Below are 41,820 nucleotides of genomic sequence, written 5' to 3' on the forward strand. Positions count from 1 at the left end.
AGAAGGACCGGCCGCCGCTGTAGCTCTTGCACCAGCTCAGCGGGTGGTCGGCACCCATGCCGCCGCCGGAGTACGACGACTCGTCAAGGGTGGCCAGCACGTGCGCGGTCGACCGGGCGTTGGTGCGGTAGTTGTACCACTCGTCGGTGCGGGTCCAGGTCTGCGGCAGGTGAGCGGTGGCCGCGTGGCCCCGGTCCTCCACCTTCATGTTGGCCTGCTGGATCGCCGGGTGCGAGGCGAACCACGCGCCCACCAGGTTGCCGTAGAACGGCCAGTCGTACTCGGTGTCGGCGGCGGCGTGCACACCCACGTACCCACGGCCGGAGCCGATGTACGACTCGAAGGCGGTCTGCTGGCTGGCGTTGAGCACGTCGCCGGTGGTGTTGAGGAAGACGACCGCCTCGTACTGGTTCAGGTTGCTGGTGGTGAACGCGGCGGCGTCCTCGGTCGCGGTGACGGTGAAGTTGTTCGCCGCGCCCAGGTCGCGGATGGTCTGGATGCCGACCGGGATCGCGTCGTGCCGGAAACCGGCGGTCTTGGAGAACACCAGCACGTCGTACGGGGCGTCGGCGGCGCTGGCCGGGGTGGCCGGGGTGGTACAGGCGATGACGGCGAGTGCGGCCATTGCCGCACCGAGGACGGGTCGCAGGCGTCTGCGCATATCGCTCTCCTAATTGCGGTTAGGAGGGGCCCCTCGCACCACACTAGGCGTTGTCGAAGGGCTCCTCCCGCCAGCTCAGGGCAGGGTCCACTTTTGGTTGGCGGCACCGCTGACACAGGTCCACAGGTGGACCACGGTGCTGTCGGCGGAGCTGTTACCGGAGACATCGAGGCACTTGCCGGACGACGGGTTGCGGAGCGTGCCGTCGGCCTGGGCGGCCCAGTTCTGCGCGGCCGTGCCGTTGCAGGTCCAGAGCTGGATCTTGGTGCCGTCCGCGGTGCCGGCACCCGAGACGTCCAGGCACTTGCCCAACGACTTGATCGTCGAGTTCGCGGTGACCGCCCAGGTCTGCGCCGCGCTGCCGTTGCAGGTGTAGATCTGGATCTGCGTGCCGTCGGCGGTGGCGGCGCCCCGCACGTCCAGGCACTTGCCGCCCAGGCCCTTGATCGGCCCGGTCCCGCTGGCCGGCGGCGTGCCGGTGACGAAGGTGAACGCGTCCAGGTCGTAGAGCGCCCCGGTGCCCGACCCGGCGAAGGTCAGGTAGAGGGTGGTCGTGCCGGTCGGCGGATTGCTGATCGTCCCGGTGACGGTGGTGAAGGTTTCCCAGCCGCCGGTGACCGGGACCGTGGCCGAGCCGAGCACCGTGCCGGTGGCCGAGCCGGCCCGGACCTGGAGGGTGCCACCGGCACCCGCCGAGGAGACCCGGGCGTTGAACGAGGTCACGTTGCCCAGTCGGTACGGCTGGAAGGCGATCCAGTCGCCGTTGTTGATGTCACCGACGGTCTTGCCACCCTCGGCCGGGGTCTTGCTGAACACGTTGATCCCCGACGAGGTGGCGTAGAACTCGGCCTGACGGTGCCGCGGCGGCAGCGTGTGCTGGGTGTGCGTGGTCAGCCCACCGGCGTCGGTGTACTCGGCGTCGAAGATCGCGAAGATGTTCGCCGCGTCGTCGTGCTCGCCGTCGACCGGGATGGTGATCGATCCCGAGCAACCGGTCTTCGAGGTGATCTGGTGCCCGTGCTGGTCGTGCCCGAGCACGTAGGTCATCTTGACCTTGGTGCAGTCGATGGTGCCGTCCTCCGGGTCGGTCACCGTGATGCTGTACGGCACGGTGTCCCCGAAGCTGAACAGCTGACCGTTACCCGGGTTGTTGATCGTGACCGTGGGCGCGGTGTTGCCGACGCTGATCTGCACGCTGCTGCTGCCGGTGGCGCCCTGCGGGTCCCGCACCGTCAACGTGGCGGTGTAGGTGCCGTTGGCGTTGTACGTCTTCGACGGATTCGCCGAGGTGGAGGTGGTTCCGTCACCGAACGCCCACGAGTAGGTGAGCGCGCCGCCCTCGGGGTCGGACGAGCCGGCCGAGGAGAACGCCACGGTGAGCGGGGCCGCCCCGGACGTGCGGTTGGCGCTGGCCTTCGCGGTGGGCGCCCGGTTGCCGCCGCCGACGTAGTCGAAGCGGTAGAGCGCCGAGTTGGCGTCACCGTTGAAGTAGCCGGTGCCGTAGTCGAGCACGTAGTACGCGCCGTCCGGGCCGAACGCGGAGTCCATCACCTGCTTGCCGACCCAGGGGAAGGTGTCGATGGCGCCCCGGGAGCCGTCGGCGTTGACGTGGATCGGCTTGATCCAGCCGCGGCCGAACTCGGTGGCGAAGAACTGCCCGTCGAACGACTGCGGGAACTTGGTGGTGGAGGTCGACGAGGCGTTGTACCGGTAGACCGGACCGCCCATCGGCGACTCGGAGCCACCGCCGAACTCGGTCGGGGTGCCGGCGTCGCCGGCGTACCGGATCCAGGCCGGCTGGGCCGGCGGCAGGGTGGTCAGGCCGGTGTTGCGGAACGAGTTGTTCGTCGGCCCGCCGGTGCAGTTGTACTTCGCGCCGCTGGTGTTCGTCGCGAAGTCCCACTCGTTGTACGTCTCGGTGCTGGTGTTGGTGCCGGTGCAGTACGGCCAGCCGTAGTTGCCCGGTGCGGCGACCCGGTTGAACTCGACCTGGCCGGACGGCCCTCGGGTGGAGCTGGTGGAGCCGGCGTCCGGCCCGTAGTCACCGACGTAGACCACCCCGGTGGCCTTGTCCACGCTGATCCGGAACGGGTTGCGGAACCCCATCGCGTAGATCTCCGGCCGGGTCTTGGCCGTGCCGGGGGCGAACAGGTTGCCCGACGGGATGGAGTACGTGCCGTTGGCGTTCACCTTGATCCGCAGGATCTTGCCGCGCAGGTCGTTGGTGTTGCCGGCGCTGCGCTGCGCGTCGTACGCGGGGTTGCGGTTGGTCCGCTCGTCCAGCGGCGAGTAGCCGGCGGACTCGAACGGGTTGGTGTCGTCGCCGGTGGACAGGTAGAGGTTGCCGGCGGCGTCGAAGTCGATGTCCCCACCGACGTGGCAGCACAGGCCCCGGTTGGCCGGCACGTCGAGCACGTCGACCTTGCTGGACTGGTTGAGCGTGAAGTCCGCGTTGAGGGTGAACCGGGAGAGCCGGTTGACGCCGTTCCAGGCCGAGAAGTCGGTGCCGGTGGCCGGCGCGTCACCGCCGGGGGTGGAGAGCGGCGGGGCGTAGTAGAGGTAGATGTACCGGTTGCTGGCGAAGCCCGGGTCGACCCCGACGCCCTGCAACCCCTCCTCGTCGTGGGTGTAGACCGACAGGGTGCCGATCACACTGGTGGTGCCGCCCGCGTCGGTGCGGCGCAGGGTGCCGTTGCGGGCGGTGTGCAGGACCGAGCGGTCCGGCAGCACCGCCAGGGACATCGGCTCACCCATGTCGGTCACGCCGCGGGCCAACTCGACCTGCTGGAAGTCGCTGGCGACGATGGTGTGCGCCTGCGCGGGGGCCGAGCTGGCGGCGAGTGTGACAGTGCCGGCGGCGACCGCGAGCAGCAGTGCCGATCCGGCGGAGAACCATCGTCGGGACCGTTGTCTGGGAACATCCTTCTTGGACATCTGTGCTGCCCCTTCCTGACGAGTGACTGCCAGGCCGGGCGCGCGCCGTCGCGCCGGATGCCGTAGCGGTGGTGGGGGTCGATGGGTTACCGCGCCGCCGGTTCACCTCGACGAAACATTGTCGTGTTGGTCACGACACTAAGTCCCATGTGTCGATGTGTCTATATCTTCCGGCGGTTCAGCATCAACTTTCGTCGATTTGATCGAAAGTCGCCGGTCAGGCGCGTCGGTCGATCGCCTGCCCGGCCAGCTCGACCAGGGCCACGCGGGCATCGTCGGCCACCGCCGCGCTCTGTAGGGCGGACAGCGCGGCCGCCGTCCGGACCCGGATCATCTGCTCGATCCGCTCCCGCGCGCCGGTCGCCTCGATGATCTCGCGCAACTCCGCCGCGCCCTCGGCGTCCAACGCCGGGTTGCCGAACAGCTCCCGCAGCCGGACGGTCTGCGACCGGTCGGCGGCGCTGCGGGCCAGCGCCATCATGACCGTCGGCTTGCCCTCACGCAGGTCGTCCAGGACCGACTTCCCGGTGACCGCCGGATCACCGAAGACGCCCAGCACGTCGTCACGGAGCTGGAAAGCGTCACCCAGCGGGTCACCGAACTCGCCCAGCGCGGCGATCAGCTCCGGTCCCGCGCCGGCCAGGGCCGCGCCGATCTGCAAGGGTCGGGTGACCGTGTACCGGGCGGCCTTCATCCGGATCACGGTGAGCGCGCTGGCCACCGAGCCGTCCCCGACGCCCGAGACCAGGTCCAGGTACTCCCCCGCGATCACCTCGGTACGCATCAGCGCGAACACGCCGTAACCCCGGTGCACCTGCTCGGTGCTCAGCCCGCACTCGTGGAACATCTGATCCGACCACGCGGCGCAGAGGTCCCCGCAGAGCAGCGCGGTGTTGCGGCCGTACGCCTCGGGGTCACCCCGCCACGACGAGCGGGCGTGCAGGTCGGCGAAGAGCCGGTGCACCGACGGCTCACCGCGGCGGCGGTCGCTGCCGTCCAGGATGTCGTCGTGGATCAGCGCGAACGCGTGGAACAGCTCCAGGGCGGCGGCCGCCACCACGATCGGGGTGCCGTCGGCCGCGCCCGCCCCGCGCCAGCCCCAGTAGCAGAAGAGCGGTCGTATCCGTTTGCCACCGGCCAGCACGAACCGTTGCAGGGCGGTGAACACGCCACGCGGTGCGCCGTCGGGCCAGTCCGGGCCCTGCCGCTCCAGGAACCCGGCCAGTTCCGCGTCGAAGCGGGCCCGCAGCCCGCTGGTGTCGGTGGGCGCGACGGTCACCGTCATGTCCGCTCCCCTGAACCGCTCGCGCCGTCGACGCCTAATCCGGCCAGCTCCAACAGCAGCGCCTTGACCTCGGTGGCCGCGATCTTGTCGCGGGCCGCCGTCGGGTCGGAGCAGAGCAGCACCGGGGCGTCGGCCGGGTCGTCCGGCAGCCGCCCGTGCGAACCGCGCACCGCCCGCGCGCCGGCGTCCAGGCCGACAGCACTCATCAGGTAGCGCATGCCGAGCTTCTTGCGAGCCAGCGCGACCCCGGCCCGGGCCTTCGCGGCACCGGGGTTGGCCGGGTCGAAGAACAACTCCGCCGGGTCGTAACCCGGCTTGCGGTGAATCTCCACCAGCCGGGCGAAGTCCGGCGCCCGGGCGTCGTCCAACCAGTAGTAGTACGTGAACCAGGCGTCCGGCTCGGCCACCAGCACCAGCTCACCGGCGCGCGGGTGGTCCAGCCCGTGTGCGGCCTTGCCGTCGGCGTCGAGCACCTCGGCCACCCCGGGCAGGTTGGCGCAGAGCTTCGCCACCGCCGCGACGTCGGCCGGGTCCTTGACGTAGACGTGCGCCACCTGGTGGTCGGCGACAGCGAACGCCTTCGACGTCCACGGATCGAGGTACTCCATGCCGGCCTGGGTGTGCACCCGTAACAGCCCTTCGGCGCGCAGCAACCGGTTGACGTCCACCGGCCGGGACACGTCGGTGATGCCGTACTCCGACAGCACCACCACCGTGGCGTCCCGGGCCCGGGCGGCGTCCAGCAGCGGGCCGAGGACCGCGTCCAGCTCGGCCGCCGCCGCGGCGGCCTCGGCCGACGAGGGGCCGAAACGTTGCAGGTCGTAGTCCAGGTGCGGCACGTAGACCAGCGTCAGGTCGGGTGACACGTCGGCGAGGATCTGCTCGGCGGCCTGGCAGATCCACCGTGACGACGGCAATCCGGCCGTCGGCCCCCAGTAGGTGAACAGCGGGAACGTGCCCAACCGCCCGGTGAGCGCGTCGTGCAGCTCCGGCGGGTCGGTGTAGCAGTCCGGCTCCTTGCGCCCGTCGGCGTAGTAGACCGGCCGGGGCGTGACGGTCCAGTTCACGTCGGCGCCCATGGCGTACCACCAGCAGACGTTGGCCACCGTGTAGCCGGGTTCGGCCCGCCGGGCGGCCTGCCAGAGCTTGTCCCCGCCGACCAGCGCGTTGTGCTGCCGCCACAGCAACACCTCGCCCAGTTCCCGGAAGTACCACCCGTTGCCGACGATCCCGTGCCCGCTGGGCGGCTCGCCGGTGAGGAAGGTGGACTGCACCGAGCAGGTCACGGCGGGCAGGACGGTGCCCAGCTCGGCCCGGAAGCCGCCGTCGGCGACTCCCCGCAGTCGCGGCATGTGCGCCAGTAGTCGGGGCGTCAACCCCACCACGTCGAGGACCACCAGTCGCCGGCTCATCGCGTCACTCCCATACTCACGGATCGCTGCGCGGTCAGGCCGAGGCCGACCAGTTCGTCGCGGGCGAAGGCCAGTTCCGCGGCGATGCCGGCGGCCAGCTCCGCATCGGTGCCGGGCCGTCGGGCGGCCGGCAGCACCCCCCAGGTGTACGTCTCGACGTCGAGGTGGTCGCAGCCGGCGGTCGGACCCTCGAAGAGCGCTCTCAGGGCCGCGCGGAGCACCGGCAGGGTCGAGCCGAGCGGTTCCTCGGGCGGGGCGTGCAGGGGCACGTGGTAGTGCACCCGCCACGGGCCGGGGAGCGCCCGGTCCAGCGCCTCGTCCAGGTCGTCGGCCGCGTACGCCGGGTCGGCCGGGTCGGCCAGACCGGCACAACCGGCGCCCCGGGTCTGGTGCAGGAAGCGGGGCTCCACCCAGCGGCGCAGCGCCTCGGCCCCACCCTCCGGGTCGGCGGCCTCGACGGCGGCCGACACCTGCACCTTCACCACCGGAAGGCCGGCGGCCCGCAGCCGGTCCAGCGCCTCGGCGGGCTCCTCCCAGGCGCAGGCCAGATGGGCCAGGTCGACACAGACACCCAACCGGTCGGTGTCCATTCCGGACAGCAACGCGGCGGCCTGAGCGGTGCTCTCCACGACACAACCGGGCTCCGGCTCGAAGGCGATGCGCACCTCACGGTCGGTGTCCCGCTGCACCGTGGCCAGGCCGGCGGCCAACTGGTCCAGTCGCTGTCGCGCCGCGTCCGCGCGGGCGATGTCCCACGGTTGCCGCCAGGCCAGCGGCAGGGTGGAGATCGAACCCCGGGCCGCGTCGTCGGGCAGCAGGTCGGCGAGCACCCGGGCCAGGTCCAGTGTGTACGTCAGACGTTGCTCGGTGGTCCAGTCCGGGTGGTACACGCCCTGCTTCACCACCGGCGCCTGGAAGGCCGCGTACGGGAAGCCATTGAGGGTGACCACCTCCAGACCGCGCGCGTCCAGTTCGACGCGGAGCCGGCGGCGCAGCGTCGGGTCGGCGGCCAGCTCGGCGGCGACCGGGGCGGCCAGCCACAGGCCGAGCCCGAGCAGGTCACTGCCGAGCGCCTGACGCACCGGCAGGGCGTAGGTGTCCAGTTGGCCGAGGATGCCGGCGAGGTCCTCGGCGGGGTGCACGTTGGTGCAGTAGCCGAGGTGGACGGTCTCGCCGCCGGCGTGTCGCAGCCGCATCAGCTACCGCCGCGCAGGATCGAGTTGCCGGTCTGCGGGTCCACGGCGGCGCTGACGTCCAGGTCGCTGAGGTCGAGCCGCCCCGACTGCCCGTAGAACTCCACCGGGTTGCGCCACAACACCGTGTCGACGTCGTCGTCGCTGAAGCCGGCCGCCAGCATCGCCTCGCCGGTGGCCCGGGTCAGCAGCGGGTCGGAGCGCCCCCAGTCGGCCGCCGAGTTGACGAGCATCCGGTCCGTGCCGTACTCGCGCAGCAGCTCCACCATCCGCTGCGGGGTCATCTTGGTGTCCGGGTAGATCGAGAAGCCCAACCAGCAGCCGCTGTCCCTGACGAGCTTGACGGTCACCTCGTTGAGGTGGTCGACCACCACGCGACCCGCGTCGATGCCGGACTCGGCGACCACGGCGAGGGTCCGCTCGCAGCCGCGCGCCTTGTCCCGGTGCGGGGTGTGCACCAGCGCCGGCAGGTCGTACGCCACAGCGAGGGCGAGCTGCGCGGCGAACGCCTCGTCCTCCTCGGGCGTCATCGAGTCGTACCCGATCTCGCCGACCGCGACCACCGCGTCCTTGTCCAGGTAGCGGGGCAGCAGGTCGAGGACCGGACGGCAGCGCGGGTCGTTGGCCTCCTTGGGGTTGAGCGCGATGGTGGCGAAGTGGCGCACCCCGAACTGCCCGGCCCGGAACGGCTCCCAACCGATCAGCGAGTCGAAGTAGTCGGTGAACGAGGCCGCGCTGGTGCGCGGTTGCCCCAGCCAGAACGCCGGTTCCACCACCGCGCGCACGCCGGCGGCGGCCATCCGTTCGTAGTCGTCGGTGGTGCGTGAGGTCATGTGGATGTGGGGGTCGAAGATGCGCATGTCACGCCTCCCGGGGCAGTGCGGCGGTGAGCCGGTGGAGCAGGTCGGTGGCGTCGGCGGGCAGGTCCCGGCCGGCGGCGTGCCGTTCGGCGGCGAGCGCGGCCAGCATCGCGGCCAGTTCGCCGTCGGCCCGGGTGTCCAGGTCGGCCACCGCGGCCAGGGGGACGCCGCTGAACACGCACTTGAGCACCGCCTGTCGCCAGGCGGCCGGGTCGAGGTGCCGGGCGTACGGGCCGAGCGCGGCGGCGACCAGCCGGGTGTCGTTGGTCCGGATCGCGTCGTGCAGCAACGGCACGCCGGCGGCGCCGATCGGCAGCAGCGACAGGGCCCGCAGCACGGCTCGCCGCTCGGCCGCGTCACCGTGCTGGTAGAGGCGCTCGGCGTACTCCGCGTGCTCGCCGGGCAGGCTGATCAGCAGCAGCACCCGGGCCGCGTCGTCGGCGGTCCAGCCGGGGGCGTCGGGCAGCGCGGCCCGGCCGCAGCGGCGGCCGACGGCGGGGAAGAGCCGGGTGATCGCGGTGGGCTCGGTGGTGACCCGGCGCAACGCCGTGTCCAGCCAGTCGGGATCGGGTACGCCTCCCAGCGCGGCCCGTAGTGAATCCGGTGTCATCCCGTCTCCTCCCTCTTGCTGCTCCAGGCGCCCCACCACCCTTTGCTCTGCACCTACATATGCGCCGGGGCCTCTTCAGTGGGTGTCGCCTCGGCGGGTGCAGAGCAAAGGGAGCTGGCAGAGTGGTCATCGGCGGCTGTCGCGGCGGCGGCGCGCAGGAACTCGATCGACCGGGCGGCCACGGCGGGTGCGGCGTGCGAGTCGCGGGGCAGCTCGACGGCGACCAGGCCGCGGTAACCGGCGTCGCGCAGCGCGGCCAGCACCGGCGGGAAGTCGATCTCGCCGACCCCGAACTCCAGGTGCTCGTGCACGCCCCGGCGCATGTCGTCGATCTGCACGTTGACCAGGTGATCGGCCACCTCGGCGACGCACTGCGGCACCGGCCACGGCTCCAGGCACCGGCAGTGGCCGATGTCGAGGGTGATGCCGAAGCGGGCCGGGCTGCCGAGGGCGGCGTACAGCCGACGCCAGTCGGCGATGTCCTGCACCAGCATGCCCGGCTCCGGTTCGAACCCGACTGTGACGCCGGCGGCGTCGGCCGCGTCGACCACCGTGGCGCACCCGGCCACCAGCCGGTCCCAGGCGCACTGCTGCGGCACCGCCTCGGGTCGGACGCCGGCCCAGAACGAGACCGCCTCCGCGCCCAGGTCGGCACCGATCCGCACGGCCCGCCGCAGGAACTCGATGCGCCGGGTCGGGTCGTCGTGCAGCAACGTGGGGGCGTGCTTCTGCCACGGGTCGAGCAGGTAGCGGGCCCCGGTCTCGATGACCACGGCCAGGCCCAACGATTCCAGCCGGCGACCGACGGCGGCGACCCGGCGGGTGAGCCCGGGCGCGAACGGGTCCAGGTGGTCGTGGTCCAGGGTGAGCGCCACCCCGTCGTAGCCGAGTTCGGCGATGACGGCGAGCGCGTCGTCGAGCCGGTGGTTGGCGAAACCGTTCGTGCCGTACCCGAGGCGCAGCGTGGTGGCGTCGGCGGCCGGCGCGCCCGGTCGAGGCTCGGGGACGCTCATGTCGGGGAGACCTTCCGGGCCAGCCGTCGACCCAGCGGCGCGGCCGCCGCGACGGCCACCCCGAGCAGACCCGCTCCACCCCGCGCGGTGAGGGCACCCTGGAGGGCCGGCAGCCCGGTGATCCCGGCGCCGACGGCGGCGCGGACCCGTCCGGCCGACGGGTCCCGGACAACCTGGGCCTGGGCCGCGCCGTACCGGGCGGCGTACCAGCCGGCCAGCACCGCGGGCAGCACCGCGGCGATCCCGGCCGCGCGGCTGCGGCCCGCGCTCACCCCGATCTCGCCGACGGCCTCGGCCCGGTCGGTGGCTCCGGCTCGGTCGGTGACTCCGGCCTGTTCAGCGCTACGAGCGGCGGCGCGTCGGGCCCCCGGCGCGGCGACGGCGGCGCTGGCGGCGACCAGCGCGGTGCCGGCCAGGGTGCGCATCGGCAGGGTGGCGTCGGCGCCGGTGACCTCCCGGCGGGACAGCGCGGTGACCGTCCAGGTGTGCGCGGCGACTGTCGCCGCCGCCGGCAACGCCCGGGTCAGCCGGCCGCCGGACGCGCCGAGCAACACGTCCAGGCCCCGGCAGGCGGCCATCACCGCCGGGCCGGCGGCGGTGTTCTTGGCCAGCAGGTCGTACCCCCAGATGGTGGCGGCCAGCGGCACGGCGAGCGCGGCGGCGCGGCGACCGCCCACGGCGGCGGCCAGGCCCACGCCGGCGGCGGTGAGGCCCGCCGCGAGACCGACCGCGGCGGCCGGGGTGACCCGCCCGCTCGGGATCGGTCGTTCGGGCCGCTCCTCGGCGTCCAGGCGTCGGTCGGCCCAGTCGTTGGCGGCCATCCCGGCCCAGTAGAGCAACACCGAGGCGCCGGCCAGAGCCGGGGTACGCGGGCTCAACGCGCCGGCCGCCGCGGCCCCGGCGATCACGTCACCGGGCACCGAGAGCGCCGCCGGAGCGCGGACCAGCTCGGCAAGATCAGCCAACGTTGTCATGGGCACCGTCCTCGCCGTGCAGTTGCCGGGTGAAGGCGGTCAGCCGGGCCCACTGTTCGCCGAGCGAGTGGGTGGGCGCGCCCAGCGGGTCCTTGAAGAAGAAGCCCAGGTCGACGAGCGGTCCCACCTGCCCGGCGGCGTGCGCGGCGGCGGTGAGTCGGGCCAGGTCGAGCACCAGCGGCGCGGCCAGCGCCGAGTCGCAGCCGTGCCAGGTGAACTCCATCCGCATGCCGGTGCCGAGGAAACCGGTGAAGGTGATCAGATCCCAGGCGGTCTTGAAGTCGCCCAGCTCCTCGACGAACTCGATGCGGGTGCCGCCCTGCGGGACGTAGCCCAACGTCTCACCGAGCACCCGCTGCTTGCTCTGCACCTTCGCCGCGTTCGCGGCCGGGTCGGCGAGGGTCGCGCCGTCGCCGCCGCCGAGCAGGTTGACCCCGGACCAGGAGCCCACGGCCAGGTTGCGCATCGCGAACATCGGCGCGAGCACCGACTTGACCAGGGTTTCCCCGGTCTTGCCGTCGTGCCCGGCGTACGGCAGGCGGGCCTCCTCGGCCAGCGCGGCGAGCGCCGGCAGCCGCAGCCCGGTGGACGGGGTGAAGTCGACGTACGGGCAGCCGGCGAGCAGCGCCGCGTAGCCGTAGAGGGAGCTGACCGGCAGCACCTCGTCCGGGCCGTCGAGGGCGGCGCGCAGCGCGGCCGGGTCGGCGTGCCCGGGGTGCGGTCGAGGGGCCGGCTCGGTGGCGGAGACGTTGACCACCACCACCCGGTCCAGCTCGTGCCGCTCCCGGAAGGTGGTGAGATCACGGACCACGGCGGCGGCCCGGTCGGCCTGGGTGTCGCCCACCGGTGCGGGGCGCAGCTCCTGCTCGACCACGCCCAGCTCGTCGCGGAGCGCCGCGACCAGCCGCCAGGGGATGACACCGGCGTCAGCGAGGGCCTCGGCCCGTTTGCACAGCGGAGTGGTGGCCAGGTCGTGCCCGCCGAAGACGAGGTCAGCGAAGGCCGGCAGGGCGGGGCCGCGCAGCTCGGGCAGCTCGGTGACGCAGCCGGTCGGCCCGGCCAGACCGGCCCGCAGCGCGAGCCCTCCGACGATGCTGGTGGTCGCAACGGACCCGCGCGCTCCTACCAGCCAGACACCTGTTCGCATGGTGCTCCTTCCCCGTTCACGAGGAACCGTCGGTACCGCTAAATATAGGAATATCAGAATATGTTTCGGAAAGATACGCCCCGGTTTTCCGAACAGCCGGGGTGGATGGGCCCCGTCCGCCCGTCCCGCACCGGAACAACACCGGCTTCCGACGTCGGCGTCGGCGGCGACGACGCCGGACCGGTCCCGGCAGGTGCGAGCAGACGGGGCTGGTAGGCAGGGTCGGGTCGGCGTCTCGACCCTGCCTCCCCCGCATCCGGCCGGTCGGGGCGTTGGCATGCCCCGGCCGGGCGCCTCAGGCCGCCGCGCCCACCGGAACACCGACCGGACCACGACCCGTTGGAAAGCGGCGGGCGGGTACGGCAGGGCTCGGGGTAGCGGCGGACGGTCTCATCAGGTCCTGTGGATCCTCACCGGTGGTGGCGGTCCTCCGGTGCGACCGGGGAATCCCGGTCCGGTCACACCGGACGACCGTCCTGCTCGTGCGCCACCGGGCCGTACGGCCCGGCTGCACGCTCCCCGATGCCGACCTCTGTCCCGGCCACGGGGCGCAATCCGTGGCTGGTCCCTCGCCGGTCGGCGTCGGAAAGCCCGTCGGGCGACGGCGGCGCGTTCACCGCCGTCGCGGATGGTCAAAGGTCAGACGGCCGCCGCGGTCAGCGTCGGCGCCACCTCGGCCCAGGAGGAGCCGAGCTCCGCCGAGCGCGTCACCGCGTCCAGCACCAGCTGGACCTGCAACGCGTCGGCGAAGGAGGGAGTCGGGTCGACACCGGTGGCGACCGCCTCGATGAAGTCGCGCATCTCGTGCGTGAACGAGTGCTCGTAGCCGATGATGTGGCCCGGGGGCCACCACGCCGACATGTACGGGTGCTCGCCCTCGGTCACCAGGATGCGGCTGAAGCCCTGCTCCGCGGCCGGTCGGGTGGCGTCGTAGAACTCCAGCTCGTTGAGGCGCTCCAGGTCGAAGACCACGCTCCCCAGCGATCCGTTGATCTCGACGCGCAGGCCGTTCTTGCGGCCGGTCGCGAAGCGGCTGGCCTCGTACGTGGCCAACGCGCCACCGTCGAGCCGGGCCACGAAGACCGCGGCGTCGTCGACGGTTACCGGCCCGGTGGGCGCACTACCGCCGTCCACGGTGGCCGCCAGACCGCTCGACTCGGCCGGCAACGGCCGCTCCTTGACGAACGTCTCGGTGACCGCGCTGACGCCACTGATCCGCTGACCCGTCACGTACTGGGTCAGGTCGATGATGTGCGCCCCGATGTCACCGAGCGCGCCGGAGCCCGCCCTGTCCTTCTGCAACCGCCAGACCAGCGGGAACTGCGGGTCCACGATCCAGTCCTGCAGGTACGTCGCACGGACGTGTCGAATCACCCCGAGCCGTCCGTCGGCGACCAACTGGCGCATCATCGTGACCGCGGGGACCCGGCGGTAGTTGAACCCGCACATCGACCGCACTCCGGCGGCCCGGGCGGTGTCCGCCGCGGCGGTCATCGCCCGTGCCTCCTCCACCGTGTTGGCCAACGGCTTCTCGCACAGCACGTGCTTGCCGGCGGCCAACGCGGCGAGAGCGATCTCGGCGTGACTGTCGCCCGGGGTGCAGATGTCGACGACGTCGATGTCGTCCCGATTGATCAGGTCACGCCAGTCGGTGGTGTACGCGTCCCAGCCGAGCCGGTCGGCGGCGTCGGCCACCTTCGCTGTGTCTCGGCCGCAGATCAACGCCATCCGGGCCCGTGCCGGCAGGTCGAACACGCGGTTCACGGTGCGCCACGCCTGCGAGTGCGCGGCGCCCATGAACGCGTAGCCGACCATGCCGACCCGCAGTTCTTTGTCGTTCGTGGACAAGGTGGGTCTCCCCCCGGTATGTCAGAACCCGAGCTTGTCGTAGCTGCTCGCGTTCTCCTTGGTGATCGTCTCCGAGGCCAGGGTCACTTCCTTGGGCACCTGCAGCTCCGTCAGGTCGCCCAGGCCCCGACCCTGCGCGATGAGCCGCGCGAGGGAGACCGCCGAGGAGGCCATCGACGGGTTGTAGGTGACAGTGGCCTTCAGCACGGTGTTATCGGCCTTGATCGCGTCGATCGCGAGCTTGGAGCCCGCGCCGCCGACCATGAAGAACTCCGACCGGTTGGCCTGCTTGATGGCCGCGAGCACACCGATGCCCTGGTCGTCGTCGTGGTTCCAGACAGCGTCGATCTTCGGCAGCGCCTGGAGCAGCTGGGCCGCCTCGCGCTGGCCGCTGTCCGAGGTGAACTCGGCCGAGCGCCGGTTGCTCACCGTGAACCCGTAGGTGGCCAGGGCTGCCTTGAAGCCGTTGCTGCGCTCGACGGTCAGCGGGATCTCCAGACCGGCGATCTCACCGATGACCGGGTTGGCGACACCCTTGTCCTTGAGCATCTTGCCGATGAAGTGCCCGGCCGAGACGCCCATGCCGTAGTTGTCGCCCTTGATGACCAGCCGCGAGGCCAGCGCGTCGGGGAACGCCCGGTCCAGGTTCACGATCGGGATGCCCGCCTGCATCGCCTGGAGGGCAACGGCGTTGACCTCCTTGCCGTCGTGCGGCAGCACGACGATGATGTCCGGCTTCTGGGCGATCAGCGTGCCGAGCGTGGAGCGCTGGGCCTCGGAGTTCGACCCGCCGTCGACCTCCTTGAACTCCACGTCCGAGTAGGCCGCGGCCTGCGCCTTGGCGTTGGCGTGGATCGCGCCCATCCAGCCGTGGTCGGCGGCCGGCGCGGAGAAGCCGATGACGACCTTCTTGCCCGGGGCGTTGTTGCCTTCGGCGTTTCCGGCGGCCTTGGTCTGGGTGCTGGCGGCCGGAGTCTCGTTGCTGGTGCACGCGGTGAGAAGGGTGGCAGCGCCCACTGCGGCTCCACCGAAGAGCAACCGGCGGCGCGACAGGTCGCGACTGTGCTGGGTCATGAATGACCTCCTGGGAGCGGGATGTGACTTTGTGAGGGTGTGCGGGCCCCGGCCACCGTCGAAGATCTCGACGTCGCCAGGACAACGGTGCGGTGCGTCAGGTTGCGGTGGTGACCCTGTTCCGCGCGAGGAGCCGAGTGACGGACTTGAACTGGAACTGCTGGACCAGGACGGCGGCGACGATGATGCCGCCCTTGACCATGTTCTGGGCCTCGATGGAGAGGCCGTTGATGGCGAAGAGGTTCGTGATCGTGGCGAAGATGATGACGCCGAGCAGCGAGCCGACGATCGTGCCCCGGCCGCCGCTGAGCAACGTCCCGCCGATGATCGCCGCGGCGATCGCGTCCAACTCGTACAGGTTGGCCATCGCCGCCTGCGCCGAGGTGGCCTGCGAGGTGAGCATGATGGCGGCGATGCCGCAGCAGAGACCGGAGAGCGCGTAGAGCAGCATGGTGTGCCGCCGGACGTTGATGCCGGCCAACCGCGCCGCCTCCGGGTTGCCGCCGACGGCGATGGTCCGCCGGCCGAAGGTCGTCCGGTTGAGCACCACCCACCCGGCCAGCACCACCGCGCCGAGGATGTAGACGAGGATCGGGATGCCGATCACCTTGCGCGCCGCGATGTCGTTGATGAAGGTGCTGCTCGACACCTGGGTCTGCTTGTTGGAGATCGACGCGGCGAGGCCGCGCGCGGCCACCAGCATCGCCAGCGTCGCGATGAAGGGCACCAGCCGCCCGTACGAGATGAGCACACCGTTGACCAGGCCGACGCAGATGCCGACCACCAGGGCGGTGAAGATCATGCCGCCGGCGCCGTAGCTCTGGGTGGCCACAGTGGTGCACCAGACCCCGGCCAGCGCGACGATCGCACCGACCGACAGGTCGATACCACCACCGATGATCACGAAGGTCATCCCGACCGTGACCACGCCGACGACGGAGGCCAACTGGAGGATGGCCAGCACGTTGTTCCAGACCCAGTTCGGGTCGCCGTACAGGTCGGGCTTGGTGACCGCGCCGACCACGATGAGCGCGGCCAGCACCCCGATCAGACCGAGGTTGCGCTTCGCGCCGTCGCCGCCGTCACCCCGCCACCAGGAGAGCTTCCCCCCGGAGGATGCTTTGTCGCTGGCCACCGCAGTCTCCGCCGGGTCCACCGGCGGCGACTGTGCCGGAAGCTGCGGGCGCTCCGGTGTCGCGGTGGGAGTGGGAGTCGCGTCGCTCATGCCGGTGCGCCTTCCATCAAGGACCCCGCCATCACGAGGTCAAGCACAGTGTTCTCGTCGAGTTCGCCGGCCGCGGCTTCGCGGACGACCCGCCCTTCCCGCATCACCAGCACCCGGTCGGCCAGACCCAGCACCTCGGGCACCTCGCTGGAGACCAGCAGCACCCCGACGCCCTGCGCGGCCAGTGCCCGGATGACCTGGTAGAGCTCAGCCCGGGCGCCCACGTCCACACCCCGGGTCGGCTCGTCGAGAAGCAGCAGTTTGGTGCCGCCGAGCAGCCACCGCCCCACCACCACCTTCTGCTGGTTGCCGCCGGACAGGGTGCGGACCGGCCGGTCGACGTCGCGGGGCCGCAGCTCCAGGGTCTCGGCGATCCGGTCCGCCTCGGCGCGTTCCTTGGCCGCGTTGGTGAAGCCGAGCCGCGCGTACCGGCCGAAGGTGGCCAGCGTGACGTTGCGGTAGATCGGCTCGCCGAGCAGCAACGCCTGGCTCTTACGTTCCTCCGGGGCCATCCCCATGCCGGCGCGAACCGCCGCGCCGACGCCGGGCCGCAGGACCTTGCCGTCCATCCGCACCGTGCCGGCCTCCGGCAGGCGGGCACCGTAGATCGTCTCCAGCAGCTCGGAACGACCGGAGCCGACCAGCCCCGCGATGCCCACGATCTCCCCGGCGCGCACGTTCAGCGAGACGTCGGCGAACTCGCCCTCGCGGGTCAACCCCTCCACCTGGAGCAGGTCGGCACCCGCCGGGTCGTCGGCCGGCCGGTCCGGGAAGACGTACTCGATGGTGCGGCCGGTCATCCGGCTCACCAGGTCGCGGGTCGGGGTGTCGCGCGCCGGCAGGTTCGCCGCCGTGGTCCGGCCGTCCTTGAGTACGGTGACCCGGTCGCCGATCTCGCGGATCTCCTCCAACCGGTGGGAGATGTAGATGACGGCGATGCCCTGCGCGGTCAGCTCGCGGATGATCCGGAACAGGTTGCCGACCTCGTCGTGGGCCAGCACCGCGCTCGGCTCGTCCATGATGATCAGTCGGGCCTCGTGCGACAGCGCCCGGGCCATGCTGACGATCTGCTTGCCCGCCGCCGGCAGGGACCTGACCATGCGCCCCGGCGGAATCTCACCGTGGCCGAGCCGGCTGAGGATCTGCCGGGTGTGCCGGGCCATCCGGCCGCGCCGGACGAACCCGAAGCGGCGGTACTCGTGCCCGAGGAAGGCGTTCTCCGCCACCGACAGGTCCTCGACCAGGTCAAGCTCCTGGTAGATTGTGGCGATGCCGGCCTTCATGGCCGCCTGCGGGTTGGCGAACGTGGTCGGCTCACCGCGCCACTCCACCAGCCCGGAATCCGGTTGGTGCACCCCGGCGAGCACCTTGATGAGGGTGGACTTGCCGGCGCCGTTCTGCCCGAGCAGGCAGTGCACCTCGCCGGCACGCACCTCCAGCTGCACGCCGTCGAGCGCGCGTACGCCAGGGAAGGTCTTGACCAGATCGGTGAGGCGCAGGACCACCTCGCCCGCGACGGTGTCGGCGGGAGCCTCGACCAGCGGCGCCTCGGCGACGGCCTCGGCCGACGCGGTGGCGGGGTCATCCTCGGGCAGGGCCACAGTCTCCTCCTCGCTCACGACGGAATCTCGAACAGCTCACTGTGCCGGCCTCTGTTCGCGACTGCGGGGCTCGCAAACCCGGCTCACTCCTCGCGCTCACTGTGCCGGCCTCTGTTCGCGACTGCGGGGCTCGCAAACCCGGCTCACTCCTCGCGCTCACGAGGCTTCCCCGAAGGCGACGTCGCTCGCGAGCACCGCCGCGCCGGTGACACCGGCCCGGCCGCCCAGCTCGGACAGGACGACGGGAAGGTTGCCGGTGGCCAGCGGCAGTGACCGGCGGTAGACCACGCTGCGGATCTCGGCGAGCAGGATGTGACCCAGCTGGGCCAGCCCGCCGCCGATCACGATCATCGACGGGTTGGTGAAGCTGACCAGGCCGGCGAGCACGCCGCCGACCCGCCGTCCGCCGTCGCGGATCAACTGGATGCAGGTCAGGTCGCCCTCGACGGCGCCCTCGGCGACGTCCAGGGCGGTCACCACACCACGCAGGGCCAATCGCTCGGCGAGCGCCGGCGACGTGCCACTGCGGGCGGCGGCCGCCGCGTCCTTGGCCAGCGCGGCGCCGCTGAACAGCGCCTCCAGGCAGCCGACGTTGCCGCACGAGCACATCGGACCGTGTGAGTCGACCTGGATGTGGCCGATGTCGCCGGCACAGCCGTCGGTGCCCCGGTAGACCTCGCCGGTGAGGTAGATGCCGCACCCGACGCCGGTGCCGATCTTCACGAAGAGGAAGTCGTCCACCGAGTGGGCGACACCGCCGTGCCGCTCGCCGATCGCCATGATGTTGACGTCGTTGTCGACGACCGCCGGGCAACCGTGCTCCCGGCTGAGCAGTTCACGCACCGGGAACCGGTCCCAGCCCGGCATGATCGGCGGTGAGACCGGCACGCCGTCACGGAAGCTGACCGGGCCGGGTACGCCGATGCCCACCGCGTCCAGTCGCTCGTACGCGCCGTCGACCCGGGCCTTGTGCAGCAGCTCGTTGACCCGTTGCAGGGTCACCTTCGGGCCGTTGCGGATGTCCGCCGCCTCGGCGTAGTGGGCCACCGGTTCGAGGCGACCGTTGACCACCTCGACGTCCATCGAACTGGCGCCGAGGTCGACCGCGGCGAAGCGCAGCTTCGGGTTCAACTCGACGAGCGTCGAGCGACGCCCACCTCGGGACGCGGCGAGCCCCGCCTCGGCGACGTAACCCAACGCCACCAGGCGGTCCAGCTCGGCCAGCATGCGTGGACGCGGCATCTGGAGGCGGTCGCCCAGCTCGGCGCGGGACACGGCCCCCTCGTCGCGGAGCAACCGCAACAGTCGCACGTGCAGGGGGTCGACGGTACGCACCGGGGAGGCCCCCTCTTCATTGGCAGCGTTCACATCGACGCAATGCCGATGTGTTGTGTCCGACACAGTAAGAGCGTTCAGCGCCGCCTGTCCAGAGCTTCAACCGTTCCGAGACCAACTTTTGTCCGAAAGAACAAAAGCTACTAGTCGATCAAGGAAAGGATCACGGACGGCCTGCGACCCCTCGCCGCCAGTTTCATCGACAGACATGCAATCGCCCCGCCAGCCGATCCTCGGGTGGCGGGCGATTGGCGCTCTGCTGGCCTGTGCTGGCCCGGCTCCTGGCGCTGGGCCGTCAGCGGCGGCCGGCGGAGTTGCGCTTCTTGCGGAGCTTGCGATCGTCGCGCAGCTCGACGTACGGCTCGTCGTCCACCGGGTGGCCGGCGGAGATCGCGCGACCGCGTTCCAACTCCGCGTCGAACTCCGCCCCCAGCAGGATCGCGATGTTGCTCAGCCACAACCAGACCAGGAAGATGATCACGCCGGCCAGCGTCCCGTACGTCTTGTCGTACGAACCGAAGTTGCTCACGTAGAAGGCGAACAGGCCGGAGATCACCAACCAGATCACCACGGCCAGCACCCCGCCCGGGCTGACCCAGCGGAAGCCGCCGTGCCGCGCGTTGGGCGAGGCCCAGTAGAGGATCGCGAACATCAGGCTGACCAGGACCAGCAGCACCGGCCACTTGGCGACGTCCCACACCGCCACCGCCGTCGAGCCGACCCCGATCACGTCACCGACCGATTCGGCCAGGCGGCCGGTGAAGACCACGATCACCGCGCTGGCCAGCAGCAGCACCCCGATCACCGCTGTCACGCCGAGCCGGATCGGCAGCGTCTTCCAGATCGGTCGCCCCTCCGGCACGTCGTAGATGGTGTTGGAGGCACGCATGAACGCGCCGATGTAACCGGAGGCCGACCAGAACGCGGCCACCAGACCGACGATCGCGGCGATGCTGGCCAGGCCACCGTTGCGGCCCGCGGTGTCGATCGCGCCCTCGATGATCTTCTGGATGCTGTCGTTCGGCACCGCCTGGTTGACGGTGTCCTTGACGCCCTCGGTGGCGCTCTCGCCGAGCAGGCCGAGCAGGGATATCAGCACCAGCACGCCGGGGAAGATGGACAGCACCCCGTAGTACGTCAGTGCCGCCGCCCAGTCGGTCAGGCTGTCGTCCTGGAACTCGGTGATCGTCCGGCGGAAGGCCGCCTTCCAGCCACTGCCGGGCAGGTCGGTGGGGCTGTCCGGGCCCGCGTCGGGGCCAACGGGCGTGGTGGCCCGATCGCGATCACGCTCGCGCTGGGCGGAAGACTCGTCCGAGGCCATCGCCCCTCCTCCTGGTCGGTGGTGTCACCTCCGGTCATGCCCCGTCGACGGGCGCGGATAACCCCTAGGTGTAGAGCAACCTGGCCATTCGCCGGGAAGCCACCAGCAGGCCGAGCACCACCATCGCCAGCAGGTAGAGCACGTCGAGCAGCCAGAGCCAGCCGCCGCTGCCCAGCGTGACCCCGCGGATCAGGTGCACCGAGCGGTACAGCGGGGTGATCTCGACGAGCCAGTGCAGCACCGTCGGATAGGCCTGCGCCGGCACGAAGGTGCCGGAGAAGAGGAAGAGGGTGAACTGCGCGGAGCCCATCAGGTCGAAATCCTGCCAGCTGCGCATCAGGGTGGCGATCGTCATGCCGAGCGCCCCGAACGCGAACCCGACCAGCACCGCGGCCGGGAGGGCGGTCAGCGCGCGGGCGACGCTGGTCAGATCCAGGGCGACCATCACCCCGAGGAACGCCGCCGAGTAGGCGCCGCCCCGCAGCATCGCCCAACCCAACTCGCCCACGGCGATCTCGAACGGCCGTACCGGGGTGGCGATCATCCCGTCGTACAGCTTCATGTACTTCATCTTGCCGAAGAAGTTGAAGGTGGTCTCCGCGAGCGCCCCGGTCATCGCCGAGGCGGCGAGCATCGCCGGGGCCACGAACTCGGCGTACGAGACCAGCCGCCCGTCGGGCAGCGGCAGGTCGCCGACGAGCGCTCCGACGCCCACCCCGATGGAGAGCAGGTAGAGCAGCGGCTCCACGAAGCCGGAGAGCAGCAGCAGCCAGTAGACCGACTTCAGCGCCGCGACGTTGCGCCCGAGCACCGACGCCGACCGCCGGGACGCGGCGGAGACGTCGACCAGCCGGGGCAGGATCAGCGTGACCACGACACCCTCTCTGCTCGCTCTTCGGGTTGCTGTTCAGACGACGAGCTTGCGGCGGAACGCGCGCACCGCCAGCAACCAGCCGGCGATCGCCCAAGCGGCCAGGTAGAGCAGGTGCCCGACGATCGACCACTGCGGGGCGACACCGAGCGTGGCCGCCCGGCACAGGTCCACGGCGTGCCACAACGGCGTCACGTACGCCAGCCAGCGCAGCGCGTCGGGCAACGACTCGACCGGGAAGAACACCCCGGCGAAGAGCGTCATCGGAATGACCGCGAACCGGAACAGCATCGCCAGCCAGTTGTCGCTCGACACCGACGCGGCGTACGCGAAGGTCGGCGCGGCGACGGCCAGCCCGAGCAACGCCACCACCGGCAGGGTGGCCACCGCCCACGGCGAGCGCAACGCCCCGAACACCCCGGTGACCAGCAGGAACGCCGCGATGGTGGTGAGCACCCGGAACAGCACGAAAGCCAGGTGCCCGGCCACGATGTCACCCACCCGCAGCGGCGAAGCGCCCTGCGCGAAGTAGGTCTTGACCCACTGGAAGTTGCTGAACACCGGCCAGGTGGAGTCGCCGACGGTCACCTGGAGCGCGGTCGAGGCGATCAGCCCGGGGACCAGCCAGTCGAGGTAACGCACCCCGCCGACGCCCTGGTCGATGTAGGCGCCGACGCCCAGCCCGAAGCCGAGCACGGTCAGCACCGGCAGCAGGAACGAGGAGAACACCCCGGCCCGCCAGGTGCGTCGCAGACCCACCAGGTAGTGCTCGAACACCGCGTACGCCGGCACCCAGGGGAACCGCGCCGATCCCGCCACACTCACCCGATCACCCCGCCCACCGCGTCGTCCACCACGACCTGTCTACCCCTGGGGTACGACAGACCGCCGGTCACCCTACGACGGGCCCGCCGACGTGTCGCCCGGGTTTCGCCGCGCGCCACTCGAGGCCCGCTCGTTGATCAACTCGGGTTTCAAGAAGTCGGGGTGTCAACGGCCGCGGGTCGGCCCGACTTCCTGAAAGTCGAGTCGATCAGCGGGGCGACCCGCACCCGAGACGGGTCGGTGCCGACGGCGTCGACCGGTATCGGGAACTCCCTCCGGCCAGCGTCCACCCGAGTTCGGCCGCGGAACCGATCGGAGCGACGACCGCCACCTACCGGCCGACGGGGTCGGACCCGACGAACGCCCGCCACGCGCCAGGCGTGAAGACGAGCACCGGGCCGCCCGGGTCCTTGGAGTCGCGAACGGCGACCACACCAGGAATGTTGTCGGCAACCTCCACACAGTTGCCGCCATCCGGGCCGCTACGGACGGTCTTGCGCCACCGGGCGCCGGTCAAATCCATGTCTCCGCTACTTCCGCCATCAGATCGAGGGACTGCCTGTGCGATAGTGCCTCACCGCGGATCGACTCCCACACCTCGACCATCTGCCGGATGTACTCGACTCGGTCGATCACCTGCCCATGGCGCTGTCCGGCGAGGTAAACGAGGTCCTCCCCCTGCGTCGAGGTAGCGATCACAAAGGGGCCCCCGAGCCCAACGTAAGCACCGGCAGCGGTTGGCACCACCTGAATTCGGACCCTGGGAAACGCCGAACCAAGCTTCACGAGGTGCTGAATTTGCTCGACCATCACTGCCGGCCCACCAACCGAGCGGCGCAGCACGTGCTCATCGATCACGGCTGTGAGCAGTGGGGGCCGGTCGCGGGTGAGCAGTCCCTGACGGTCCAGCCGGGTCGCCACCTGCTGCTCGACCTCGTCCGGCGCGAACAACCCGCCGCCGGTCAGTAGGGCGCGGGCGTACCCCTGGGTCTGCAACAGACCTGGCACACACAGCGGCTCGAACGAGCGCAGTGCGGTTGTCTCCTGCTCGATGGCGGCCCAGTCGCGGAACCACGGCACCACGGCCTCGCGGCTGATCCGCCGCTGGATGCGTTCGAACCGACCGTCAGCTGAGAACACGGCGTCACACCGGCGGGCGAAGTCGAGACTCGGCCGCCGCTCGGACGTCTCCACCTTGGCGACCAGCGCCCCGGAGTAGCTCAGCGCCTCGGCCAGCGCCGTCTGCGACATGCCACTGGCGGCCCGGGCCAGCCGCAGCTCCTCGGCGAAGTGCTCCAGCATGGACGAACTCTCCACGGACAACCCCCGTACATCCTCGTACCGTGCCGGGCCGGCCGCCGTACGCGCTGGTCGTCGGCGTGCGGAACCTCCCACCGTAGTCGGATCCTCAGCAGACTGTCACGCAGCGGAACCGCTCACGGGATCGGACGGCGGGCGGAACCAGGCCGGGAGCGCCCTGTGACCCCCCGATCCGGGGCGCTCCCACCCACCCGACGGAGGTTCCCTCGTGCCACTGACCCGGTCGACTCATGACGGTGGCGGGCACTGATGCCCCGGTACCGCCCGCACGTGGCGGCCCGGCCGTCCTGGCGCTGCCGGGTCTGCGGTGCGGCGTGGCCCTGCTCGCCGGCCCGTCTGGCGCTGCTCGGCGAGTACCGCGAGGACCGGATCAGCCTGCTCATCTACCTCGCCACTGTGCACCACGAGGCGGCCGGGGACCTCGCCGGCCAGGTCGACAACGACCGGCTGTGCGACCGGTTCCTCACCTGGGCCAGAGCCCGCTGAGCGGTGATCGTTGGCAGCTCAGCAGCGCGACACGCGGCAACGATTGCTGCTGAGCTGCCAACGATCCGAACGGGTCGACCTCGACGGCCGCCACCGGTCAGGCCGGTCGGTACGCGCGGACCAGCGCCTGCACGGCGTAACCGAGCAGCAGCACTCCCGCGCCGACGCCGACCACCAGACCGGCGGAGACCGCCGAGGCGAGGGCGATGCCGAGCCCGGCCGCCGCCACCAGGCACAGCGCCCCACCGAGCGGGCGAAGCAGCGGGTCGCGCAGCAGCGGCGCGAGTGGGAAGAAGTGCAGACCGACCACCAGGCAGACCAGCACCGGAACGTACTCGGACCAGTCGGCGGCGACCAGCACGGCGGCACCCAGCCCGGCGGCGGCGAACTCGGCGACGACGATGAGCAGGTACGGGCGGTCGGCTGCCCGGTCCCGGGGGCTGCCGGCCCCCCGGAGTCGGGCGGACAACACGCCGCCCAGCACGGCGGTGAGCAACGCGGCGATGCTTCCCACCACGAGCAGGGCGCGCAGCGGTTGCTCCGCCGCCGGCACACTGAACCAGACCATCGCGAAGAAGCCGAGGTAGAGGGCGGTGAGCCCGGCCTGACGTCGGTTGGCGGTCACCAGATCGGACATGAAGCTCCTTCGGGATACGGCATACCGCCGGTCACCTTACGGCGGCCCACTCCCCGCCCGTTCCTTGATCGACTCGGGTTTCCGGAAATCGGGCTGTCGGGCCCGCCGCGTCACCCCGACTTTCAGAAAGCCGAGTGGATCTTGGCGAGTCCGCGTCGGTACGCCGGAGATGTCGCGGCCGAGCTGGCAGCGATCAGGGGTGGGCGGTCAGTCGACCAGGGTGCGGCCGATCAGCCGTGGGTGCTCAGTCGACCAGGGTGCGGCCGGTCAGATGCAGGAAGACATCCTCCAGGCCGCTGCGCCGGACCAGCACGTTCGCCGGCTGGAGCCCCAACGCGGCGACCTCGGCGACCGCCGCGTCACCGTCGGGCACGTAGAGCAGGACCCGGTCGGGCAACACCTCGACCCGCTCCCCCAGCCCGTCGAGCTTGCCGGCGAAGGGCTCCTGCGACTCGGCGGCGAAGCGCAGCTCGACCACCTCGCGGGTCGAGTGCTGCTCGATCAACGCCCGGGGCGAGCCCTCCGCGACGATCCGCCCGCCGTCCATCACCACCAACCGGTCACAGAGCTGCTCGGCCTCGTCCATGTAGTGCGTGGTGAGCACCAGCGTGACGCCCTGCTGCTTGAGCCGGAACAGCCGCTCCCACACCAGGTGCCGGGCCTGCGGGTCGAGCCCGGTCGTCGGCTCGTCGAGCAGCACGATCTCCGGGTCGTTGACCAGCGCGCGGGCGATTGTCAGTCGACGTTTCATGCCACCGGACAGCGGCTCGACCTTGCTGTCGGCCCGCTCGGTGAGCTGGACGAAGTCGAGCAGCTCGGCGGCCCGCTCCCGAGCCGTCCGGCGGGAGATGCCGAAGTAGCGGGCGTAGACGGTCAGGTTTTCCCGGACGGTCAGCTCCGGGTCGAGATTGTCCAGTTGCGGGCACACCCCGAGGCGCGCGCGGATCGCCGGCCCGTCAGCCACCGGATCCATGTCGAGGATGCGCAGCTCGCCACCGCTGGGCGGGGAGATGCAGCCGACCATCCGCATGGTGGACGACTTGCCCGCGCCGTTGGGCCCGAGGAAGCCGAACGCCTCACCCGAGCGGACCTCGACATCGATGCCGGCCACGGCGGTGAAATCGCCGAACCGCTTCACCAGCCCACGAGCCTGAATCAGTGGTCGCCCCGAAGTCACCGCCCGACACTAACCGCCGGGTCCGACAGACCTCCACGCACATACGTCCGCATTGGCCGGTAGCGCCGGTGCCGGTGCCGGCGGTGGGGAAACGCCGATCGATGCCCCACCCGTCAGCTGATCGACGTGTATCGTCCCCCTGTGTCGCCCATCAGCTCGCCCGATGGTTCGTCGTCACCTACCCGACCAGCCAACTTGCCCGCCGACAAGAGCGCGGCGCGCCCCGGCGGCAGGCCACCCCGACCACGACCGGGAGCCGGGCCGGCGGAACCCGCCGAATCCGACGGCACCAGCTCGCTCACCAGCCCGGCGACCAGGCCCGACCAGGCCGAGCCCGACGCAGGCAAGCCCGACCAGGCCAGGCCCGACCAGACCGAGCCCGACGCAGGCAAGCCAGGCCAGGCCAGGCCCGACCCGAGCAAACCGGACCAGGCCAGGCCCGACCAGGCCGACCCTGATCCGGGCAAGCCCGACCAGGCCGGGCCGGACGTCGCCGAGCAGGCGACTCGGGACCTGGCCGCCCAGTTCGAGGACGAGAAGCCGGGCCGGGTGCTCTCCGGGCCGACCGGGCTGCTTCTCACCATCGCGGCGCTGGCGGTCGGCGCGCTCGCCCTGTGGCAGGTGTTCCAGCCCCTGTCGCAGGGCAGCAAGTATTACCTGATCATCTTCCTGGCCGGCGTCCTTCCGCTGGTCTTCCTCGCCTACCCGGCCGACCTGCGATTGCCGGCCCGCCTCCGCATCCGGCGGCGACCCGCGTCGACGCGGCCCACAGTGACCGACTGGGTGCTCGTCGCCCTGGCCGTCGCGGCCTGCCTCTACCCCATCGTGCCGATCCGGATCGGCGACGGTGGCGGCGGCTACAACGCGTTCCTCGACCGGCAGGGTCTGCTGTCGCCGACGGATCTGGTGCTGGGCACCGTCCTGCTGCTCCTGCTGCTCGAAGCCTGTCGACGGACCACCGGTTGGATCCTGCCCGCCATCTGCCTGGTGTTCCTCGGTTACGGCTACTACGGCGGGTTGCTGCCGCAGTCCTGGCCGGTCGCGCACGCCGGGCTGGACTTCAGTCAACTGGTCGACGCGTTCTACAACTCCGACAGCGGCTTCTACGGCACACCACTCGACGTGGCCGCCTCGTACATCGTGCTGTTCACCATCTACGGCGCGGTGCTGGACCTGTCCGGGGCCGGGCGGTTCTTCGTCGACCTGTCCGCCGCGGCGTTCCGGCGCTCGCGTACCGCCGCCGGCCGGACCGCTGTGGCCTCCGGCTTCCTGCTCGGCACCGTCTCCGGCTCCGGGGCGGCGACGACGGTAAGCATCGGCGCGGTCACCTGGCCGCTGCTGCGCCGCGCCGGCTACCCACCGGAGCGGGCCGGCGGCATGCTGGCCGCGGCCGGTGTGGGCGCCATCCTCTCCCCGCCGACCCTGGGCGCGGCGGCGTTCATCATCGCCGAGTACCTGGGCGTCTCGTACCTTCAGGTGCTGGGCTGGGCAACAGTGCCGACGGTGCTCTACTACCTCGGCATCCTGCTCGCCGTGGAGATCGACGCCCGCCGCTCCGGCGTACGCCCGGTGGTGGTCGACGTCGGCTCGCCCTGGCGTCTGCTGGGCCGGTTCGGCTACCACTTCGCCTCGCTGATCGCCATCATCGTGTTCCTCGCGATGGGAATGTCCGCGACGAGGGCGGTCGTGTTCGCCACCGTTCTGGCCGTCGCGCTCTCCTTCCTGGACCGCACGCACCGGCTCACCCCGGGCAGGCTGGTGACAGCGCTCGTCACCGGCGTACGCGGCGTCCTCGCCGTCACCGCCGTCTGCGCCGCCGCCGGCATCATCACGGCGACCACCACGAAGACCGGCCTGGGGCCGCAGGCGGCAGCGCTGCTGATCGGCGGGGCGAAGGCGGCCACGTCGGATCCGACGCTGGTGCTGGTGCTCACCGCGCTGCTCGCCGCCCTCGCGCTCAGCCTGCTGGGCCTGGCCGTGCCGGTCACCGCGTCGTTCGTGATCGGTTGGGTGATCGTCGGCCCGGCGCTGCTCGACCTGGGCGTCACCGCGCCGGCTGCGGCGATGTTCGTCTTCTACTTCGCGGTGCTGTCCGAGGTGTCCCCACCGACCGCGCTCGCCGCGGTGGCCGCCGCCGCGGTCACCGGCGGCCGGCTGGTGCCCACCATGTGGCAGACCCTGCGGTACGCGTTGCCGGCGTACCTGACCCCGATCGCCTTCGTCATCACGCCGGCCGGGCTCGGTCTGCTCGGCATCGGTGGCGTCGGGCGCATCGCCTTCGCCGCCGTGGTCACCGCGCTCAGCGTGGCCGTGCTCGCCGTCGCCGCCGGTGGTTGGCTGCCCGGCGTGGGGCCGGTCGGCGCCCCGGAACGGCTGCTGGGCGTCCTCGCCGGCGTCACACTGCTCTGGCTCGAACCCGTGCCGGTCACCGTCGGCGCGACGCTGGCCGCCGTCGCGGCAGCGGGTGTGTTCCTGCGACACCGGTCCGCCGACCGACAACCGTCCGATCCTGTGGAGGAACAACTGTGAGACGAATCGACGTACGGCTCGCCGCGAGCCTGAGCGTGTTCGCCCTCGTCGCGGTCGGCGCCGCGGGGTGCGGAGGTCAGCAGGGCGGTGCGGCCACTGACGACGCGGCCAGTGAGGTCACCTGCGAGGTGACCAAGGAGACCCGCGTCGGCATCGCCACCGGCAACGCGACAGGCGTCTACTACGTGGTCGGCAACGCCCTGGCCGGGCAGTTGTCCGGGGCGACCGGTGGCAAGCTCACCGGCACCGCCGCCGAGACCGGCGCGTCGGTGCAGAACGTCGAGCAGCTCGTCGGCGGCCAGTACGACGTGGCGTTCTCGCTGTTCGACACGGCGGTCAACGCGGTCGAGGGCAAGGGCAGCTTCTCCGCGCCGCAGCCGGTGCAGGCGCTGGCCCGCATCTACGACAACTACACGCAGGTGGTGGTCCGCAACGACTCCGGGATCACCTCGGTGGCCGACATGCGGGGCAAGCGGATCTCCACCGGCTCGCCGAAGTCCGGCACCGAGGTGATCGCCAACCGGCTGTTGGAGGCCGCCGGCCTCGACCCGGCGAAGGACGTCCGAGCGCAGCGACTGGACCTGACCAAGACTGTCGAGGGAATCAAGGACGGCAGCGTCGACGGCTTCTTCTGGTCCGGCGGTCTGCCCACCGGAGGGCTCACCGACCTGTTCACCACGGCCGGCGACTCGGTGAAGTTCGTCGACCTCTCGCCGTTGCTGCCGAAGATGGCCGCGCTGAGCCCCGGCTACCAGGAAGGCACGATCGGGCGGGACGCGTACGGCACGGCCACCGACACCCCGACCATCGTCGTACCCAACGTGCTGTTGGTCCGCAAGGACCTGGACGCCAACGTCGCCTGCGCGATCACCCGGACGGTGTTCGACAAGCGCGACGCGCTGGCCCAGGCCAACCCGGCGGCCAAGGGGATCTCGCTGGAGAGGGCCCGCAGGACCCTGCCGGTGCCGCTGCACCGCGGCGCGGAGAAGGCGCTGAAGGACCTCGGCGCGAGCTGACCCGGCCGCTCAGACGTCGGCCGGCGCGGTGGCGGCGCGGGCCACGGCGACCAGCCGGTCGGTCTCGGCGAAAAGGGCCTCGTCGTCCGCCGCAGTGCCGGGGTCGAGTCGGACCGTCCAGGTCAGACCGTCGACCCCGGCCACGCGCCGGGCCGCGACCCGCGCCGCGCCGCCGGGCACCGGCTGGTGCTCGGTGTACGCGACCGAGCGGGTCACCCGGGCCCGCACCTGGTGCGGCAGCTCTCCCGGGTCGAGCAGCAGGTACGTCTCCGCCGGACCGTCGACGACCACCGTGTAGCCGTCCCGCTCGGCGACGGGCTCGGCGGGTGTGACGGTCAGCTCCCGGCCGGACCAGACCGCCTTGAGGATGGTGTGCCAGCCGAGCCGCTGCCCCCGACCGGGCAGCCACAACCCGAGGTTGGTGGCGACCACCACCCCGTCGCCCTCGCCGTTGCCGGCGGCCGCCCAGGCCAGCACCCGCTCGTCGGAGGTCAGCGGCGGCCGGTCGGCCGGCGGCAGCTTCGGCTTACGGCTGAACAGTCCCATCTAGAGGCCTCCCGCAGCCTGCTCGCGCAGCGCCCGGGCGTGCTGCTCCAGGGACAGCAGCTCACCGAAGGCGGCGAAGTACTCGTCCTTGTTGTTGACCGGGTTGATCCGTTGGATGCGTGACTTGAGGTCCCGGATCCGGCCGGTCACCGACCCGAACTGCACCCGGGCCATGGTGATCGACACGTAGCGCGGGTCCGGTTCGCCGTCGATCCGCAGCGGTTCGACGGCCAACTCACCGACCAGCGCCGCTGCCGCCAGGTCGTCGCAGGCGTCGCGGACCGACTCGATCCAGACCGCGCCGCCGGTCGCCGACGCGGCACCACCGGCCGCGGCGATGGCCGTACGCACCGCGACGTGCACCGGGTGGCGGTATTCGGTGGCCTCCACCGCGTCGAACATCGGCCCGGCCAGGACCGGCTGCTGGAGGGCGAGTTTGAGCGACTCCCGCTCGACCATCGACTGTGGGCTGTCCACTGCCGGCTCGGGGCGGGCCGAGGTGGGCCGGCCGGCGGGGGCGGCGTCGCGGGTGCCGGGCGACGCGGTGTTGCCGGCGGCGAGCACCGCCCGCTGCACCGGCTCGATCTCCATGCCGAGGTCCATGGCGAGCTTGCGCACGTACTCCGGGCGCTTCTCCCGGTCCTTGAGGCGGGCCACCAGCGGCGCGGCGTGCCGCATCGCCTCGACCCGGCCGTCCACGGTGTCCAGGTCGAAGCGACCGATCACGTGGCGCAGCGCGAAGTCGACGAGCGGTTCGCGGCGGGCGACCAGGTCCCGCACCGCCAGGTCGCCCTTGGCCAGCCGCAGATCGCACGGGTCCATGTTGTCCGGGCTGACCGCGATGAAGGTGCGCCCGACGAAACGCTGATCGTCCTCGAAGGCGCGCAGCGCGGCCTTCTGCCCGGCGGCGTCGCCGTCGAAGGTGAAGATGATCTCGCCGGCCACCTCGTCGCTGTCGAACAGGAGCCGCCGCAGCACCGAGATGTGGTCCGCGGCGAACGCGGTGCCGCAGGTCGCCACCGCCGTGGTCACCCCGGCCAGGTGACAGGCCATCACGTCGGTGTAACCCTCGACGATCACCGCCCGCCCCTGCTTGGCGATCTCCCGTTTGGCCTGGTCGATGCCGTAGAGCACGTGCGACTTCTTGTAGATCGGCGTCTCGGGGGTGTTCAGGTACTTCGGGCCGTCGTCGTCGTCGAAGAGCTTGCGCGCCCCGAAGCCGATCACGTCACCGGCGAGGTCGCGGATCGGCCAGAGCAGCCGGCGGCGGAACCGGTCGATCAGGGTGCCGGAGCGGGCCTCCCGGGACAACCCGGCGGTGACCAGCTCCTGGTGGGTGAAGCCCTGCTGGCGCAGGTGCTTGGTGAGCAGGTCCCACCCGTCCGGCGCGAACCCACAGCCGTAGCGCTCGGCGGCGGCCCGGTCGAAGCCCCGTCGGGCCAGGAACTCCCGGGCCGGCCGGGCCCCGGCGGTGCCGAGCTGCGCCCGGTAGAACTCGACGGCGGCGGCGTGCGCGGCGACCAGACGCTGCCGCTGACCCTGCTGCGGGCGGGGCCGCGGGGTGCCCTTGTCGTCCTCGACGTAGCGCAGTTGGATGCCGGCGCGGCCGGCCAGCCGCTCGACGGACTCCACGAAGCTGAGGTGGTCCGCGTCCATCAGGAACTTGATCGCGTCCCCGCCGGCCCCGCAGCCGAAGCAGTACCAGACGTTGCGGGCCGGAGACACGTTGAACGACGGACTCTTCTCGTCGTGGAACGGGCACAGGCCCTTGAGGTTGCCGCCGCCGGCGGACTTCAGGGTGACCGTCTCGGAGATCACATCCCCGATCGAGGTGCGTTCCCGGACCAGTGCGATGTCCTCGTCCCGGATCCGCCCAGCCATTCGCCACCCCCTCCCCGTACATCCTGCCCTGCCGGACCGACGACACGCCGGCCGGGGGACGCCGGTGTGGCGGCGGCCGCTGCCGGCTGGGCGGTTCCGACCCGCGAGCCGGGTCCGCGCGGGGACCATGACCAGATGCGCCGGGTACGGACCCAAGCCCTCCGCCTGCCGAGATGGCTGGCCGGTCTGGTCGGGCTACCCGACCAGACCCCGGGTGCGGACGAGGCCGGGCATCGGCACGCCACCTGGTTGGAACTCTTCCTCGACCTCATCTTCGTGTACGCGCTGGCGGCGGTGGTGGCCCGGCTGGGCGACGAACCGAGCCCGTCGCCGAGGGCGGTGCTGGCCGTGATCGGGCTCTTCGTGGTGGTCCAGTGGGCCTGGATGGGGCAGGTCTACTACGACACCCGCTTCGACCCGGACGACGCGCTGCACCGGGTGCTGGTGCTCGTCGCGTTGGTCGGCGCGGGCGCGATGACCCTCGGCGTCGACGAGGTGCCGGAGAGCGTGCTCCTGCCGGTCGGGTACCTGATCGTGCGGGGCGTGCTGCTCCTGCTGTACCTGCGCGCCCGTCCCACCAGCCCGATGGCCCGGATGGTCACGACGGTCTATCTGATCGGTTTCGGGTCGGGCTGGACGCTCTGGCTGGTGTCGCTGGCCGCGCCCATCGAGCTGCGCCCGGTGCTGTGGATCGTCGCGATGGTGATCGAGCTGGCCACCCCCTGGGTCGGGGTGCGCTGGCTCAACCGCTGGCCGGTGGACAACCGGCACCTGCCGGAACGGATCGGCCAGTTCACCATCATCGTGCTGGGTAGCGCGCTGGCCAGCCTGCTCTTCGCCGTGCCGGACCACCCCCCGCCACACATGATCCTCACCGCCGCGTTGGCCTTCCTGATCCCGGCGGCGGTCTGGTGGGTCTACACCACCTTCGTCACCACCCGCCTGACCCAGCGCCGACTGCGCGGCGGGCAGGCGTACAGCTACCTGCACATTCCGCTCGGCGGTGCGCTGCTGCTGCTCGGCTGGGCGCTCGGGCAGGTCGTCCGGCTGGTCGACGACAACGCCAACCGACTGCCGCTGGAGCTGCGGCTGCTGCTGGGTGCCGCGATGGTGATCTGGACGGTCTGCGGGCTCGCCCTGTACTGGCTGTGGACCCGACCGAGCGCCGCCCGGTTGGCGATCGCCGCCTACGGGGTGGTCTCGGTCGGCGTGATCACCACGACGGTGCACCAGCCGAGGCTGATGCTGTCGCTGCTCTCCCTGGCGGTCGTCGGGTACGCCGTACTGCTCAGCCGGCGCCTCGCCCGCGCCGGTCAGGAGCTGAACACGCCCGAGGGATGACCGGCGCGTCAGGCCGCCGCGGCCGGCGCCGGGACCGCTGCCTCCTCGGCCGCCACCTGCTGGTTCCAGGCGGCCTTGGTGGAGCGCCAGCCCTCGTCGTCCATACCGCGCCGCCAGTAGCCGGAAATGGAGAGCCGGTCCAGGGGTACGCCCCGCTCGCCGCGCAGCAGCCGGCGCAGCTCCCGGACGAAGGCCGCCTCGCCGTGCACGAACGCGTGCACCTGGCCGGCCGGGAACTCCAACGCCCGCACCGCCGCGACCAGCGCCTCGCCCACCGGGCGTGCGCCGCGATGCAGCCAGGTCAGCTCGACCGCCCCCGGGCTGAGCAGCTTCTGCTCCTCCGCCGGGTCGGAGATCTCCACGAAGACATGGGCCCGCGCGCCCAGCGGCAGGCGCTCGCACGCGGCGGCGATCGCCGGCAGGGCGCTCTCGTCACCGACCAGCAGATGCCAGTCCGCGTCCGGGTCCGGGGCGTACGCGCCGCCCGGCCCGAGGAAGTGCACCGGGTCGCCGGGGCGCAGCGCGGCGGCCCACGGGCCGGCCAACCCCTCGTCGCCGTGGTAGACCACGTCCACGGTCAGCTCCCCGGCCAGCGGATCCCAGCGCCGCACCGTGTACGCGCGCAGCCGGGGCCACTGCTCCCGGGGCATGTCCCGGCGGATCGCGGCGAGGTCGAACGGCTGCGGGTACGCCACCCCCGGCTGCGGGAACACCACCTTGATGTAGTGGTCGGTGAACTCGCCCACCGGCAGGCCGACCAGTTCGTCCCCACCGAGGACGAGCCGGATCAGGTGCGGGGTGGGCCGCTCGGTGCGCAGCACCCGGGCCGAGGTGACGTTCCTGGGGCGTTCCGTCATGTCAGTTAGGTTAGCCTAAGTTCGCTGGTGGCCGGTCGGGGGTGCACCAGTACCGACCAGGCGGGTGTGCCAGGTCACCGCCGCCGGGTCGGTGAGCGACGCCACCTGGTCGATCACCACCCGCAGTCGGGCCGCGTCGTCCGGGGCGGCCCGCCACAGCGGGGCGAAGATCGGGTCGAGCCCTTCCGGGGCGTGCCGGACCAGCGCGGCGACCAGTTCGGCCAGCATCGTCCGCTGCCGCTCATAGCGGCCCCGGAAGCCACGGCGACGCATCACGTACCGCAGCGCGATGCCCTTGAGCAGCGCGCACTGCGCCCGGACCAGTCGGGGCACCACCAGGTCGGCACCGTAACGGCGGTGCGGGCCCGGACCGAAGCGCTCCTCGGTGGCAGCCACCGCCGCGGACACGAACAGCCCGGTCACCCCGCTGGTGGTCGCCTTCAACGCCACCTGCGCCCGGTGGCTGCCGTCGTACCCGGCGAGCGGGGCGAGCAACGGGCCAGCCAGCAGATCGACAAGGACCTCGGCCAGGTCCGACGCGGACTCCCCGGAATAGGCGGCGGCCACGTCCGCGCAGAGCGCCGCCCGCTCGTCGGCGTCGGTCAACAGCGGACGCAACGTGACGTATCCACCGTGGATGCCGTCCTCCACGTCGTGCACCGAGTACGCCACATCGTCGGCCCAGTCCATCACCTGGGCCTCCAGGCAGCGCCGCTCACCCGGCGCACCGGCCCGGATCCAGTCGAAGACGGCGGCGTCGTCCGCGTACACCCCGAACTTGCGCTCGCCCGGCCGGCGCGGCCAGGGGTACTTGCCGATCGCGTCGAGCGACGCCCGGGTCAGGTTCAGCCCCGCGGACGAGCCGTCCGGGACGAGCACCTTCGCCTCCAGGCGGGTCAACACCCGCAGGGTCTGCGCGTTGCCCTCGAACCCGCCGCACGGCGTGGCGAGCAGGTCCAACGCCGCCTCGCCGTTGTGCCCGAACGGCGGGTGCCCGAGATCGTGCGCCACCCCCGCCACGTCCACCACATCCGGGTCGCAGCCCAACCGGGCACCCATCTCCCGCGCGATCTGGGCCACCTCCAGCGAGTGCGTCAGCCGCGTACGCAGGAAGTCGTCAGTGCCGGCGGTGTGCACCTGGGTTTTGGTGGCCAGCCGGCGAAACGCCGCCGAGTGCAGCACCCGGGCCCGGTCGCGCTCGTACGGCGACCGGCGGTGCCCAGTGTCCTTGGGCGGCTCCTCGACCAACCGCGCGTCCGCCGCGTCACCCCTTCCGCGCATCAATTCGCTGCAGTTCGCGACTGCGGGGCTCGCAAGACCGGCTCACTCCTCGCGCTCACGGGGTTTCCGCAACTCGCGACTGCGGGGCTCGCAAGACCGGCTCACTCCTCGCGCTCACGGAGCACGCAGAACTCGTTGCCCTCCGGGTCGGCCAGCACCGTCCACTCGACGTCGCCCTGACCGATGTCGACGTGCCGGGCGCCCATGTCGACCAGCCGCTCGACCTCGGCTTCCTGGTCGGCGGGGCGCAGGTCGAGGTGCAGGCGGTTCTTGCGCTCCTTGCCCTCGGCGACCGGCACGAAGACCAGGCCGGGCAGGCGGTCGGCGGACTGGCGGATCTCCACCTCGTCGGGCTTCTCGGTGACCACCTGATAGCCGAGCGCCTCGGCCCACCAGCGGGCCAGCCGGGCGGGATCGCGGGCGTCGACAGTCAGGCTCTCCCAGACACTGGTCATGCAGTCACCTCTTCCCGTTCGACGCGGCGCCCAATCGGCCGTGTGCGAGGGAGCCAAGATTACGCCCGCCACCACCGCGCGAAGCACCCGCGACGCATCGACGGAAGGCACACAACCACCGATTGGCCCCCAGTTGCCAACCGATCGCCGAGGGTTACGGGCTCGCGGTCGGAAGTGGCTGCCGGTAGCGTTCCCAGCGCGGAACGTGACCAGGCGACTGACACGCAGAGCCAACCGATGAGGGGTGACGCTCGTGGACGCAGACACGGTGATGGGATCGGAGCTACGCGGGCTACGCCACCGCCGCCCCGACATCGCCGGGGCGGTGCTCGCCGGCACCGACGGGCTGCTCATCTCCAGCGACCTGCCCCGCACCGACGCCACCCATCTGGCCGCGCTCGCCGCCGCGAGTTTCGGGCTCGGTCACCGGGTGGCCGACACCGTCGGGCACTGTGAGTTCCGGGAGTCGGTGGTCTGCACCACCACCGGTTGCGTGGTGACCTACCCGGCCGGGCGCAGCGCCCTGCTGACAGTCGTCACCGGGTCGGCGGTCGGGGACCTGGAGGCGTTGCACGAGGAGGCGCGGGCGGTGGCCCGTCGGGCGGGATCGTTCCTGGACGTCCGCGGCACGGGCATCGGCGCCACCTCCGTGCCGGACGCGCACGCCCCGCTGGCCACGCGTACCCCGATGGCGACCCTGCCGGCGCAGTTGCGCCGCTCGTCCCGACCCACCTGGCGTCGCCCGCCGATCTGAGCGTCGACGGCGGCCCGGGCGTCCGGGCCGCCGTCGACGTGCGTCAGCGGCTGTCCGACCCGCCGCTCTCCACGACCGCCCGACCGGCCTCCAGCCGCGCCACCGGCACCCGGAACGGTGAGCAGGACACGTAGTCCAGGCCGACCTCGTGGAAGAAGTGCACCGAGTCGGGGTCACCGCCGTGCTCACCGCAGATGCCGAGCTTCAGGCCGGGCCGGGCGGCGCGCCCCTCCTCGGCGGCGATCCGCACCAGCCGGCCGACGCCGTCGCGGTCGATCGACTCGAACGGCGAGATGCCGAAGATGCCCAGCTCCAGGTACCGCCAGAAGAACGCGCCCTCGACGTCGTCGCGGGAGAAACCCCAGCCCATCTGGGTCAGGTCGTTGGTGCCGAAGGAGAAGAACTCGGCGGCCTCGGCGATCTGTCCGGCGGTCAGCGCCGCCCGGGGCACCTCGATCATGGTGCCGATCAGCACCTCGACCCCGCTGTCCCCGACCACCTCCGCGATGATCTTCTCGGCCTCGGCGCGGACCGTCTCCAGCTCCTGCACGGCCCCGACCAGCGGCACCATGATCTCCGGCTTGGCGACCCGACCCTGGCGGGCGCAGGTGACGGCCGCCTCGGCGATGGCCCGCACCTGCATCGCGAACAGGCCGGGGATGACCAGGCCGAGGCGGACGCCGCGCAGCCCGAGCATCGGGTTCTCCTCGTGCATCCGCCGGACGGCGGCGAGCAGCGCCTCCTCCTTGGCGACGTCCTCGCCGCGCTCCTGGGCGACCGCCACGTTGACCGCGAGCTGCTCCAACGGCGGCAGGAACTCGTGCAGCGGCGGGTCGATGAGCCGGACGGTGACCGGCAGACCGTCCATCTCGCGGAAGATCTCCTCGAAGTCGGCCCGCTGCAACGGCAGCAACGCGGCCAGGGCCGCCTCCCGCTCATCTGCGCCGCGCGCCAGGATCAGCCGCTCGACCAGCTCCCGCCGGTCACCGAGGAACATGTGCTCGGTGCGGCACAACCCGATGCCCTCCGCACCGAAGCGCCGGGCCCGGGCCGCGTCCGCGCCGGTGTCGGCGTTCGTGCGGACCGCGAGCCGCCGCTTGCCGTCGGCGTGCGTCATGATCCGGTGTACGGCCCGGACAAGCGCGTTGTCGATGTGCTCGGGGTCGAGGCTGCCCTCGAAGTACTGCACCACCTCGGAGGGCATGACCGGCACCTCACCGAGGTAGACCTTGCCGGTGGTGCCGTCGATGGACACCACGTCGCCCTCGTTGACGGTCTGCCCGGCCACCGTGAACCGCTTCGCCGGGACGTTCACGTCGATCTCGTCGGCACCGGAGACGCAGGTCTTGCCCATCCCCCGGGCCACCACCGCGGCGTGGCTGGTCTTGCCGCCGCGCGAGGTGAGGATTCCCTTGGCGGCGATCATGCCGTTCAGGTCGTCCGGGTTGGTCTCCCGGCGGACCAGGATCACCGACTTGCCCTCGGCGGCCAGCTCGACAGCCCGCGCGGAGGTGAAGACCACGGTGCCGGACGCCGCGCCGGGCGAGGCGCCGATGCCCTTGGCGACCGGCTGGAAGTCGTGGTCGAGCTGGAAACGGGGGAACATCAGCTGGGCCAGCTGCGCGCCGTTGACCCGGTGCAACGCCTCGTCCAGGTCGATCAGGCCCTCGTCGACGAGCTGCCCGGCGATGACGAACGCGGCGGCGGCGGTGCGCTTGCCGACCCGGGTCTGCAACATCCACAGCTTGCCGCGCTCGATGGTGAACTCGATGTCGCAGAGGTCCTTGTAGTGCTCCTCCAGCCGGGCCATGATGCCGAGCAGCTCGTCGTAGGAGGACTTGTCGAGCTGCTCCAACTCCTGCAACGGCACGGTGTTGCGGATGCCGGCGACCACGTCCTCACCCTGGGCGTTGGCCAGGTAGTCGCCGTAGATGCCCTGCGCGCCGCTGGCCGGGTCACGGGTGAACGCGACGCCGGTGCCGGAGTCCGGCCCGAGGTTGCCGAAGACCATGCTGACCACGTTGACAGCGGTGCCGAGGTCGGCCGGGATCCGCTCCTGGCGGCGGTAGAGCACCGCGCGCTCGGCGTTCCACGACTCGAAGACCGCCCGGATGGCCAGGTCGAGCTGCTCGCGTGGCTGCTGCGGGAACTCCCGCCCGGTGTGCTTCACAAAGATCTTCTTGTACGCGTCGACCAGCCCGCGCAGGTCGTCGGCGTCCAGATCCAGGTCGTTGTGGGTGCCCTTGGCGTGTTTGACGTCGTCGAGCGCGTGCTCGAACTCCTCGCCCGGCACCTCGCACACGGTCTTGCCGAACATCTGGATGAGACGGCGGTAGGAGTCCCAGGCGAACCTGTCGTTCTGTCCGGCCTGGGCGGAGAGTCCCACCACGCTCTGGTCGTTGAGGCCGACGTTGAGGACGGTCTCCATCATGCCGGGCATGGAGAACTTGGCACCGGAGCGGACGGACACCAGCAGAGGGTCCTGCGGGTCGCCGAGGCGCTTGCCCATCGCGCGCTCCAGCGCTTCCAGGTGCGCCTCGATCTGACCGGCGAGCCCGTCCGGCTCCCGGCCCGTCGCCAGGTACGCCTGGCACGCCTCGGTGGTGATGGTGAATCCGGGCGGGACGGGCAGACCCAGGTTGGTCATCTCGGCGAGGTTCGCCCCCTTGCCGCCGAGCAGGTCCTTGAGGTCCTTGTTGCCTTCGGAGAAGTCGTAGACGTACTTGTGATCGACGGTCTCTTGCGCTGCCACCAGAGCCTCCACAACACACGCGCCGGGATTGACACTTAACGAAGGTTCAGTTTCTTCTTCCCCGGGACGGACCGCCGGTAATCCCGGGGTCAACGTCGGTCGGTGGGCGAAGGTTAAGCGACCATCGAGTGACCTGGGACCGTTCGGTGACAATTGGCACAGCCATCACGACTATCCGTGTTCGTACCGGTTTTTGGGAACGCTTCCATGCGCACCATCACGCATCCCGGCCGAGCGTCGTACGCTTGACGCCACGCCAGCCGGTGAACCTCACTTTTGCCATAACGGACGCGAATACACCCCCCGGAGTCGCCGCCGTGTCGACCATCCCCTCCTCCGCCCCCAGCGCCGTCCCCGCCACCGACGCGGTGCCGCTGCCGACGCGGGAACCTGACGCGGCCACGCTGGCCCAGGCCGACGCGGCCACACTGGCCCAGGCCGACGCGGCCACACTGGCCCAGGCCGACGCGGCCACACTGGCCCAAGCCGCCGAGCGGGCGGCGGGCGACCTGCTCGCCCCGCCGGCCCGACACCGGCTGGCCGACGTCGTCCCCGCCCCGCAGCAGGTCCAGCCGGACCCGACCGGGGACTGGGTGCTGCCGGCCGAAGCGGTCATCGTGGCCACCGCCGACCCCGCCGCGCTGGCGGTCGCCGAGCAACTCGCCCACCTCCTGCGTCCGGCCACCGGCTACCCGCTGCCGGTCACCGACGCCACCACGCCGGAGCCCGCGGGTGGCATCGCGCTGGTGCTGGACGACACCGTCGACCTCGGCGCGGAGGGTTACCGGCTCGACATCACCACCGACGGGGTACGCGTCACCGCCAGCACCGCCGCCGGCCTCTTCTACGGCGTACAGACGCTGCGCCAACTGCTACCGGCGGCGATCGAGAGCCGCGACCCGGTCACCGAACGGTGGGCGCTGCCCGGCGGGACGATCACCGACGCACCCCGGTTCCCCTACCGGGGCGCGATGCTCGACGTCGCACGACACTTCTTCGCCGTCGAGGACGTGCTGCGGGTGGTCGACCACCTGGCCCGCTACAAGCTCAACCATCTCCACCTGCACCTCACCGACGACCAGGGGTGGCGCATCGCCGTCGACTCCTGGCCGAAGCTGACCACCCTCGGCGGGACCACCGAGGTCGGCGGCGGCCCCGGCGGGCACTACACGAAGGCCGACTACACGCGGATCGTCACCTACGCGGCCGACCGCCACATCACCGTCGTCCCGGAGATCGACCTGCCGGGGCACACCAACGCGGCGCTGGTCGCGTACCCCGAGCTGGCACCCGACAAGATCGCGCCGCCGCCGTACACCGGCACCGAGGTCGGTTTCAGCTACGTCGACCCTGCCGACGAGCGGACGTACGACTTCGTCGCCGACGTCCTGGGCGAGCTGGCCGCGCTCACCCCCGGCCCCTGGTTGCACGTCGGCGGCGACGAGGCGTTCAAGGTCAAGGGCGAGGTCTACACCGGTTTCGTCGAGCGGGTCCAGCGCATCGTGGCCGGCCTCGGCAAGACCGTCGTCGGCTGGCACCAGCTCGCACCGGCCGCCCACCTCGACGGGCGGGTCCTGCAGTGGTGGGGCACGAACGGCGAAGACCCCACCACCGCCGAGGCCGTACGTCGTGGCGCTCAGCTGATCATCTCCCCCGGCAACCACGCTTACCTGGACATGAAGTACGCCCCGGACACCCCGATCGGGCACGACTGGGCCGGACTCATCGACGTGCGAAAGGCGTACGACTGGGATCCCGGCACGCACGTTGCCGACGTACCCACCGAGGCGGTACTCGGGGTGGAGGCACCGCTCTGGACCGAATCGGTCACCTCGCTGGCCGACATCGAACTCCTGCTGCTGCCCCGGCTCCCCGCCATCGCCGAGCTGGGCTGGTCGCCCCGGGCGACCCACGACTGGAACGGCTTCCGCGACCGCCTGGCGGGCCACGGCCCACGCTGGGAGACCGCCGGCATCACCTTCCACCGCGCGCCCGAAATCCCCTGGTCCACCACACCGGCCATCCCGACACAGCGCAACGTCCCCCAAACGGACACCACCAAGCCCTGACCTCCGCCCCGACCCGGTCCGCCCCGGCGCGGCCCGCCCCGGCACGGCCCGCCCGGCGCGCCCCGGTGCGTCCGCCCAGCTGCGCCCCGGCACGTCCGCCCTAGCGCGTTCCGCCCAGGCGCCGTCCGCCCCGCCGGTTCGCTGAGGCGCGGCCCCGCCCCAACCCGCCCCGCCCAGGCGCGGTCCGCCCCACCCGGTCTGCCCGGCGCGGTCCGCCCAGGCGGCGTGAACGGCGCAGAACGGGCGTGATCCACTCGGGTTTCATGAAGTCGGGGCGTCCCGGGCCCCGGGACAGCGCGGTATTCAGGAACCCGAGTCGATCATCCCGTTCGTCCGTCATGTCGGGGCATCCCGGCGAGCACCGATGTCCGGTTTGGGTGGGGATATCGGGTGGTCGGGGCCACCCCGACGGCGGAATCGGGGGCCGGGCCGGGTCGTTATACCTGGCAGACCACCGCACCCCCCCGGACCGGTGGAGGGCAGCCGCCGGGAACACCCGCCCGGCCGCCCCGGTTACACCCCCCGCACGG

The 41,820-nt window shown here is 71.6% G+C and carries 33 protein-coding genes and 1 pseudogene (1 of these 34 running past the window's edge); 6 read left to right on the plus strand and 28 right to left on the minus strand.

Going from position 1 to position 41,820, the window contains the following annotated elements; genetic code table 11:
- From IF22_RS0109385 to IF22_RS0109480, 20 genes are all read right to left on the minus strand, one after another.
- Positions 1 to 661, minus strand: partial view of a ThuA domain-containing protein gene (locus tag IF22_RS0109385; protein ID WP_030330397.1) — the 5' portion only. Its footprint begins 1,454 nt before the window's first position; 661 of the gene's 2,115 nt are visible here — the first part of the coding sequence; the start codon lies at positions 659 to 661; its stop codon lies beyond the left edge, outside the window.
- Between the two features lie 75 nt (positions 662 to 736).
- Entirely contained in the window at positions 737 to 3,595 is a 2,859-nt protein-coding gene (locus tag IF22_RS0109390) for a PQQ-dependent sugar dehydrogenase (RefSeq protein WP_030330398.1), read from the minus strand.
- A 217-nt stretch (positions 3,596 to 3,812) separates the two neighbouring features.
- Positions 3,813 to 4,880: a polyprenyl synthetase family protein gene (locus IF22_RS0109395; RefSeq protein ID WP_030330399.1), complete on the minus strand. Its 1,068-nt coding sequence runs from the start codon at positions 4,878 to 4,880 to the stop codon at positions 3,813 to 3,815.
- Positions 4,877 to 6,292, minus strand: a complete 1,416-nt coding sequence (locus IF22_RS0109400; protein ID WP_030330400.1) for an alkaline phosphatase family protein — start codon at positions 6,290 to 6,292, stop codon at positions 4,877 to 4,879. Before IF22_RS0109400 ends, IF22_RS0109395 begins: the two co-directional genes overlap by 4 nt.
- A complete protein-coding gene (eboE, locus tag IF22_RS0109405; protein ID WP_030330401.1) occupies positions 6,289 to 7,488 on the minus strand; it encodes a metabolite traffic protein EboE in 1,200 nt (399 codons plus the stop codon). The genes IF22_RS0109400 and eboE overlap by 4 nt, the downstream gene beginning before the upstream one ends.
- Positions 7,488 to 8,345 (minus strand): TatD family hydrolase, encoded by an 858-nt coding sequence (locus IF22_RS0109410; RefSeq protein ID WP_030330402.1) that lies wholly within the window; start codon positions 8,343 to 8,345, stop codon positions 7,488 to 7,490. The genes eboE and IF22_RS0109410 overlap by 1 nt, the downstream gene beginning before the upstream one ends.
- A gap of 1 nt (position 8,346) precedes the next feature.
- Positions 8,347 to 8,955: an EboA domain-containing protein gene (locus IF22_RS0109415; protein ID WP_030330403.1), complete on the minus strand. Its 609-nt coding sequence runs from the start codon at positions 8,953 to 8,955 to the stop codon at positions 8,347 to 8,349.
- Between the two features lie 53 nt (positions 8,956 to 9,008).
- Positions 9,009 to 9,968, minus strand: a complete 960-nt coding sequence (locus tag IF22_RS0109420) for a sugar phosphate isomerase/epimerase family protein (protein ID WP_051708272.1) — start codon at positions 9,966 to 9,968, stop codon at positions 9,009 to 9,011.
- Positions 9,965 to 10,942, minus strand: a complete 978-nt coding sequence (locus tag IF22_RS0109425; RefSeq protein WP_030330405.1) for an SCO3242 family prenyltransferase — start codon at positions 10,940 to 10,942, stop codon at positions 9,965 to 9,967. Before IF22_RS0109425 ends, IF22_RS0109420 begins: the two co-directional genes overlap by 4 nt.
- Entirely contained in the window at positions 10,926 to 12,089 is a 1,164-nt protein-coding gene (locus tag IF22_RS0109430) for an inositol-3-phosphate synthase (RefSeq protein WP_030330406.1), read from the minus strand. Before IF22_RS0109430 ends, IF22_RS0109425 begins: the two co-directional genes overlap by 17 nt.
- A 639-nt stretch (positions 12,090 to 12,728) precedes the next feature.
- A complete protein-coding gene (locus tag IF22_RS0109435; protein ID WP_374224275.1) occupies positions 12,729 to 13,904 on the minus strand; it encodes a Gfo/Idh/MocA family protein in 1,176 nt (391 codons plus the stop codon).
- Positions 13,905 to 13,958: 54 nt separating this feature from the next.
- Entirely contained in the window at positions 13,959 to 15,011 is a 1,053-nt protein-coding gene (locus tag IF22_RS0109440) for a substrate-binding domain-containing protein (RefSeq protein ID WP_030330408.1), read from the minus strand.
- Positions 15,012 to 15,108: 97 nt separating this feature from the next.
- Positions 15,109 to 16,236 carry an ABC transporter permease gene (locus tag IF22_RS0109445; RefSeq protein WP_030330409.1) on the minus strand — a complete coding sequence of 376 codons (1,128 nt, stop codon included), beginning with the start codon at positions 16,234 to 16,236 and terminating at the stop codon, positions 15,109 to 15,111.
- Positions 16,233 to 17,741: a sugar ABC transporter ATP-binding protein gene (locus IF22_RS0109450; RefSeq protein WP_030330410.1), complete on the minus strand. Its 1,509-nt coding sequence runs from the start codon at positions 17,739 to 17,741 to the stop codon at positions 16,233 to 16,235. Before IF22_RS0109450 ends, IF22_RS0109445 begins: the two co-directional genes overlap by 4 nt.
- Before the next feature lie 252 nt (positions 17,742 to 17,993).
- Positions 17,994 to 19,172 (minus strand): ROK family protein, encoded by a 1,179-nt coding sequence (locus IF22_RS0109455; RefSeq protein ID WP_030330411.1) that lies wholly within the window; start codon positions 19,170 to 19,172, stop codon positions 17,994 to 17,996.
- Between the two features lie 295 nt (positions 19,173 to 19,467).
- Positions 19,468 to 20,493 carry a YihY/virulence factor BrkB family protein gene (locus IF22_RS0109460; RefSeq protein ID WP_030330412.1) on the minus strand — a complete coding sequence of 342 codons (1,026 nt, stop codon included), beginning with the start codon at positions 20,491 to 20,493 and terminating at the stop codon, positions 19,468 to 19,470.
- Between the two features lie 64 nt (positions 20,494 to 20,557).
- Positions 20,558 to 21,367 carry an ABC transporter permease gene (locus tag IF22_RS0109465; RefSeq protein ID WP_030330413.1) on the minus strand — a complete coding sequence of 270 codons (810 nt, stop codon included), beginning with the start codon at positions 21,365 to 21,367 and terminating at the stop codon, positions 20,558 to 20,560.
- Positions 21,368 to 21,400: 33 nt separating this feature from the next.
- Positions 21,401 to 22,189, minus strand: a complete 789-nt coding sequence (locus tag IF22_RS0109470; protein ID WP_051708273.1) for an ABC transporter permease — start codon at positions 22,187 to 22,189, stop codon at positions 21,401 to 21,403.
- A 331-nt stretch (positions 22,190 to 22,520) separates the two neighbouring features.
- Entirely contained in the window at positions 22,521 to 22,712 is a 192-nt protein-coding gene (locus IF22_RS0109475; protein WP_030330415.1) for a DUF397 domain-containing protein, read from the minus strand.
- Positions 22,703 to 23,491 carry a helix-turn-helix domain-containing protein gene (locus tag IF22_RS0109480; RefSeq protein ID WP_030330416.1) on the minus strand — a complete coding sequence of 263 codons (789 nt, stop codon included), beginning with the start codon at positions 23,489 to 23,491 and terminating at the stop codon, positions 22,703 to 22,705. The genes IF22_RS0109475 and IF22_RS0109480 overlap by 10 nt, the downstream gene beginning before the upstream one ends.
- Positions 23,492 to 23,758: 267 nt before the next feature.
- On the opposite strand from IF22_RS0109480, the gene IF22_RS0109485 reads away from it, so the two are divergent.
- Positions 23,759 to 23,995, plus strand: a complete 237-nt coding sequence (locus tag IF22_RS0109485) for a hypothetical protein (RefSeq protein ID WP_030330417.1) — start codon at positions 23,759 to 23,761, stop codon at positions 23,993 to 23,995.
- Between the two features lie 97 nt (positions 23,996 to 24,092).
- Here IF22_RS0109485 and IF22_RS0109490 read toward each other — a convergent pair whose 3' ends face one another.
- On the minus strand, positions 24,093 to 24,632 hold the full coding sequence (locus IF22_RS0109490; protein ID WP_051708274.1) for a hypothetical protein: 540 nt from the start codon (positions 24,630 to 24,632) through the stop codon (positions 24,093 to 24,095).
- Between the two features lie 244 nt (positions 24,633 to 24,876).
- Positions 24,877 to 25,809 (minus strand): ABC transporter ATP-binding protein, encoded by a 933-nt coding sequence (locus IF22_RS0109495; RefSeq protein WP_030330419.1) that lies wholly within the window; start codon positions 25,807 to 25,809, stop codon positions 24,877 to 24,879.
- A gap of 195 nt (positions 25,810 to 26,004) precedes the next feature.
- On the opposite strand from IF22_RS0109495, the gene IF22_RS0109500 reads away from it, so the two are divergent.
- Positions 26,005 to 28,338 (plus strand): TRAP transporter permease, encoded by a 2,334-nt coding sequence (locus tag IF22_RS0109500; protein WP_245233574.1) that lies wholly within the window; start codon positions 26,005 to 26,007, stop codon positions 28,336 to 28,338.
- Complete coding sequence (locus IF22_RS0109505) at positions 28,335 to 29,354, plus strand: TAXI family TRAP transporter solute-binding subunit (protein WP_030330421.1); 1,020 nt, start codon at positions 28,335 to 28,337, stop codon at positions 29,352 to 29,354. Before IF22_RS0109500 ends, IF22_RS0109505 begins: the two co-directional genes overlap by 4 nt.
- 9 nt (positions 29,355 to 29,363) lie before the next feature.
- Here the strand turns inward: IF22_RS0109505 and IF22_RS0109510 are convergent, their stop codons facing one another.
- Positions 29,364 to 29,900: a hypothetical protein gene (locus tag IF22_RS0109510; RefSeq protein WP_030330422.1), complete on the minus strand. Its 537-nt coding sequence runs from the start codon at positions 29,898 to 29,900 to the stop codon at positions 29,364 to 29,366.
- Positions 29,901 to 31,803: pseudogene (dnaG, locus tag IF22_RS0109515) on the minus strand (DNA primase).
- Between the two features lie 113 nt (positions 31,804 to 31,916).
- Here dnaG and IF22_RS0109520 point away from each other — a divergent pair.
- Positions 31,917 to 33,122: a low temperature requirement protein A gene (locus tag IF22_RS0109520; RefSeq protein ID WP_156057408.1), complete on the plus strand. Its 1,206-nt coding sequence runs from the start codon at positions 31,917 to 31,919 to the stop codon at positions 33,120 to 33,122.
- A gap of 8 nt (positions 33,123 to 33,130) precedes the next feature.
- Here IF22_RS0109520 and IF22_RS0109525 read toward each other — a convergent pair whose 3' ends face one another.
- The 3 genes from IF22_RS0109525 to IF22_RS0109535 all read right to left on the minus strand — a co-directional run bounded on the left by IF22_RS0109525 (position 33,131) and on the right by IF22_RS0109535 (position 35,715).
- Entirely contained in the window at positions 33,131 to 33,979 is an 849-nt protein-coding gene (locus IF22_RS0109525) for a siderophore-interacting protein (RefSeq protein WP_030330425.1), read from the minus strand.
- A 15-nt stretch (positions 33,980 to 33,994) separates the two neighbouring features.
- Positions 33,995 to 35,260 (minus strand): deoxyguanosinetriphosphate triphosphohydrolase, encoded by a 1,266-nt coding sequence (locus IF22_RS0109530; RefSeq protein WP_030330426.1) that lies wholly within the window; start codon positions 35,258 to 35,260, stop codon positions 33,995 to 33,997.
- A 101-nt stretch (positions 35,261 to 35,361) separates the two neighbouring features.
- Positions 35,362 to 35,715, minus strand: coding sequence for a VOC family protein (locus tag IF22_RS0109535; protein WP_030330427.1), 354 nt, complete (start codon positions 35,713 to 35,715; stop codon positions 35,362 to 35,364).
- Positions 35,716 to 35,968: 253 nt separating this feature from the next.
- On the opposite strand from IF22_RS0109535, the gene IF22_RS0109540 reads away from it, so the two are divergent.
- Positions 35,969 to 36,469 carry a roadblock/LC7 domain-containing protein gene (locus IF22_RS0109540; RefSeq protein WP_051708281.1) on the plus strand — a complete coding sequence of 167 codons (501 nt, stop codon included), beginning with the start codon at positions 35,969 to 35,971 and terminating at the stop codon, positions 36,467 to 36,469.
- Positions 36,470 to 36,512: 43 nt separating this feature from the next.
- On the opposite strand, the gene ppdK is transcribed toward IF22_RS0109540, so the two are convergent.
- On the minus strand, positions 36,513 to 39,221 hold the full coding sequence (gene ppdK, locus IF22_RS0109545; protein WP_030330429.1) for a pyruvate, phosphate dikinase: 2,709 nt from the start codon (positions 39,219 to 39,221) through the stop codon (positions 36,513 to 36,515).
- Positions 39,222 to 39,538: 317 nt separating this feature from the next.
- Between ppdK and IF22_RS0109550 the strand changes: the two genes are divergently transcribed.
- Complete coding sequence (locus IF22_RS0109550) at positions 39,539 to 41,290, plus strand: beta-N-acetylhexosaminidase (protein WP_030330430.1); 1,752 nt, start codon at positions 39,539 to 39,541, stop codon at positions 41,288 to 41,290.
- The last annotated feature ends 530 nt before the right edge of the window (positions 41,291 to 41,820 follow it).

Origin of the sequence: Micromonospora parva (assembly GCF_000718515.1) — a bacterium.
In the GTDB taxonomy this organism is placed as follows: Bacteria; Actinomycetota; Actinomycetes; order Mycobacteriales; family Micromonosporaceae; genus Micromonospora; species Micromonospora parva.

Excerpts from the sequence above, each read along its gene's own strand:
- IF22_RS0109390 (WP_030330398.1), bottom strand. The coding sequence starts at position 3,595 with ATGTCCAAGAAGGATGTTCCCAGACAACGGTCCCGACGATGGTTCTCC.
- IF22_RS0109395 (WP_030330399.1), bottom strand. The coding sequence starts at position 4,880 with ATGACGGTGACCGTCGCGCCCACCGACACCAGCGGGCTGCGGGCCCGC.
- IF22_RS0109400 (WP_030330400.1), bottom strand. The coding sequence starts at position 6,292 with ATGAGCCGGCGACTGGTGGTCCTCGACGTGGTGGGGTTGACGCCCCGA.
- eboE (WP_030330401.1), bottom strand. The coding sequence starts at position 7,488 with ATGCGGCTGCGACACGCCGGCGGCGAGACCGTCCACCTCGGCTACTGC.
- IF22_RS0109410 (WP_030330402.1), bottom strand. The coding sequence starts at position 8,345 with ATGCGCATCTTCGACCCCCACATCCACATGACCTCACGCACCACCGAC.
- IF22_RS0109415 (WP_030330403.1), bottom strand. The coding sequence starts at position 8,955 with ATGACACCGGATTCACTACGGGCCGCGCTGGGAGGCGTACCCGATCCC.
- IF22_RS0109420 (WP_051708272.1), bottom strand. The coding sequence starts at position 9,968 with ATGAGCGTCCCCGAGCCTCGACCGGGCGCGCCGGCCGCCGACGCCACC.
- IF22_RS0109425 (WP_030330405.1), bottom strand. The coding sequence starts at position 10,942 with ATGACAACGTTGGCTGATCTTGCCGAGCTGGTCCGCGCTCCGGCGGCG.
- IF22_RS0109430 (WP_030330406.1), bottom strand. The coding sequence starts at position 12,089 with ATGCGAACAGGTGTCTGGCTGGTAGGAGCGCGCGGGTCCGTTGCGACC.
- IF22_RS0109435 (WP_374224275.1), bottom strand. The coding sequence starts at position 13,904 with ATGGTCGGCTACGCGTTCATGGGCGCCGCGCACTCGCAGGCGTGGCGC.
- IF22_RS0109440 (WP_030330408.1), bottom strand. The coding sequence starts at position 15,011 with ATGACCCAGCACAGTCGCGACCTGTCGCGCCGCCGGTTGCTCTTCGGT.
- IF22_RS0109445 (WP_030330409.1), bottom strand. The coding sequence starts at position 16,236 with ATGAGCGACGCGACTCCCACTCCCACCGCGACACCGGAGCGCCCGCAG.
- IF22_RS0109460 (WP_030330412.1), bottom strand. The coding sequence starts at position 20,493 with ATGGCCTCGGACGAGTCTTCCGCCCAGCGCGAGCGTGATCGCGATCGG.
- IF22_RS0109475 (WP_030330415.1), bottom strand. The coding sequence starts at position 22,712 with ATGGATTTGACCGGCGCCCGGTGGCGCAAGACCGTCCGTAGCGGCCCG.
- IF22_RS0109480 (WP_030330416.1), bottom strand. The coding sequence starts at position 23,491 with ATGCTGGAGCACTTCGCCGAGGAGCTGCGGCTGGCCCGGGCCGCCAGT.
- IF22_RS0109485 (WP_030330417.1), top strand. The coding sequence starts at position 23,759 with ATGCCCCGGTACCGCCCGCACGTGGCGGCCCGGCCGTCCTGGCGCTGC.
- IF22_RS0109490 (WP_051708274.1), bottom strand. The coding sequence starts at position 24,632 with ATGTCCGATCTGGTGACCGCCAACCGACGTCAGGCCGGGCTCACCGCC.
- IF22_RS0109510 (WP_030330422.1), bottom strand. The coding sequence starts at position 29,900 with ATGGGACTGTTCAGCCGTAAGCCGAAGCTGCCGCCGGCCGACCGGCCG.
- IF22_RS0109520 (WP_156057408.1), top strand. The coding sequence starts at position 31,917 with ATGCGCCGGGTACGGACCCAAGCCCTCCGCCTGCCGAGATGGCTGGCC.
- IF22_RS0109525 (WP_030330425.1), bottom strand. The coding sequence starts at position 33,979 with ATGACGGAACGCCCCAGGAACGTCACCTCGGCCCGGGTGCTGCGCACC.
- IF22_RS0109530 (WP_030330426.1), bottom strand. The coding sequence starts at position 35,260 with ATGCGCGGAAGGGGTGACGCGGCGGACGCGCGGTTGGTCGAGGAGCCG.
- IF22_RS0109535 (WP_030330427.1), bottom strand. The coding sequence starts at position 35,715 with ATGACCAGTGTCTGGGAGAGCCTGACTGTCGACGCCCGCGATCCCGCC.